Annotated in this window: 58 protein-coding genes (2 of these 58 only partly in view); 30 read left to right on the plus strand and 28 right to left on the minus strand. The window is 67.9% G+C overall.

Translation table 11 applies throughout. The annotated features are described in order from the left end of the window. Positions 1 to 524 carry the 5' portion of a malate dehydrogenase gene (locus tag QTI68_RS29930; RefSeq protein WP_286510110.1) on the minus strand. It extends 463 nt beyond the left edge of the window, so only the first 524 of its 987 coding nucleotides appear in the window; the start codon lies at positions 522 to 524; its stop codon lies off the left edge, out of view. A 191-nt stretch (positions 525 to 715) separates the two neighbouring features. Between QTI68_RS29930 and QTI68_RS29935 the strand changes: the two genes are divergently transcribed. The 19 genes from QTI68_RS29935 (at position 716) to accD (ending at position 20074) form a co-directional block, all read left to right on the plus strand. Continuing rightward, on the plus strand, positions 716 to 1477 hold the full coding sequence (locus QTI68_RS29935; protein WP_286526823.1) for a GntR family transcriptional regulator: 762 nt from the start codon (positions 716 to 718) through the stop codon (positions 1475 to 1477). 145 nt (positions 1478 to 1622) lie between these two features. Then, the gene (gene sdhC / locus QTI68_RS29940) at positions 1623 to 2069 is read left to right on the plus strand and encodes a succinate dehydrogenase, cytochrome b556 subunit (protein WP_286526824.1); all 447 of its coding nucleotides are present in this window, start codon (positions 1623 to 1625) and stop codon (positions 2067 to 2069) included. Positions 2070 to 2087: 18 nt separating this feature from the next. Then, positions 2088 to 2453, plus strand: coding sequence for a succinate dehydrogenase, hydrophobic membrane anchor protein (gene sdhD, locus QTI68_RS29945; protein ID WP_286526825.1), 366 nt, complete (start codon positions 2088 to 2090; stop codon positions 2451 to 2453). Positions 2454 to 2457: 4 nt separating this feature from the next. After that, entirely contained in the window at positions 2458 to 4266 is a 1809-nt protein-coding gene (gene sdhA / locus QTI68_RS29950) for a succinate dehydrogenase flavoprotein subunit (protein WP_286526826.1), read from the plus strand. Between the two features lie 74 nt (positions 4267 to 4340). Continuing rightward, complete coding sequence (locus QTI68_RS29955) at positions 4341 to 5042, plus strand: succinate dehydrogenase iron-sulfur subunit (RefSeq protein ID WP_286526827.1); 702 nt, start codon at positions 4341 to 4343, stop codon at positions 5040 to 5042. Positions 5043 to 5059: 17 nt separating this feature from the next. Then, a complete protein-coding gene (locus QTI68_RS29960; protein ID WP_286526828.1) occupies positions 5060 to 5362 on the plus strand; it encodes an FAD assembly factor SdhE in 303 nt (100 codons plus the stop codon). 24 nt (positions 5363 to 5386) lie between these two features. After that, positions 5387 to 6697, plus strand: coding sequence for a citrate synthase (gltA, locus tag QTI68_RS29965; protein WP_286526829.1), 1311 nt, complete (start codon positions 5387 to 5389; stop codon positions 6695 to 6697). Positions 6698 to 6820: 123 nt separating this feature from the next. Next, a complete protein-coding gene (locus tag QTI68_RS29970; protein WP_286526830.1) occupies positions 6821 to 6961 on the plus strand; it encodes an entericidin A/B family lipoprotein in 141 nt (46 codons plus the stop codon). 120 nt (positions 6962 to 7081) lie between these two features. Further along, on the plus strand, positions 7082 to 8029 hold the full coding sequence (locus QTI68_RS29975; protein WP_286526832.1) for a LysR family transcriptional regulator: 948 nt from the start codon (positions 7082 to 7084) through the stop codon (positions 8027 to 8029). Positions 8030 to 8057: 28 nt separating this feature from the next. Further along, positions 8058 to 9479 carry a 3-isopropylmalate dehydratase large subunit gene (gene leuC, locus QTI68_RS29980; RefSeq protein ID WP_286526834.1) on the plus strand — a complete coding sequence of 474 codons (1422 nt, stop codon included), beginning with the start codon at positions 8058 to 8060 and terminating at the stop codon, positions 9477 to 9479. 7 nt (positions 9480 to 9486) lie between these two features. Continuing rightward, complete coding sequence (gene leuD / locus QTI68_RS29985; RefSeq protein WP_286526835.1) at positions 9487 to 10140, plus strand: 3-isopropylmalate dehydratase small subunit; 654 nt, start codon at positions 9487 to 9489, stop codon at positions 10138 to 10140. Positions 10141 to 10266: 126 nt separating this feature from the next. Continuing rightward, positions 10267 to 11355: a 3-isopropylmalate dehydrogenase gene (gene leuB, locus QTI68_RS29990; RefSeq protein WP_286368401.1), complete on the plus strand. Its 1089-nt coding sequence runs from the start codon at positions 10267 to 10269 to the stop codon at positions 11353 to 11355. Positions 11356 to 11441: 86 nt separating this feature from the next. Beyond that, positions 11442 to 12584 carry an aspartate-semialdehyde dehydrogenase gene (gene asd / locus QTI68_RS29995; protein WP_286368400.1) on the plus strand — a complete coding sequence of 381 codons (1143 nt, stop codon included), beginning with the start codon at positions 11442 to 11444 and terminating at the stop codon, positions 12582 to 12584. A gap of 249 nt (positions 12585 to 12833) precedes the next feature. Then, a complete protein-coding gene (locus QTI68_RS30000) occupies positions 12834 to 15506 on the plus strand; it encodes a FimV/HubP family polar landmark protein (RefSeq protein ID WP_503011758.1) in 2673 nt (890 codons plus the stop codon). Between the two features lie 26 nt (positions 15507 to 15532). Next, positions 15533 to 16345 carry a tRNA pseudouridine(38-40) synthase TruA gene (gene truA, locus QTI68_RS30005; protein WP_286526837.1) on the plus strand — a complete coding sequence of 271 codons (813 nt, stop codon included), beginning with the start codon at positions 15533 to 15535 and terminating at the stop codon, positions 16343 to 16345. Then, on the plus strand, positions 16342 to 17022 hold the full coding sequence (locus tag QTI68_RS30010; protein ID WP_286526838.1) for a phosphoribosylanthranilate isomerase: 681 nt from the start codon (positions 16342 to 16344) through the stop codon (positions 17020 to 17022). Before truA ends, QTI68_RS30010 begins: the two co-directional genes overlap by 4 nt. A 49-nt stretch (positions 17023 to 17071) precedes the next feature. Continuing rightward, a complete protein-coding gene (trpB, locus tag QTI68_RS30015; RefSeq protein ID WP_286526839.1) occupies positions 17072 to 18346 on the plus strand; it encodes a tryptophan synthase subunit beta in 1275 nt (424 codons plus the stop codon). Then, positions 18346 to 19179, plus strand: a complete 834-nt coding sequence (gene trpA / locus QTI68_RS30020) for a tryptophan synthase subunit alpha (protein WP_286526841.1) — start codon at positions 18346 to 18348, stop codon at positions 19177 to 19179. Before trpB ends, trpA begins: the two co-directional genes overlap by 1 nt. Positions 19180 to 19201: 22 nt before the next feature. Beyond that, on the plus strand, positions 19202 to 20074 hold the full coding sequence (gene accD, locus QTI68_RS30025; RefSeq protein ID WP_286510133.1) for an acetyl-CoA carboxylase, carboxyltransferase subunit beta: 873 nt from the start codon (positions 19202 to 19204) through the stop codon (positions 20072 to 20074). Positions 20075 to 20089: 15 nt separating this feature from the next. Here the strand turns inward: accD and QTI68_RS30030 are convergent, their stop codons facing one another. Then, on the minus strand, positions 20090 to 20647 hold the full coding sequence (locus QTI68_RS30030) for a YggT family protein (protein ID WP_286526842.1): 558 nt from the start codon (positions 20645 to 20647) through the stop codon (positions 20090 to 20092). Between the two features lie 49 nt (positions 20648 to 20696). Here QTI68_RS30030 and QTI68_RS30035 point away from each other — a divergent pair, with 49 nt between their 5' ends. From QTI68_RS30035 to QTI68_RS30050, 4 genes are all read left to right on the plus strand, one after another. Continuing rightward, positions 20697 to 21344 carry an LON peptidase substrate-binding domain-containing protein gene (locus tag QTI68_RS30035; protein WP_286526843.1) on the plus strand — a complete coding sequence of 216 codons (648 nt, stop codon included), beginning with the start codon at positions 20697 to 20699 and terminating at the stop codon, positions 21342 to 21344. A 254-nt stretch (positions 21345 to 21598) separates the two neighbouring features. After that, the gene (gene lysS / locus QTI68_RS30040; protein WP_286526844.1) at positions 21599 to 23161 is read left to right on the plus strand and encodes a lysine--tRNA ligase; all 1563 of its coding nucleotides are present in this window, start codon (positions 21599 to 21601) and stop codon (positions 23159 to 23161) included. Further along, complete coding sequence (locus QTI68_RS30045; protein ID WP_503011761.1) at positions 23155 to 24453, plus strand: Hsp70 family protein; 1299 nt, start codon at positions 23155 to 23157, stop codon at positions 24451 to 24453. Before lysS ends, QTI68_RS30045 begins: the two co-directional genes overlap by 7 nt. Further along, positions 24450 to 24959, plus strand: a complete 510-nt coding sequence (locus QTI68_RS30050) for a YgjP-like metallopeptidase domain-containing protein (RefSeq protein WP_286526847.1) — start codon at positions 24450 to 24452, stop codon at positions 24957 to 24959. Before QTI68_RS30045 ends, QTI68_RS30050 begins: the two co-directional genes overlap by 4 nt. 4 nt (positions 24960 to 24963) lie before the next feature. Here QTI68_RS30050 and nagZ read toward each other — a convergent pair whose 3' ends face one another. The 22 genes from nagZ to QTI68_RS30160 all read right to left on the minus strand — a co-directional run bounded on the left by nagZ (position 24964) and on the right by QTI68_RS30160 (position 44185). Then, positions 24964 to 26031: a beta-N-acetylhexosaminidase gene (gene nagZ, locus QTI68_RS30055; RefSeq protein ID WP_286526848.1), complete on the minus strand. Its 1068-nt coding sequence runs from the start codon at positions 26029 to 26031 to the stop codon at positions 24964 to 24966. Then, on the minus strand, positions 26028 to 26423 hold the full coding sequence (acpS, locus tag QTI68_RS30060) for a holo-ACP synthase (RefSeq protein ID WP_286526849.1): 396 nt from the start codon (positions 26421 to 26423) through the stop codon (positions 26028 to 26030). Before acpS ends, nagZ begins: the two co-directional genes overlap by 4 nt. A 19-nt stretch (positions 26424 to 26442) precedes the next feature. After that, positions 26443 to 27186 carry a pyridoxine 5'-phosphate synthase gene (locus QTI68_RS30065; RefSeq protein WP_503011759.1) on the minus strand — a complete coding sequence of 248 codons (744 nt, stop codon included), beginning with the start codon at positions 27184 to 27186 and terminating at the stop codon, positions 26443 to 26445. An 8-nt stretch (positions 27187 to 27194) separates the two neighbouring features. Beyond that, positions 27195 to 27953, minus strand: a complete 759-nt coding sequence (gene recO / locus QTI68_RS30070) for a DNA repair protein RecO (RefSeq protein ID WP_286526851.1) — start codon at positions 27951 to 27953, stop codon at positions 27195 to 27197. Then, the gene (gene era / locus QTI68_RS30075; RefSeq protein WP_286526852.1) at positions 27954 to 28907 is read right to left on the minus strand and encodes a GTPase Era; all 954 of its coding nucleotides are present in this window, start codon (positions 28905 to 28907) and stop codon (positions 27954 to 27956) included. It lies immediately after the preceding gene. Then, entirely contained in the window at positions 28904 to 29602 is a 699-nt protein-coding gene (gene rnc, locus QTI68_RS30080; RefSeq protein WP_286510148.1) for a ribonuclease III, read from the minus strand. Before rnc ends, era begins: the two co-directional genes overlap by 4 nt. A gap of 13 nt (positions 29603 to 29615) precedes the next feature. Beyond that, the gene (locus QTI68_RS30085; protein WP_286526853.1) at positions 29616 to 29972 is read right to left on the minus strand and encodes a DUF4845 domain-containing protein; all 357 of its coding nucleotides are present in this window, start codon (positions 29970 to 29972) and stop codon (positions 29616 to 29618) included. A 31-nt stretch (positions 29973 to 30003) separates the two neighbouring features. Beyond that, complete coding sequence (lepB, locus tag QTI68_RS30090) at positions 30004 to 30975, minus strand: signal peptidase I (protein WP_286526854.1); 972 nt, start codon at positions 30973 to 30975, stop codon at positions 30004 to 30006. 2 nt (positions 30976 to 30977) lie between these two features. Beyond that, a complete protein-coding gene (gene lepA / locus QTI68_RS30095) occupies positions 30978 to 32789 on the minus strand; it encodes a translation elongation factor 4 (RefSeq protein WP_286526855.1) in 1812 nt (603 codons plus the stop codon). Between the two features lie 522 nt (positions 32790 to 33311). Then, complete coding sequence (locus QTI68_RS30100) at positions 33312 to 34784, minus strand: DegQ family serine endoprotease (RefSeq protein ID WP_503011762.1); 1473 nt, start codon at positions 34782 to 34784, stop codon at positions 33312 to 33314. A 46-nt stretch (positions 34785 to 34830) separates the two neighbouring features. Then, positions 34831 to 35886: a MucB/RseB C-terminal domain-containing protein gene (locus tag QTI68_RS30105; protein WP_286526857.1), complete on the minus strand. Its 1056-nt coding sequence runs from the start codon at positions 35884 to 35886 to the stop codon at positions 34831 to 34833. A 23-nt stretch (positions 35887 to 35909) separates the two neighbouring features. Continuing rightward, the gene (locus tag QTI68_RS30110; RefSeq protein WP_286526858.1) at positions 35910 to 36551 is read right to left on the minus strand and encodes a sigma-E factor negative regulatory protein; all 642 of its coding nucleotides are present in this window, start codon (positions 36549 to 36551) and stop codon (positions 35910 to 35912) included. 13 nt (positions 36552 to 36564) lie between these two features. Next, a complete protein-coding gene (gene rpoE / locus QTI68_RS30115) occupies positions 36565 to 37239 on the minus strand; it encodes an RNA polymerase sigma factor RpoE (protein ID WP_286526860.1) in 675 nt (224 codons plus the stop codon). After that, the gene (locus QTI68_RS30120; protein WP_286526861.1) at positions 37236 to 37700 is read right to left on the minus strand and encodes a hypothetical protein; all 465 of its coding nucleotides are present in this window, start codon (positions 37698 to 37700) and stop codon (positions 37236 to 37238) included. The genes rpoE and QTI68_RS30120 overlap by 4 nt, the downstream gene beginning before the upstream one ends. Before the next feature lie 13 nt (positions 37701 to 37713). Then, positions 37714 to 38958, minus strand: coding sequence for a beta-ketoacyl-ACP synthase II (gene fabF, locus QTI68_RS30125; protein ID WP_286526862.1), 1245 nt, complete (start codon positions 38956 to 38958; stop codon positions 37714 to 37716). 93 nt (positions 38959 to 39051) lie between these two features. Beyond that, positions 39052 to 39291, minus strand: a complete 240-nt coding sequence (acpP, locus tag QTI68_RS30130) for an acyl carrier protein (RefSeq protein WP_007830471.1) — start codon at positions 39289 to 39291, stop codon at positions 39052 to 39054. A 100-nt stretch (positions 39292 to 39391) separates the two neighbouring features. Further along, positions 39392 to 40135, minus strand: a complete 744-nt coding sequence (gene fabG / locus QTI68_RS30135) for a 3-oxoacyl-ACP reductase FabG (protein ID WP_286526863.1) — start codon at positions 40133 to 40135, stop codon at positions 39392 to 39394. A 22-nt stretch (positions 40136 to 40157) separates the two neighbouring features. Continuing rightward, complete coding sequence (gene fabD / locus QTI68_RS30140) at positions 40158 to 41111, minus strand: ACP S-malonyltransferase (RefSeq protein ID WP_286526864.1); 954 nt, start codon at positions 41109 to 41111, stop codon at positions 40158 to 40160. Positions 41112 to 41164: 53 nt separating this feature from the next. Further along, entirely contained in the window at positions 41165 to 42142 is a 978-nt protein-coding gene (locus tag QTI68_RS30145) for a beta-ketoacyl-ACP synthase III (protein WP_286526865.1), read from the minus strand. After that, positions 42142 to 43194: a phosphate acyltransferase PlsX gene (gene plsX / locus QTI68_RS30150; RefSeq protein ID WP_286526866.1), complete on the minus strand. Its 1053-nt coding sequence runs from the start codon at positions 43192 to 43194 to the stop codon at positions 42142 to 42144. Before plsX ends, QTI68_RS30145 begins: the two co-directional genes overlap by 1 nt. Positions 43195 to 43290: 96 nt before the next feature. Then, on the minus strand, positions 43291 to 43473 hold the full coding sequence (gene rpmF, locus QTI68_RS30155; protein ID WP_028248601.1) for a 50S ribosomal protein L32: 183 nt from the start codon (positions 43471 to 43473) through the stop codon (positions 43291 to 43293). A gap of 157 nt (positions 43474 to 43630) precedes the next feature. Next, positions 43631 to 44185, minus strand: a complete 555-nt coding sequence (locus QTI68_RS30160; RefSeq protein ID WP_286526867.1) for a YceD family protein — start codon at positions 44183 to 44185, stop codon at positions 43631 to 43633. Between the two features lie 37 nt (positions 44186 to 44222). Between QTI68_RS30160 and QTI68_RS30165 the strand changes: the two genes are divergently transcribed. Genes QTI68_RS30165 through QTI68_RS30175 form a run of 3 tightly spaced genes read left to right on the plus strand, consistent with a single transcriptional unit; the run spans position 44223 to position 46718 of the window. Further along, a complete protein-coding gene (locus QTI68_RS30165; RefSeq protein WP_286526868.1) occupies positions 44223 to 44804 on the plus strand; it encodes a Maf family protein in 582 nt (193 codons plus the stop codon). Continuing rightward, positions 44801 to 45568 (plus strand): SAM-dependent methyltransferase, encoded by a 768-nt coding sequence (locus tag QTI68_RS30170; protein ID WP_286526870.1) that lies wholly within the window; start codon positions 44801 to 44803, stop codon positions 45566 to 45568. Before QTI68_RS30165 ends, QTI68_RS30170 begins: the two co-directional genes overlap by 4 nt. A gap of 13 nt (positions 45569 to 45581) precedes the next feature. Beyond that, positions 45582 to 46718, plus strand: a complete 1137-nt coding sequence (locus QTI68_RS30175; protein WP_286526871.1) for an MFS transporter — start codon at positions 45582 to 45584, stop codon at positions 46716 to 46718. A 22-nt stretch (positions 46719 to 46740) separates the two neighbouring features. Here QTI68_RS30175 and QTI68_RS30180 read toward each other — a convergent pair whose 3' ends face one another. From QTI68_RS30180 to QTI68_RS30195, 4 genes are read right to left on the minus strand one after another with little or no spacing between them, the layout of a single operon-like run. Continuing rightward, the gene (locus QTI68_RS30180; RefSeq protein WP_286526872.1) at positions 46741 to 47781 is read right to left on the minus strand and encodes a S49 family peptidase; all 1041 of its coding nucleotides are present in this window, start codon (positions 47779 to 47781) and stop codon (positions 46741 to 46743) included. 1 nt (position 47782) lies between these two features. Next, the gene (locus QTI68_RS30185; RefSeq protein WP_286526873.1) at positions 47783 to 48145 is read right to left on the minus strand and encodes a Rieske (2Fe-2S) protein; all 363 of its coding nucleotides are present in this window, start codon (positions 48143 to 48145) and stop codon (positions 47783 to 47785) included. Between the two features lie 7 nt (positions 48146 to 48152). After that, positions 48153 to 48821 (minus strand): HAD-IA family hydrolase, encoded by a 669-nt coding sequence (locus tag QTI68_RS30190; RefSeq protein ID WP_286526874.1) that lies wholly within the window; start codon positions 48819 to 48821, stop codon positions 48153 to 48155. Next, on the minus strand, positions 48814 to 49863 hold the full coding sequence (locus tag QTI68_RS30195; RefSeq protein WP_286526875.1) for an RluA family pseudouridine synthase: 1050 nt from the start codon (positions 49861 to 49863) through the stop codon (positions 48814 to 48816). Before QTI68_RS30195 ends, QTI68_RS30190 begins: the two co-directional genes overlap by 8 nt. 542 nt (positions 49864 to 50405) lie before the next feature. On the opposite strand from QTI68_RS30195, the gene QTI68_RS30200 reads away from it, so the two are divergent. The 4 genes from QTI68_RS30200 to fcl form a co-directional block, all read left to right on the plus strand. Next, positions 50406 to 53495 carry an Rne/Rng family ribonuclease gene (locus QTI68_RS30200; RefSeq protein WP_286526876.1) on the plus strand — a complete coding sequence of 1030 codons (3090 nt, stop codon included), beginning with the start codon at positions 50406 to 50408 and terminating at the stop codon, positions 53493 to 53495. A 473-nt stretch (positions 53496 to 53968) separates the two neighbouring features. After that, on the plus strand, positions 53969 to 54691 hold the full coding sequence (locus QTI68_RS30205) for a sugar transferase (protein ID WP_286526877.1): 723 nt from the start codon (positions 53969 to 53971) through the stop codon (positions 54689 to 54691). Next, entirely contained in the window at positions 54688 to 56124 is a 1437-nt protein-coding gene (locus tag QTI68_RS30210; protein WP_286526878.1) for a mannose-1-phosphate guanylyltransferase/mannose-6-phosphate isomerase, read from the plus strand. Before QTI68_RS30205 ends, QTI68_RS30210 begins: the two co-directional genes overlap by 4 nt. Before the next feature lie 30 nt (positions 56125 to 56154). Further along, positions 56155 to 56381, plus strand: the 5' portion of a protein-coding gene (gene fcl / locus QTI68_RS30215) for a GDP-L-fucose synthase (protein WP_286526880.1). Its footprint extends 739 nt past the window's final position; the window shows 227 of its 966 coding nt (coding positions 1-227); its start codon is at positions 56155 to 56157; the stop codon falls past the right edge of the window.

Consider the following 56381-nt stretch of genomic DNA (forward strand, 5'->3'; position numbering starts at 1 on the left):
CCGGTCTTGGCTGCAAGCTGGCTGGCGGCGCGGTTGTGGTCCAGGCGCAGCATGGCGGTGAAGTTCTTGCGCGGCAGGTCGGGGGCGCTCTTCATCGCGATGTAGGCGTTGGTGTTGGCCGGGTTGCCGACCACCAGCACCTTGACATTGCGGCTGGCGACGGCGTTGAGCGCCTTGCCCTGGGCCGTGAAGATGGCGCCATTGACGGCCAGCAGTTCGGCACGTTCCATGCCCGGGCCGCGCGGACGCGAGCCGACCAGCAGCGCGTAGTCGGCGTCCTTGAAGGCGGTCATCGGGTCGCCGTGGGCTTCCATGCCGGCCAGCAGCGGGAAGGCGCAGTCGTCGAGCTCCATCATCACGCCCTTGAGCGCCTTCTGGGCCTTTTCGTCGGGGATCTCGAGCAGTTGCAGGATGACCGGCTGGTCCTTGCCCAGCATTTCGCCGGAGGCGATGCGGAACAGCAGGGCGTAACCGATTTGGCCAGCGGCACCGGTGACGGCAACGCGAACAGGCTTCTTGCTCATGGGAATACTCCAGGAAATGATGAAAACGGGGCACGGCCGCGGAGCGCGGCCACGAGGTCGGGCCGGGACTCCAAGCCCGGCCTTCGGGCCGTCTTCGATTTTATGCCGATTTGAGCTTTCGGTGGCGCCTGTCTTATGTCTTATATAAGATGTGGGCCCGAAGCACCCTCGCGGTGCACCCACGAAACCCCATGGCCACCTCTCCCACCACTGTCGCCGAGCCCTCCACGCCGTCGTTCAGTCCGCTCTACCAGCAGATCAAGTCGCTGATCCTGCAGAGCCTCCATGCCGGCGAATGGAAGCCCGGCGAGCCGATCCCGAGCGAGATCGACCTGGCCGCCCGCTTCCGGGTCAGCCAGGGCACCGTGCGCAAGGCGATCGACGAGCTGTCGGCCGAAAACCTGGTGGTGCGCCGCCAGGGCAAGGGCACCTTCGTCGCGACGCACGCCGAGCAGCATGTGCAGTACCGCTTCCTGAAGCTGGTGCCCGACAGTGGCGACGTCGACAGCGAAGGCCCGGCCGAGCGCGAGATCGTCGACTGCAAGCGCCAGCGCGCCAGCGCCGACGTCGCCCGCGCGCTGTCCCTGCGCACCGGCGACGCCGTGCTGCAGGTGCGGCGGGTGCTGGCCTACCGCGGCACACCGACCATCCTCGAGGAACTCTGGCTGCCCGGGACCCCGTTCAGGGGCCTGACCGCCGAGCGCCTCACTGCCTGGCACGGGCCGATGTATGCGCTGTTCGAGACCGAATTCGGCGTCCGCATGGTGCGCGCCGAGGAAAGGATCCGGGCGGTGCTGCCCGATCCTGCGCAGGCGGCGCTGTTGCAGGTCGTCACCTGGACCCCGCTGCTGAGCGTGGAGCGCGTGGCCTATACCTACCACGACACGCCCATGGAACTGCGCCGCGGGCTCTATCGCACCGACACCCATCACTATCGAAACGACCTCGGCTGACAGCGGCCTCGTGCGCCATCATCCGACCATCGCGGTGCGATGACCGGAGCAGCGAAAGCCGCGAGATGGTGCGTTGCAATAGAATTTTGAGTTGTTTGCTTTTCGCCAAAGAACAAGTAGCCCCTCGTAAAACCCGAAAGCCCCCATGACAGAGTTGGCCACCCCACCCCGACAGCCGCGGCGAGAGTTCCGCAATATCAACCCCCTTTCCGACCTGACCACCTACCGGCTGCCGCCGGCCGGCATCGTGTCGATCCTGCACCGCGTGAGCGGGGCGCTGATGTTCCTGCTGCTGCCGTTCATCATCTGGATGTTCGACACCTCGGTGTCCTCCGAGATCTCGTTCGCCCGCTTCACGGCCGCCTTCAATGTCGGGCTCGGTTTCGTCCCGGGCTGGTTCATCAAGCTCGTCGCGCTGGCGCTGATCTGGGCCTACCTGCACCACTTCATCGCCGGCCTGCGCCACCTCTACATGGACGTGAACCATCACGCGGTCGACAAGAAGTCCGGCAACAGCACCGCGCTCGCCACCCTCTTCCTGAGCATCCTGCTGACCGTCGTCCTCGGCGCCAAGCTGTTCGGTCTCTACTGATTGCGCGAGGAAACTGAAATGTCTGTGAACTACGGCTCCAAGCGCATCGTCGTCGGCGCGCACTACGGATTGCGCGACTGGCTCAGCCAGCGCATCACCGGCGCCCTGATGGCGCTCTTCACCGTCATCCTGCTGGCGCAGGTGATCTTCAAGCGCGGCCCGATCGGCTACGACCTCTGGGCCGGCATCTTCGCCGCACAATGGATGAAGGTGCTCACCTTCGTCGTGATCGCCTCGCTGCTCTATCACGTCTGGGTCGGCATGCGCGACGTCTGGATGGACTACGTCCAGCCGGTCGGCATCCGCCTGCTGTGCCAAGTTTTCACCATCGTCTGGCTTGTGGGTTGCGCGGGTTGGGCCATTCAAGTGCTCTGGAGGCTGTAACCCCATGTCATACACAAAAGAACAAATCACCAAGCGGAAGTTCGACGTCGTCATCATCGGCGCCGGCGGCTCCGGCATGCGCGCCTCGCTGCAACTGGCACGCGCCGGCCTCAACGTCGCCGTGCTCTCCAAGGTGTTCCCGACCCGCTCGCACACCGTCGCTGCCCAGGGCGGCGTCGGCGCCTCGCTCGGCAACATGAGCGAGGACAACTGGCACTACCACTTCTACGACACGATCAAGGGCTCCGACTGGCTCGGCGACCAGGACGCGATCGAGTTCATGTGCCGCGAAGCGCCGAAGGTCGTCTACGAGCTCGAGCACTTCGGCATGCCGTTCGACCGCAATCCGGACGGCACGATCTACCAGCGTCCGTTCGGCGGCCACACCGCGAACTACGGCGAGAAGCCGGTGCAGCGCGCCTGCGCCGCCGCCGACCGCACCGGCCACGCGATGCTGCACACGCTCTATCAGAAGAACGTCGAGGCCCGCACCCAGTTCTTCGTCGAGTGGATGGCCCTCGACCTGATCCGCGACGCCGAAGGCGACGTGGTCGGCGTGACCGCCCTCGAAATGGAAACCGGCGACCTGCACATCCTGCAGGCCAAGACCGTGCTGCTGGCGACCGGCGGTGCCGGCCGCATCTTCGCGGCCTCGACCAACGCCTTCATCAACACCGGCGACGGCCTCGGCATGGCGGCCCGCGCCGGCATCCCGCTGCAGGACATGGAGTTCTGGCAGTTCCACCCGACCGGCGTGGCCGGCGCCGGCGTGCTGCTGACCGAAGGCTGCCGCGGCGAAGGCGCGATCCTGCTCAACAGCAACGGCGAGCGCTTCATGGAACGCTACGCGCCGACGCTCAAGGACCTGGCGCCGCGCGACTTCGTCTCGCGATCGATGGACCAGGAGATCAAGGAAGGCCGTGGCTGCGGTCCCAACAAGGACTACGTGCTGCTGAAACTCGACCACCTCGGTGCCGAGACCATCCACAAGCGGCTGCCCTCGGTGTACGAGATCGGCGTCAACTTCGCCAACGTCGACATCACCAAGGAGCCGATCCCGGTGGTGCCGACCATCCACTACCAGATGGGCGGCATCCCGACCAACATCAACGGCCAGGTCGTGATCCAGAAGGGCGAAGAAAACAGCGCCGTGGTCAACGGCCTCTACGCGGTCGGCGAATGCTCCTGCGTGAGCGTGCACGGCGCCAACCGCCTGGGCACCAACTCGCTGCTCGACCTGCTGGTGTTCGGCCGCGCGGCCGGCAACCACATCGTCCAGTTCAACGACAAGCTGAAGGAACACAAGGACCTCCCGGCCGATGCGGCCGACCGAACGCTGGAGCGCCTGAACCAGCTCGAGGCCTCGACCGCGGGCGAATACGCGCAGGACGTGGCCAACGAGATCCGCTCGGTGATGCAGCAGCACGCCGCCGTGTTCCGCAAGCAGGCCTCGATGGACGAAGGCGTGCAGAAGATCGCCGCCGTGCGCCAGCGCGTCGCCGCGGTCACGCTCAAGGACAAGTCGCGCGTCTTCAACACCGCCCGCATCGAAGCCCTCGAAGTCGACAACCTGATCGAAGTCGCACAGGCCACGATGGTGTCGGCCGCCGCCCGCCGCGAATGCCGCGGCGCCCACACGGTGGAAGACTACGAACGCCCGGCCGACGACCCGGTCGCACCGCTCGGCCGCGACGACGCCAACTGGATGAAGCACACGCTCTGGTACAGCCAGGACAACCGCCTCTCGTACAAGCCGGTCAAGCTGCAGCCGCTGACGGTCGCCTCCGTGCCGCCGAAGGTCCGGACGTTCTGAAAACCTTGCGGGACAGACCGCAGTGGCGCGAAGCGCCGCAAGCGCTGTCCCCAACCGACTAAAGGTATCCCACGATGAAGCGCACTTTTCAAATCTACCGCTACGACCCGGACAAGGACGCCAAGCCCTACATGCAGACCGTCGAGATCGAACTCGACGGCCACGAGCGCATGCTGCTCGACGCCCTCATGAAGCTCAAGGCGCAGGACCCGACCTTGTCGTTCCGCCGCTCCTGCCGCGAAGGCGTCTGCGGCTCCGACGCGATGAACATCAACGGCAAGAACGGCCTGGCCTGCCTGACCAACATGCTGACGCTCAAGGGCACGATCGTGCTCAAGCCGCTGCCCGGCCTGCCGGTGATCCGCGACCTGATCGTCGACATGACGCAGTTCTTCAAGCAGTACAACTCGATCAAGCCGTACCTGCAGAACGACACCGTGCCGCCCGAGAAGGAGCGCCTGCAGTCGCCCGAGGAGCGCGACGAGCTGAACGGCCTGTACGAGTGCATCCTGTGCGCGAGCTGCTCGACCAGCTGCCCGAGCTTCTGGTGGAACCCCGACAAGTTCGTCGGTCCGGCCGGCCTGCTGCAGGCCTACCGCTTCATCGCCGACAGCCGCGACGAAGCCACCGCCGAGCGCCTGGACAACCTCGAGGACCCGTACCGCCTGTTCCGCTGCCACTCGATCATGAATTGCGTCGACGTCTGCCCGAAGAACCTGAATCCGACCCGGGCGATCGGCAAGATCAAGGAACTGATGGTGCGCCGCGCCATCTAGTCCCGACGAGAGCCCCGATGCCAGCCACCGACAACCCTTCCGAGCCGATCAGCGAGCGCGCGCTGAGCAAGCTCAAGTGGCGCTGCCGGCGCGGCTTGCTTGAAAACGACCTGTTCATTGCCCGCTTCTTCGAACGGCACGAGGCAAGCCTGACCTTCGGGCAGGCACAGGCACTGGAGACATTGATGGACCTGTCGGACAACGACCTGCTCGACCTCCTGCTTGCGCGAAAGGAGCCCGAGCCCGGATGGGCCGGGGCCGAGGTGGTCGCCCTGCTGCGGCTGATGCGCAGCGACGGTGCGAAATCCCTATCTTCCTGATCCATTCTTTGAAAGACACTCGAAATGAAAGCATCCGAGAACAAGGCCACTCTGTCGTTCAGCAACGGCGGACAGAACGTCGAGCTGCCGATCTACAAGGGCACCCTGGGCCCTGACGTGATCGACATCCGCAAGCTCTACGCCCAGACGGGCATGTTCACCTACGACCCGGGCTTCATGTCGACGGCCTCGTGCGAATCGGCCATCACCTACATCGATGGCGACAAGGGCGAGCTGCTGTACCGCGGCTACCCGATCGAGCAGCTCGCGACCAACTGCGACTTCCTCGAGACCTGCCACCTGTTGCTGTACGGCGAACTGCCCGACGAAGCCAAGAAGACCAACTTCACCAAGCTCGTGACCAACCACACGATGGTCAACGAGCAGATGCAGTTCTTCCTGCGCGGCTTCCGCCGCGACGCCCACCCGATGGCCATCATGACCGGCCTGGTCGGCGCCCTGTCGGCCTTCTATCACGACAGCACGGACATCAACAATCCGAAGCACCGCGAAATCGCCGCGATCCGCCTGATCGCCAAGATGCCGACCCTGGTCGCCATGGCCTACAAGTACACCGTGGGCCAGCCCTACATGTACCCGAAGAACGAACTCAGCTACGCGGGCAACTTCCTGCACATGATGTTCGCGACGCCGTGCGAGGAGTACAAGGTGAGCCCGGTGCTCGAGCGCGCGCTCGACCGCATCTTCATCCTGCACGCCGACCACGAGCAGAACGCATCGACCTCGACCGTGCGCCTGTGCGGCTCGTCGGGCACCAACCCGTTCGCGGCGATCGCGGCCGGCGTGGCCTGCCTCTGGGGCCCGGCCCACGGCGGCGCCAACGAGGCGGCGCTCAACATGCTCTACGACATCCAGAAAGCTGGCGGCGTCGAGAAGATCGGCGAGTTCATCAAGCAGGTCAAGGACAAGAATTCCAACGTCAAGCTGATGGGCTTCGGGCACCGCGTCTACAAGAACTACGACCCGCGCGCCAAGCTGATGCAGGAAACCTGCAAGGAAGTGCTGGGCGAACTGGGCCTCGAGAACGACCCGCTGTTCAAGCTCGCGATGGCGCTCGAGAAGATCGCCCTGGAAGACGAATACTTCGTCTCCCGCAAGCTCTACCCGAACGTCGATTTCTACTCGGGCATCGTGCAGCGCGCGATCGGCATCCCGGTGCCGCTGTTCACCGCGATCTTCGCGCTGGCCCGCACCGTGGGCTGGATCGCCCAGCTGAACGAAATGATCGGCGACCCGGACTACAAGATCGGCCGTCCGCGCCAGCTCTTCGAAGGCTCGGTCAAGCGCGACGTCAAGCCGATCGCCCAGCGCTGATTGCCGTCAGGCCCTCATCCAGGAAAGCTGCCCACGGGCAGCTTTTTTGCGTCTTGGCTGACAAGCGCGCACACGGCGGGCGAATAACTTGGGCTCGTCAACCAACCGAGAAGGAGTTCCGCCATGAAGAAGCTTGCCGCCATGATCGCCGTCGCCTTTGCCTTCGCCGTGCCGCTCGCCGGCTGCAACACCATGAAGGGTGCCGGCCAGGACATCCAGAAGGGCGGTCAGAAGATGGAAGACGCCGCCACCAAGAAGCAGTAGCGAAGCGAGCCGCGGCGCCATCGCGTCGCGGCATCTTGGCCATCTCGTATCACGATGGCCAAAGCCTGAAAACAGGGGGAAAATGCAGGCTTCCATCTCTGAACGAGATGCCAAGCCCCGATGACCTCATCCGAACGCAGTTTTGCCCGCCGCATCGACCTCACGTCGCTGCAGTTGTTCGTGGCCGTCTGCGAACTCGGCAGCATCGGCCGCGCCGCCGAGCGCGAATTCATCGCGGCGTCGGCGATCAGCAAGCGCCTGTCCGACCTCGAAGCCACGCTCGGAACGCCCCTGCTCTACCGCCATGCGCGCGGCGTCGACCTGACGCCGGCCGGCGAAAGCCTGCTTCACCATGCCCGCTCGGTGCTCTACAGCCTCGAGAAGATGCAGGGCGAACTGAGCGAATACGCCGACGGCGTGCGCGGGCATGTGCGGGTGCACGCCAACATCTCGGCGATCGTCCAGTTCCTGCCCGAAGACCTCGGTGCCTTCACGCGCGAGCACGACGCGATCAAGATCGACCTCGAAGAGCACCTCAGCAGCGAAGTCGTGCGGGCGGTCCATGAAGGGGCGGCCGACCTCGGGGTCTGCCATGTCGCCGAAGGCGGCAACGAGCTCCAGAGCCTGCCCTACCGCGACGACGCACTCGCGCTGATCGTGCCCGCCGGCCACATGCTGGCGTCCAGGCGCTCGATCGCCTTCGTCGATTCGCTCGACTACGACCATGTCGGCCTGCACAGCAACAGCTCGATCTACGTCGCGATGCATCAGGCCGCCCTGGCCGCCAACCGCAGCATCCGCCTGCGAATCCACGTGACCGGCCTCGACGCGATGTGCCGGATGATCGAGAACGGCCTCGGCGTCGGCGTGATGCCGCTGCGGGCCTTCGAGCTGATGCAGGGCGGCATCGGCCGCGGCCTGAGCTCCGTGTCGCTCCAGGACGCCTGGGCCGCACGCCAGATCCGGCTCATCGCCCGCGACTTCACGACCTTGCCGGTCGCCGCCCGCATGCTGGTCAAGCACCTGCACACGCCCGCTGCCGCGACGCCCGCGCAGCTGGCCGCATAAGACAATCACCTCCCCACGAAAGAGACCCATGGCACGCACGCTCTACGACAAACTCTGGGACGAACACGTCGTCCACACCGAGGAAGACGGCACCGCGATCCTCTACATCGATCGCCACCTGGTGCACGAAGTGACCAGCCCGCAAGCCTTCGAAGGGCTGCGCGAGGCCGGCCGCAAGCTGTGGCGCATCAGCTCGGTGGTGGCCACGGCCGACCACAACACGCCGACCACCGGCTGGGAGCGCGGCTACGACGGCATCGCCGACCCGACCAGCAAGGAACAGGTCACGACCCTCGACAGCAACATCAAGGAATTCGGCGCCGCCGCGTTCTTTCCGTTCCTGAGCAAGCGCCAGGGCATCGTGCACGTGATCGGCCCCGAGTCGGGCGCCACCCTGCCCGGCATGACCGTGGTCTGCGGCGATTCGCACACCTCCACGCACGGCGCCTTCGGCGCGCTGGCGCACGGCATCGGCACCAGCGAGGTCGAGCACGTCATGGCCACCCAGACGCTGCTCGGCAAGAAGGCGAAGAACCTGCTCGTGAAGGTCGAGGGCAAGCTGCCGCTCGGCTGCACCGCCAAGGACATCGTGCTGGCGATCATCGGCCGGATCGGCACCGCCGGCGGCACCGGCTACACGATCGAGTTCGCCGGTTCGGCGATCCGCGACCTCAGCATGGAAGGCCGCATGACGGTCTGCAACATGGCGATCGAGGCCGGTGCGCGCGCCGGCCTGGTGGCGGTCGACGAAAAGACCATCGCCTACGTCAAGGGCCGTCCGCTGGCGCCGACCGGCGTCGAATGGGACCAGGCGGTCGCCTACTGGAAGACCCTGCATTCCGACCCCGGCGCGCACTTCGACCTCGTGGTCGAGCTCGACGCCGCGCAGATCAAGCCGCAGGTCACCTGGGGCACCTCGCCCGAGATGGTGGTGCCGGTCGACGGCCGCGTGCCCGATCCCGACAAGGAGAAGGATCCCAACAAGCGCGGCGCGATCGAACGCGCCCTGGTCTACATGGGACTGGAGCCCAACAAGCCCATGAACGACATCTTCATCGACAAGGTGTTCATCGGCTCCTGCACCAACAGCCGCATCGAGGACATGCGCGAGGCCGCGGCCGTGGTCAAGAAGCTCGGCCAGAAGGTCGCCAAGAACGTCAAGCTCGCGATGGTCGTGCCGGGCTCCGGCGTGGTGAAGGCGCAGGCCGAGCGCGAAGGGCTCGACCAGATCTTCAAGGCCGCGGGCTTCGAGTGGCGCGAGCCCGGCTGCTCGATGTGCCTGGCGATGAACGCCGACCGCCTCGAGCCGGGCGAGCGCTGCGCCTCGACCAGCAACCGCAACTTCGAAGGCCGCCAGGGCGCGGGCGGGCGTACCCACCTCGTGAGCCCCGCCATGGCCGCGGCCGCCGCGGTGCACGGCCACTTCGTCGATGTCCGCCAATTCTCGTGAGACCAGCATGCAAAAATTCACCGTACACAAGGGCCTCGTGGCACCGATGGACCGCGAGAACGTCGACACCGACGCGATCATCCCGAAGCAGTTCCTGAAATCGATCCGGAAGACCGGCTTCGGCCAGAACCTGTTCGACGCCTGGCGCTACCTCGATCCGGGCGAGCCGGGCCAGGATCCGGCATCGCGCAAGCCGAACCCCGACTTCGTGCTGAACCAGCCGCGCTACGCCGGCGCATCGATCCTGCTGGCACGCCAGAACTTCGGCTGCGGCTCGTCGCGCGAACATGCGCCCTGGGCGCTCGACCAGTACGGCTTCCGCGCGATCATCGCGCCGAGCTATGCCGACATCTTCTTCAACAACAGCTTCAAGAACGGCCTGCTGCCGATCGTGCTGCCCGAAGCGCAGGTCGCCCAGCTGTTCGACCAGACCTTCGCCTTCCCGGGCTACAGCCTGACGATCGACCTCGAGCGCCAAGTGGTCATCAAGCCGGACGGCGGCGAATTCGCCTTCGACGTCCAGGCTTTCCGCAAGTACTGCCTGGTCAACGGCCTCGACGACATCGGCCTCACGCTGCGCCACAAGGACAAGATCAAGGCTTTCGAGGCCGCCCGCCTGGCGCAAAAGCCCTGGCTGGCGCACACGATGCTCGACGCCTAAGGTATATGGCCCCCACGCTCCCCCACTTCGTGTGGGTCGCTGCCCCCCGAGGGGGCCGCAGGCCGCCTTGGGGCGGCCCGGCGCCGGCCTGAGCCACCACTCATCAACCTCAACTCTCCGTTCACAATGAAAATCGCAGTCCTCCCCGGTGACGGCATCGGCACCGAAATCGTCGCCGAAGCCATCCGCGTGCTCGAAACGCTCGACCTCAAGTTCGAGATGGAGTCGGCCCTGGTCGGCGGCGCCGCCTACGAGGCCCACGGCCATCCGCTGCCCGAGGCCACCCTCAAGCTGGCGAAGGAAGCCGACGCCGTGCTGTTCGGCGCCGTCGGCGACTGGAAGTACGACAAGCTCGAGCGCTCGCTGCGTCCCGAGCAGGCCATCCTGGGCCTGCGCAAGAACCTCGGCCTGTTCGCCAATTTCCGCCCGGCGATCTGCTACGAGCAGCTGGTCGGCGCCTCCAGCCTCAAGCCCGAGCTGATCTCGGGCCTCGACATCCTCATCATCCGCGAGCTGACCGGCGACATCTACTTCGGCCAGCCGCGCGGCCGCCGCACCGCGGTCGACGGCCACTTCCCGGGCGCCGAGGAAGCTTTCGACACCATGCGCTACTCGCGCCCCGAGGTCGAGCGCATCGCCCACGTCGCCTTCCAGGCGGCGCGCAAGCGCAGCAAGCGCGTGACCAGCGTCGACAAGGCCAACGTGCTCGAGACCTTCCAGTTCTGGAAGGACATCGTGACCGAGGTCGGCAAGGAGTACCCGGACGTCGAACTCGACCACATGTACGTCGACAACGCGGCCATGCAACTGGTCAAGGCACCGAAGAAATTCGACGTCGTGGTCACCGGCAACATGTTCGGCGACATCCTCTCGGACGAGGCCGCGATGCTCACCGGCTCGATCGGCATGCTGCCCTCGGCCTCGCTGAACGCCAGCAACCAGGGCCTCTACGAGCCCAGCCACGGCAGTGCGCCCGACATTGCCGGCAAAGGGGTTGCCAATCCTTTGGCTACAATCCTGTCCGCTGCCATGATGCTTCGTTTCTCCCTCAACCAGCCCGAGGCTGCCGACCGGATCGAGTCGGCGGTCCAATCCGTGCTGGCCCAGGGGCTGCGCACGGCAGACATCTGGTCCGCGGGCACCACCAAGGTCGGCACCCGCGAAATGGGCGACGCCGTGGTGGCTGCCATCACCAAAAAGACGATTACCGGCTAAACCAGCCCGCTTCGTCACGCCCTCCCCGGCTCTGACGAGCCGGGCGCAAAGAGAAGTTTTTTCTTTTTTCACAAGGGCAAATTGAAATGGCGAACGCAAATCAACCTCTGGTCGGCCTCGTGGGCTGGCGCGGCATGGTCGGCTCGGTCCTGATGGACCGGATGCAGGCCGAAGGCGACTTCGGACTGATCGAGCCGGTCTTCTTCTCGACTTCCAACGCCGGCGGCAAGGCCCCGGCGATGGCCAAGAACGAGACCACGCTCAAGGACGCCCACGACATCGCCGCGCTCCAGAAGTGCGACATCGTCATCACCGCCCAGGGCGGCGACTACACGACCGAGGTGTTCCCCAAGCTGCGCGCCGCCGGCTGGAAGGGCCACTGGATCGACGCCGCGTCCACGCTGCGCATGAACGACGACGCGATCATCGTGCTCGATCCGGTCAACCTGCCCGTGATCCAGAACGCGCTCGCCAAGGGCGGCAAGAACTGGATCGGCGGCAACTGCACCGTCAGCTGCATGCTGATGGGCGTCGGCGCGCTCTACAAGGCCGGCCTGGTCGAGTGGATGACCAGCATGACCTACCAGGCGGCCTCCGGCGGCGGCGCACAGCACATGCGCGAGCTGCTGACCCAGTTCGGCACGATCAACGCCGAGGTGCGCTCCCTGCTCGACGACCCGAAGTCGGCCATCCTCGAGATCGACCGCAAGGTGCTGGCCAAGCAGCAATCGCTGAGCGCCGCCGAAACGGCCAATTTCGGCGCCCCGCTGGGCGGCAGCCTGATCCCCTGGATCGACAAGGACCTGGGCGACGGCATGAGCAAGGAAGAATGGAAGGGCGGCGCCGAGACCAACAAGATCCTCGGCCAGGGCGCGCAGTTCGGCACCGCGGCCACGCCGGTCGACGGCTTCTGCGTGCGCATCGGCGCGATGCGCTGCCACAGCCAGGCGCTGACCTTCAAGCTCAAGAAGGACGTGCCCGTGGCCGACATCGAGGCCCTGATCGCCGCCGACAACGAATGGGTCAAGGTGGTGCCGAACACCCGCGAGGCGACCGTCAAGGACCTGACGCCGGTGGCCGTCACCGGCACCATGTCGATCCCGGTCGGCCGCGTGCGCAAGCTCGCCATGGGCCCCGAATACGTCGGCGCTTTCACGATCGGCGACCAGCTGCTGTGGGGCGCCGCCGAGCCGCTGCGCCGCATGCTGCGCATCCTGCTGGAGGCCTGAACCGGCTGGCGGGCGCCTTCGGGTGCCCGCGCCGTTGCTCAACAGCAACGGCAAATGCATGACGAAGTTTGCACGCACTGGGTAGATAAGCCTTGTCGCCTTGTCAGTGCAGGGTGTTGATGTTAACGTCCCCTTACACTTTTGGGCCGAGCTGCCCCTACCAGCATGACACGACAACCGTTGCCTGCGGCCCGCCTTTCGGCCACCTCCCCGAGTTCGACGACCCCTGGCCGGAGTCAGCTCACGCTGTTGAGCGCGGCGGTCGCCCTGGCTCTCGGCGGCGGCCTGGCCGCTGACGCCAGCGCACTCGCGCTGGGACGGCTGAATGTGCAGTCGGCGCTGGGCGAACCGCTGCGTGCCGAAATCGAGGTCACCGAGATCACGGCCGCCGAAGCCGACAGCCTCAAGGTCAACATCGCCTCGGCCGAGGCCTTCCGTGCCGCCGGCGTTCCCTACAACGCGGCGCTGTCGGACGTCCGCGTCGGCGTCCAGAAGCGCGCCGACGGCCGCTACGTGGTCCGCCTCACCAGCAACCGCCTGGTCAGCGAGCCCTTCGTCGACCTGCTGCTCGAAGCCAACTGGGGTTCGGGACGCATCGTGCGCGACTACACCGTCCTGCTCGACCCGCCGACCAGCCGGCAGGCAGCCGCGCCGGTGGCGCCGGTGGCACCGCAGATCTCCGCCGCCCCCCTGCAGCGCGTCCTGCCGGCCGAAGTGCAGGCACCTCCCGTGCGGCGCGAACGCCCGGTCGCCGCGGCCGCACCCGCGCCAGCCGCTGCGGACAGCGGCACGGTCCGCACTTCGAACGGCGAACAGGTCAAGGTCCAGCCGGGCGATACCGCCAGCAAGATCGCGGCCGCCTACAAGCCGGCCGAGGTCTCGCTCGATCAGATGCTGGTGGCGCTGCTGCGCGCCAATCCGAACGCCTTCATCGGCGGCAACGTCAACCGGATCAAGGCCGGTGCGGTGCTCGAACTGCCCGGCGCACCGCAGGCGGAGGCCGTCCCGGCGGCCGAAGCCCGCCGCACCGTGACGGCCCAGAGCCAGGACTTCGGCGAATACCGCCGCCGCCTGGCCGACAATGCGCCGACCTCGAAGGTCGCCGACGCCGATCGCCAGACCTCCGGCAAGCTGCAAGCCAACGTCGAGGACCGCAACGCGGCCAACGCATCCAGTGACAAGCTCAAGATCTCCCAGGGCCTCGCCCCGGGCCGCCCGACCGAAGAGCAGATCGCCCAGGCGAAGCAGGCGCAGGCCAGCAATGCACGCGTGGCCGAGCTGTCCAAGAACATCTCCGAGCTGAACAAGATCCAGGCCGCCACCGGTGCCGCGCCCGCGGCACCGGCAGCGGCTCCGGCTCCAGCGGCGGCTCCCGCGCCGGCGGCACCCGCAGCCGCGCCTGTGCCGGCCGCTGCCGCGCCTGTGCCGGCCGCTGCCGCACCTGCGCCGGCCGCTGCCGCGCCTGTGCCGGCCGCTGCCGCACCTGCGCCGGCCGCTGCCGCACCTGCGCCGGCCGCCAGCCCTGCGCCCAGCGCCGCTGCGCCCGCAACCCCGGCCGCGGCGACAACGCCGGCCGTGGTCGCGCCGACGGTGGCTGCCGCCGCCGCGCCGGCCGCCGTCGCACCCGCGGCGGCGCCGCCCGCCGCCGCGGCCAAGCCGGCCGTCAAGGCGCCGCCTCCGCCGCCGCCCGCGCAGCAGAGCTTCTTCTCCGAACTCCTCGACAACCCGCTGATGGCCGGAGCGGCCGCCCTGATCGCCCTGCTGATCGGCTTCCTGCTCTACCGCGTGCTCGGCCGCAAGCGCCGCGATGCCGGCGACAGCGTCTTCATCGAAAGCCGCATCCCCAAGGACTCCTTCTTCGGCGCCAGCGGCGGCGAATCGGTCGACACCAAGAACCGCGGCAACTCGGTGGTGTCGTCGCTGTCGTATTCGCCGAGCCAACTGGACGCCGGCGACGTCGATCCGGTGGCCGAAGCCGACGTCTACCTCGCCTATGGCCGCGACCTGCAGGCCGAGGAAATCCTGCGTGAGGCCCTGCGGGTCAATCCGGAACGCACCGCCATCCACCTCAAGCTGCTCGAGATCCACGCCAAGCGCCGCGACCTGCGCGCCTACGAAGCGCTCGCCGCCGACGTCCACAAGCTCACCGGCGGTACCGGCAGCGACTGGAATCGCGTGGTCGAACTCGGCAAGGACCTCGATCCGGGCAATCCGCTGTACGAGACCGGCAGCCGGGGTGGCGTGTCCGCCGCCGAGGCCGCCGCCTTCGCCGGCACGCTGGCAGCCGCCAGCGCCCCCGCCCCGCTTGCGCCCGCGCCGGAAGTCGAAGCGCCGCCGCCGGCCTTCGTGCCCTCGGTGGCACCGCTGGACTTCGATCTCGAGCTGAGCACGCCACCGGCCGCGACCGCCCCGGCACCCATCACGGCCAGCCTGCCGATCACGCCGGCCCCGGTGCACAAGCCGGTCCCGGCCGCCGCCGAGCTGCCGAGCACCGTCACGGCGCCGCTCAACGGCCACCAGCCGGCCGCCCCGGCCATCAGCCGCCTCGACCTCGAGAACGACTTCGATACCGCGCCCGGCGCGCTCGAGCCGATGGCGCGTTCCTCGCCGCACGCCGACGAAGAGCGCACCCAGCCCGCACCGCTGCGTGCCGGCCTGCCCGCCGACTCCGGCTTCATCGAATTCGACATGAGTTCGCTGGCCGGCCTGTCGAACCGCAACCCGCCCGACACCGAGCGCGGCCGCCTCGAGACGATCGACGACAGCAACGAGAACCCGCACGCGATCAAGCTGTCGCTGGCCCGCGAACTGAAGGCGCTGGGCGACGTCGAAGGCGCCCGCTCGCTGGTCGAGGAAGTCGCCGCCGAGAGCGCCGGCGACATCAAGGCCGAAGCCAAGCAACTGCTCGGCCAATTGCGCTGAGCGGCCATGCGGCCGCCGATTCCGCTGTGAGGCTGGCCCTCGGTATCCGCTACAACGGACAGGCCTACCAGGGCTGGCAAAGCCAGCTCTCGGGCCTCACGGTGCAGGACAAGCTCGAGGCGGCCCTGGCCCAGTTTGCCGCCCAGCCGATCTCGACACTGTGCGCCGGCCGCACCGACACCGGCGTCCACGGCCTGATGCAGGTGGTGCACTTCGACACCTCGGTCGAGCGCACGCCCTTCTCCTGGGTCCGCGGCACCAACCGGTTCCTGCCGCCCGACATCGCGGTCCAATGGGCACAGCCGGTGCCCGACCAGTTCCACTGCCGCGCCAGCGCGTTGACCCGCCGCTACCTGTACGTGCTGTCCCAATCGCCGGTGCGTCCGAGCCTGGACGCCGGCCGGGTCGGCTGGACGATGCATGCGCTCGACGGCGATGCGATGCGGGCCGCCGCCGCCATCCTGGTCGGGCAGCACGATTTCAGCTCTTTCCGCGCCTCGGCCTGCCAGGCGCGCTCGCCGGTCAAGGACCTGCGCCGCATCGCGATCACGCGCCATGGCGAGGGCGAACGCTGCCGCTGGCATTTCGAGTTCGAGGCCGACGCCTTCCTGCACCACATGATCCGCAACATCATGGGCTGCCTGGTGCGCATCGGCCGCGGCGACGCGCCGCCCGAGTGGATGGCCGAAGTGCTGGCCGCGCGCAGCCGGGTGGTGGCGGCGCCGACCTTCTCGCCGGCCGGCCTGTATTTCCTCGGCCCGTTGTACGACGCCGGCTGGGGCCTGCCGCCGCAGGCGACGCTGCAGGCCGGAGGTGCTGCGTATGATGGTCCGCCATGAACGCCCCGTCCGCCCGTACCCGCATCAAGATCTGCGGCCTGACGCGTGAGGCCGACGTCGACGCCGCCATCGGGGCCGGCGCCGATGCGATCGGCTTCGTGCTCTATCCCGCCAGCCCGCGCGCGGTGAGCGTCGAGCGCGCCGCCGAGCTGGCCGCGCGGCTGCCGCCCTTCGTGACGCCGGTGCTGCTGTTCGTCAACGAATCGGTGCCGGCGACTCTCGATGCACTGGCGCGCGTGGCCGGTGCCATGGCCCAGTTCCACGGCGACGAATCGCCCGAACTTTGCTGGGAAGCCAGCGGCCGCGGCCGCCACCGCTTCATGCGCGCGGCCCGGATTCCGCTCGGCGCCGCCGGGGCTTCCTTCGACCTCGTAAAATACGCGTCCGATTACTCCCGCGCCCACGCCATCCTGCTCGACGCCCATGTCGAAGCCTATGGCGGTGGCGGCAAGGCATTCGATTGGTCACTTCTTCCACCCGCCGTCGACGCTCACCTCGTCTTGAGTGGTGGGCTCGCACCTGCAAACGTGGGCGATGGCATTCGTCAGCTGCGGACGCGCTGCAAGTCGCTGTCCGTTGACGTGAGTTCGGGCGTCGAGGCCGCCAAGGGCCTGAAGGACGCCGAGAAGATTCACGCATTCGTGGCCGCCGTGCGTGCGGCCGATGCCCTTCCCTAGCTGGCTGCCCCGCCTCGATCCGCGGGCGCCGGCCCAACGAATCGAGACCATGGACACCTACCAGCAACCCGACGCCAGCGGCCATTTCGGCATCTACGGCGGCACTTTCGCCAGCGAGACGCTGACCCACGCGATCAGCGAACTGCGCGATGCCTACGCCCGCTACAAGGACGACCCCGAATTCCTCGCCGAATTCCACTACGAGCTGGCGCATTTCGTCGGCCGTCCCTCGCCGATCTACCATGCGGCACGCACCAGCCGCGAGATCGGCGGCGCCCAGGTCTACCTGAAGCGCGAGGACCTGAACCACACCGGCGCCCACAAGGTCAACAACACCATCGGCCAGGCCATGCTCGCCAAGCGCATGGGCAAGCCGCGCGTGATCGCCGAGACCGGCGCCGGCCAGCATGGCGTGGCCACGGCCACCATCTGCGCCCGCTATGGCCTCGAATGCGTGGTCTACATGGGCAGCCAGGATGTCAAGCGCCAGAGCCCGAACGTCTACCGCATGAACCTGCTCGGCGCCACCGTGGTGCCGGTCGAATCGGGCAGCAAGACCCTGAAGGACGCGCTCAACGAAGCCATGCGCGACTGGGTCACCAATGTCGAGAACACCTTCTACATCATCGGCACGGTGGCCGGCCCTCACCCCTACCCGATGATGGTGCGCGACTTCCAGAGCGTGATCGGCACCGAGTGCATCGCGCAGATGCCGGCCATGCTGGCGGCGCAGGGCATCACGGGCGAGGCCGAAGGCCGCCAGCCCGACGTGGTCGTGGCCTGCGTCGGCGGCGGCAGCAACGCGATGGGCATCTTCCACCCGTACATCCCGTTCGAGCGCACACGGCTGATCGGGGTCGAGGCCGCCGGCGAAGGCCTGGACAGCGGCAAGCATTCGGCCTCGATCCTGCGCGGCAGCCCGGGCGTGCTGCACGGCAACCGCACCTACCTGCTGCAGAACGACGACGGCCAAGTCACCGAAACCCACAGCATCAGCGCCGGCCTGGACTATCCCGGCGTCGGCCCCGAGCATGCCTACCTGGCCGACATCGGCCGCGCCGAGTACGTCGGCATCACCGACACGGAGGCGCTGGAGGCCTTCCACTACCTGTGCCGGACCGAAGGCATCATCCCGGCGCTCGAATCGAGCCACGCCTTCGCCTACGCCATGAAGCTGGCGAAGACCATGCGGCCGGACCAGTCGATCCTGGTCAACCTCTCGGGCCGCGGCGACAAGGACATCGGCACCGTGGCCGACCTGTCGGGGGTCGACTTCTACGACCGGCCGTCGATGCGCGGCCTGCAAGTGAAGGGAGGCAAGTGATGAGCCGGATTGCTGCCACCTTCGACGCCCTGCAGAAACAGGGCCGCAAGGCATTGATCCCCTACGTGACGGCCGGCTTCCCCTATGCCGACATCACGCCCGCGCTGATGCACGGCATGGTCGCCGCTGGTGCCGACGTGATCGAGCTCGGCGTGCCGTTTTCCGACCCGATGGCCGACGGCCCGGTGATCCAGCAGGCCGGCGAGGCCGCGCTGGCGCTCGGCGTCGGCATGAAGCAGGTGCTGGCCATGGTCACCGCCTTCCGCGAGCAGGACCAGGCCACGCCCGTGGTGCTGATGGGCTACGCCAACCCGGTCGAACGCTACGACGGCGTGCACGGCAAGGGCGCCTTCATCCGCGACGCCGCCGCGGCCGGCGTCGACGGCCTGCTGGTGGTCGACTACCCGCCCGAGGAATGCGAGGACTTCGCCGCCGCCCTGAAGGCCCATGGCATCGACCTGATCTTCCTGCTGGCCCCGACCAGCACCGACGAGCGCATGGCGCAGGTCGGCCGGATCGCCAGCGGCTACGTCTACTACGTCTCGCTCAAGGGCGTGACCGGCGCCGGCCACCTCGACACCGACGCCGTCGGCCGCATGCTGCCGCGCATCCGCCGGCACGTGGGCGTGCCGGTCGGCGTGGGCTTCGGCATCCGCGACGCCGGCACGGCCCAGGCGGTCGGCGCGGCCGCCGACGCGGTCGTGATCGGCACCCGCATCATCCAGCTGATCGACGGCCAGCCGCGCGACGCGGTGGTGCCGGCGGTGCGCGACTTCCTGGCCGGGATCCGCCAGGCGCTCGACGCCCTGCCGCGGTCCGCGACTGGCGGATAATCCATGCCAACGAAGGAGCACCATGAGCTGGCTTGAAAAACTGCTTCCCCCCAAGATCACGCCGACCGACCCGAGCGAGCGGCGCCAGATGCCCGAGGGCCTCTGGATCAAGTGCCCGAGCTGCGAAACCGTGCTCTACAAGACCGACCTGGAGCACAACCAGAACGTCTGCCCGAGCTGCGGCCACCACCACCGCATCGGTGCGCGGGCGCGTCTCGACGCCTTCCTCGACCCAGAGGGCCGCTACGAGATCGGCCAGGAAGTGCTGCCGGTCGACGCCCTGAAGTTCAAGGACAGCCGCAAGTACCCCGAGCGGCTCAAGGAAGCGCTCGAGAACACCGGCGAGACCGATGCCCTGGTGGTCATCGGCGGCTCGGTGCACAGCATCAACCTGGTGGTCGCCTGCTTCGAGTTCGACTTCATGGGCGGCAGCATGGGCAGCGTGGTCGGCGAGCGCTTCGTGCGCGGCGTCGAGACGGCCATCGAGCAGAAGGTGCCTTTCGTCTGCTTCACCGCCACCGGCGGCGCGCGGATGCAGGAAGGCCTGCTGTCGCTGATGCAGATGGCCAAGACCAATGCGGCGCTCACCCGCCTGGCCAAGAAGGGCCTGCCCTACATCAGCGTGCTGACCGACCCGACGATGGGGGGTGTGAGCGCCGGCTTCGCCTTCGTCGGCGACGTCGTGATCGCCGAGCCCAAGGCGCTGATCGGCTTCGCCGGCCCGCGCGTGATCGAATCGACCGTGCGCGTGACCCTGCCCGAGGGCTTCCAGCGCGCCGAGTTCCTGCAGACCAAGGGCGCGGTCGACTTCATCTGCGACCGCCGCGAACTGCGCAAGACCATCGCCAGCACCCTGGCCATGCTGCTTCGCCAGCCCGCCGACGCGGTGGACTAGCCGCGCCGAGCGCCTTCACCCGAGCGTGAAGGCGCCCTGCATCAGGTTGCCCAGAACGATCGCGACCACCTGCAGCAGCACGATCGCGGCCAGCACCGACAGGTCGACGCCGCCGACCAGCGGAATGAAGCGGCGCAGCGGGCGCACCAGGGGTTCGGCCAGGCGCGCGATCAGGTCGTGCAGCATCGACGACGCATTGGGCACCCAGGACAGCACCGCATGGACGATCAGCAGCGCGGTCAGCCCGGACACTGCGAGCTGAAGCAGCCCGATCAGCGACACCAGCGGCAGCACGGCCCAGCGTCCGATGCCGCCCAGCAGCAGCCACAGCAGCAGGAACTTGGCCAGCACCAGGAGCCAGGCGGCCACGCCGCTGGCCAGGTCCCAGCGCTTCACCGACGGAATCACGCGGCGCAGCGGCAGCACGATCCAGTCGCTGACCGCGAACACGAAGCGCCCGAGCGGATTGCCGAATGGCACCCGGTGGTATTGCATGTAGAGACGCAGCAGGCAGGCGCCGCCCAGGAGGCCGACGATCACGTCGAGCAGGAACGAGGGGATCTGATAGAACATGGCGCTTGGTCGTGAAGGAATGCGATGATAGCCACGCCAAGGTTCATCGATGACGACACAACCCCTTCTGCGCGCCCTCCCTTTGTTCCCGCTCGGCACGGTGCTGTTTCCCGACGGCCTGCTGCCGCTGCGCATCTTCGAGGTCCGCTACCTCGACATGATCGGCCGCTGCCACCGCAATGGCGCCCCTTTCGGCGTCGTCTCGCTGACGCAGGGCCAGGAGGTTCGCCGGCCCGGCGCCGAAGCCGAGTCCTTCGCCGAGATCGGCACGCTGGCCGTGATCCGCGAATTCGACGCCCCGCAGGCCGGCCTGATGCAGATCGAATGCGTCGGCACGCAACGCTTCCGGCTGCGCTCCAGCGAACTGCAGAAGCATGGCCTCTGGACCGCCGAGGTCGACGCCGTCCCCGACGACGTTTCCTTGGCCCTGCCCGAGGATCTCCAGCACACGGCCGACGCCCTCCGGCGCCTGGTCGACACCCTCGAGGAGCGGCGCCGCATGGAAGGCGGCGATGGCGTGCGGCTGCCGATCGCCGAGCCCTACCGTTTCGAGGATTGCGGCTGGGTCGCGAACCGCTGGTGCGAATTGCTGCCGATGAAAACCGAGCTCAAGCAGAGGCTGATGGCGCTCGACAGCCCGCTGATGCGCCTCGAACTCGTCAGCGACCTCCTTGCGCGGGCCGGCATCGCAAAGTAGCTGGCCCCCACGCTCCCCACTTCGTGTGGGTCGCTGCCCCCCGAGGGGGCCGCAGGCCGCCTTGGGGCGGCCCGGCGCCGGCCGTGGCCCCCACGCTCCCCCACTTCGTGTGGGTCGCTGCCCCCCGAGGGGGCCGCAGGCCGCCTTGGGGCGGCCCGGCGCCGGCCTGGGCCCCCTGCATGCGATCGCGCTCGGCCTTCGCCCGTTAAAATGGCGGGTTGCGCGCTTTTTGCCGCGCCCCCACTCCAGCGCCCATGTCCGACCACCTGACCCCCTCCGTTCCCGCGCCTGCCGCGGCCCCCGCATCGGCGCCCGCCGTCGACGACAACCAGCTCATCGCCGAACGGCGCGAGAAGCTCAAGGCGCTGCGCAGCGCGCAGGCGGAAGGCAAGGGCGTCGCGTTCCCGAACGACTTCAAGCCCGGCCACCGCGCGGCGGCGCTCGTCGCCGCCCACGGCGAGACCGAGGCCGAGGTGCTGGAAGCCACGCCGATCGAGGTCAGCGTGGCCGGCCGCATGATGCTCAAGCGGGTGATGGGCAAGGCCAGCTTCGCCACCCTGCAGGACGCCACCGGCCGCATCCAGCTCTATGTCCAGCGCGACGCGATCGGCGAAGAGGCCTACGCCGATTTCAAGCGCTGGGACCTCGGCGACATCATCGGCGCCGTCGGCACGCTCATGAAGACCAAGACCGGCGAGCTGTCGGTCAAGGTCACGCAGCTGCGCCTGCTGACCAAGAGCCTGCGGCCGCTGCCCGACAAGTTCCACGGCATGGCCGACCAGGAGCAGAAGTACCGCCAGCGCTATGTCGACCTGATCACCGACGGCGCCGCACGCGAGCGCTTCGCGGCGCGCAGCAAGGCCGTCAGTGCGCTGCGCGAGTTCATGGTGGCCAACGACTTCCTCGAGGTCGAGACGCCGATGCTGCATCCGATCCCGGGCGGCGCCAACGCCAAGCCCTTCAAGACGCACCACAACGCGCTCGACCAGGAGATGTTCCTGCGCATCGCGCCCGAGCTGTACCTCAAGCGGCTGATCGTCGGCGGCTTCGAGCGCGTGTTCGAGATCAACCGCAGCTACCGCAACGAAGGCATCTCGGTCCGGCACAACCCGGAATTCACGATGATGGAGTTCTATGCGGCCTACTGGAACTACCGCGACCTGATGGACTTCACCGAGACGCTGATCCGCACCATCGCCGACAAGGCGGTGGGCAGCCAGCAGCTCGAATACCAGGGCAAGCCGGTCGACCTCGCCCAGCCCTTCGAGCGGCTGACGATCCGCGAGGCGATCCTGAAGCACACCGACGCCGGCGCCAACGTCGACGACGCCGGCTGGCTGGTCAACGCCCTGCGCAAGCTCGGCCTCAGCGAAGAAAAGGACAAGCTTTCGCAGCGCAGCCTGGCGAGCCTGCAGGTCATGTACTTCGAGGAAACCGTCGAAGAAAAGCTCTGGCAGCCGACCTTCATCATGGAGCATCCGACCGAGATCTCGCCGCTGGCGCGCGCCAACGACGAGCGCCCCGAGGTCACCGAGCGCTTCGAGCTCTACATCACGGGCCGCGAGTTCGGCAACGGCTTCAGCGAGCTCAACGACGCCGAGGACCAGGCGGCGCGCTTCAACGCCCAGGTGGCGGCCAAGGACAGCGGCGACGACGAAGCCATGTTCTACGACCACGACTTCGTGCGCGCGCTCGAATACGGCATGCCGCCCACCGGCGGCTGCGGCATCGGCATTGACCGCCTGATGATGCTCCTGACCGACTCGCCGAGCATCCGCGACGTGATCCTGTTCCCGGCCCTGCGCCGCGAATCTTGAGCCGGCCCGCACCCGCGATCGGGATCGACTTCGGGACGTCGAATTCCGCCGCCGCCTTCGTCGGCGAGGACGGCCGCGCCCGTCCGCTGCTGCTCGAAGGCTCGGCCATCGCGATCCCGACCGCGATCTTCTTCAATTCCGAAGACCGGAGCACGCATTTCGGCCGCGAGGCGATGGCGCTCTACCTGGCCGGCACCGAAGGCCGGCTGATGCGTTCGCTCAAGAGCATCCTGGGCAGCGCGCTGATGCAGGAGCCGACCGAGATCGACAACCAGCTGGTCAGCTTCGAGGACATCATCACGCTGTTCCTGGCCGAGCTGGGCAGCCGGGCGCGCGAGCAGCTCGGCGCGCATCCGGGCCGGGTCGTGATCGGCCGTCCGATCCGCTTCGTCGACGACGACGACAAGCGCGACGCGCAGGCCGAAGCCTCGCTGCGCCAGGCGGCCGAAAACGCCGGACTCGGCGAGGTTTCGTTCCAGTACGAACCGATCGCGGCCGCCTTCGACTTCGAGCGCCGCGTGACGCGCGAATCGCTGGTGCTGATCGTCGACATCGGCGGCGGCACCTCCGACTTCACGGTGGTTCGGCTCGGCCCCGAGCGCATGGGCCACCCCGATCGCGCGAGCGACATCCTGGCCACCACCGGCGTGCACATCGGCGGCACCGACTACGACCAGCGGCTCAGCCTCGCCTGCGCCATGCCGCTGCTGGGCTTCCGCCATCACGGGCCACAGGGCCGCGAAGTGCCGAGCCGCACCTTCTTCGACCTTTCGACCTGGCACCTGATCAACTGGCTGCAGGCGCCGAAGTCGGTTCGCCAGGTGCAGGAACTGCGCAGCAGCTACCTCGACACGCGGCTGCACGACCGCCTCATGAACGTGCTCGTGAACCGCGAGGGCCACCGCGTCGCCAGCGAGGTCGAGGAGGCCAAGATCCGCTCCTCGATGACCAACGGCGAGGTATCGATCGACCTGTCGTGCGCGGAGCGCGGCCTGCAGGCCGCCTTGAGCGCGGTCGACATGGCGCAACACCTGTCGGCCTTGCTCGACAGCGTGGTCGCCTGCGCCCGCGACTGCGTGCAGCGCGCCGGCCTCCAGGCCAGCGACCTCGACGCCATCTACCTGACCGGGGGCTCCTCGGCGCTGCGCCCGTTCCAGAGCGCGCTGCGCGCGGCCTTCCCCGGCGTCGACCTGGTCGAAGGCGACCTGTTCGGCGGCGTGGCGGCCGGCCTGGCCTATGCGGCCGCGGCCGCTTCGGCCACCCCCGGCAAGCGGACGCCGCAACCCGCATGAAGTACCTCGCCGCGTACCCCGCGGCGCTGCGCGCCCAGGTCGAGAAACTCCTCGCCGAAGGCAAGCTCGGCGACTGGCTGCAGAAGCGCTACGTCGCCCCGCACGAGATCCGCACCGACCGCGCGCTCTACGACTACGTGAGCGACCTGAAGAGCGAATTCCTGCGCAACGCCGAGCCGCTCTCGAAAGTGGTGTTCGACAACAAGCTGCACGTGATCCGCAACGCCCTCGGCACCCACACCACGGTCTCGCGCGTGCAGGGCGGCAAGCTCAAGGCCAAGCGCGAGATCCGGGTGGCCAGCCTGTTCAAGGAAGTGCCGATCGAGTGGCTGCGGATGATCGTCGTGCACGAGCTGGCGCACATGAAGGAGCGCGAACACGACAAGGCCTTCTACAAGCTCTGCATGCACATGGAGCCCGACTACCACCAGCACGAGTTCGATCTCCGGCTGTACCTGACGCACCTCGACGGCGGCGGCGAGCGGCTGTGGACGCCGTCCGTCTGAAGGCTCAGGGCAGCAAGCCCACGGCCTGGACGTAGTCGGAAGAGGCCTGGAGCCCTGCCCAGTCGAGCGCCGGGCCGCGCGGCAGCAAGCTGCGGCGGCGCCGCTCGCTGGCCGAGTCCGGCCGCCAGCGTCCGCTGTGCCGGGCCGCGGCCATGCCGTCGAGCAGCGCGTCGAGCGCCGCCCCCTCCCCCACGCTCTGGTTGCACAGGAGCGCCAGGTCGCAGCCGGCGTCGAGCGCGGCCAGCGCCGCGTCGGTGTAGCTCAAGACCTGGCCGTCGATCCGGCGTGCCGCCTCCATGCTGAGGTCGTCGCTGAACACCGCGCCGTCGAAGCCGAGCTTGCCGCGCAGCACCTGCTGCAGCCATTTCGCCGAAAAACCGGCCGGACGGGCATCGACCTTGGGATAGATCACATGCGCCGGCATCACGGCCGCGAGCGTGCCCTGGAGCCATTCGTAGGGCCGCGCGTCGTCCGCGAGGATCGCCTTGAGGCTGCGCCGGTCGACCGGGATCGCGACATGCGAATCGGCCTTGACGAAGCCGTGCCCCGGAAAGTGCTTGCCGCAATGCGCCATGCCGGCCTGCAGCAGCCCGTGCATCAGGCTGCGCGCCAGCAGCGCCACCACGCGCGGATCGCGATGGAAGCTGCGGTCGCCGATCACGCTGCTCTCGCCGTAGTCCAGGTCGAGCACCGGCGCAAAGCTGAAGTCGACGCCGCAGGCCCGCAGTTCGCCCCCCAGCACCCGGCCGCAGGCGACCGCCGCCTGCGCCGCGCGCAGCGGGTCGCGCATCCAGAGCTCGCCCAGCGTGCGCATCGACGGCAGGCGCGTGAAGCCGTCGGTTCGGAAGCGTTGGACCCGGCCGCCTTCGTGGTCGACACAGACCAGCATGTCGGGTCGGATCGCCTTGATCTCGGCATTGAGCGCCGTCATCTGTGCCCGGTCGTTCCAATTGCGGGCGAAATGGATCACGCCCCCCACCAGGGGATCGGCCAGCCGGCGGCGGTCGGCCGCGTTCAGTTCGGTCCCCGCCACATCGATGATCAGGGGCGCGTGCAAGGTCTTGTCGGTCATTCTTTGCGTTCGACCACGACGAAGCTCGCCGCATAGTCGGTTTCGTCGGTCACGGTCACATGGGCGCTCAAGCCCTCGGCCTCGAACCAGTCCTTGAGGCCGCCGTGCAGCACGATCACGGGCTTGCCGCTCTTCTCGTTGAGGATTTCGCACAGCCGCCAGCTCATCGGCATCCGCATGCCCATGCCGACCGCCTTGCTGAAGGCCTCCTTGGCCGAGAAGCGGGTTGCCAGGTAGCGCAGGCCGCGCTTCGGCCAGCGCGCGCTGCGGGCCTGCCAGATCGCGAACTCGGCCTCGCCAAGCACCTTGTGGGCGAAGCGCTCGCCCTGGCGCTCGAAGGTGGCGGCAATGCGCCGGATGTCGCAGATGTCGGTGCCGATGCCGTAGATCACGCCAGCGTCGTCTTTCTGTCTATCGCGCTTCTTCGATCCGGCGCAGGTACTCGCGGGTCGCCGCGGCATAGCCCAGTTCGAGCGCATCGGAAACGAAGGCATGGCCGATCGAGACTTCGCGCACGCCCGGCACCGCGCGCAGGAATTCGCTCAGGTTGTCGCGGCTCAGGTCGTGGCCGGCATTGACTTCGAGCCCGACTGCCTGTGCGGCGCGCGCCGCCTCCGCGTAGAGCTGTAGCACCTGGCTCGCCTTCGAGGTGTCGCGCGAGGCGGCGTAGCCCTCGGTGTAGAGCTCGACGCGATCGGCGCCGACCGCCTTGGCGGCCGCCATCATCTCGGGCGCCGGGTCCATGAACAGGCTCACGCGCACGCCCAGCGCCCGGGTCTCGGCGACCAGCGGGCGCAGCCGCTCGGCGTCCTCGGGGAAGCTCCAGCCATGGTCGCTGGTCGCCTGGGTCTGGCTGTCCGGGACGAAGGTCGCCTGGTGCGGACGCAGCTCGCGCACGAACTCCATCAGGTTGTGGAACGGATTGCCCTCGATGTTGAACTCCGCCGCCGGCCAGTCCTTCTTGAGCAGGCCCGCCAGGTCGCGCACGTCCTGCGGCCGGATGTGGCGCTCGTCGGGGCGCGGATGGACGGTGATCCCGTGCGCGCCGGCGTCCAGGCACAGAGCGGCCGCGAACAGCACGCTGGGGATGCCGAGCGGGCGCGTGTTGCGCACCAGCGCGACCTTGTTGAGGTTGACGGACAGGGCTGTGGACATAGGAGTGCTCATAGGGCTTGCAGATCCCGCATCATCTGCCGCGTGTGCAGCGTTGCGACGCCGCAATGGTAGTTGAGCAGCACCCGCAATTGGGTGCGCAGCGCACCGTTGATGCCGGCGCAGACGCGCAGCGTCGAGGCGAAAGGCGCCCGATCGTCCAGCGCCGCCTGCAGGGCCTCCCATTCGGCGGCCCGCAGCGCCGGCTCGGTGTCGTCGGCCTGGCGCAGCCCGGCCTCGGGCACCAGCGCATAGCGCGCCGACGGCGCCAGCGGCGTCAGGGTGGCGGTCTGGGCGTCCAGCGACGGCAGCAGCCCGACCGCGCGCAGCAGCAGCAGCTCGAAGGCCCGCAGCCCGGCCGCCTGGGTCGCCGCCTGCGCCGTCCCATGGTCGCTCGCCAGCACCTGGACCACCGCCGCGTAGGCGTCGAACAGCAGCTCGTGCGGATCGTCGCGGGCCAGCAGCCGCATCAGCAGTTCGTTGACGTAGTAGCCCGACAGCAGCGCCTCGCCGGTCGGCATCACGTGGCCGCCCATCCATTCGGCCGCCTTGAGCGTCCGGATCTCGGCCTCGCCGGTGAAATTGAGCTGCAGCGGCTGCAGCGGCAGCAGCACCGGCCGGAAGTTGGAGCTCGGCCGCTTGGCCCCCTTGGCCACCAGCGCGATCCGCCCCAGGTGGCGCGTGAAAACCTCGAGGATCAGGCTCGTCTCGCTCCAGTCGTAGCGGTGGAGCACATAGGCCGGTTCATGCGAAACGCGCTTGACGGCCACTCACTCGTATCCGAAGGAGCGGACCCGTGCTTCGTCGTCGGCCCAGCCCGAGCGCACCTTGACCCAGAGCTCGAGGAACACCTTGGCGTCGGCCAGCTTCTCGAGCTCGACGCGCGTTTCCATGCCGATGCGCTTGATGCGCTCGCCCTTGTCGCCGATGACCATCGCCTTGTGGCCGTCGCGCTCGACCACGATCGTGGCGGCGATCCGCAGCAGCCGCTTCTGGCCCTTCTTCTGGGGCGGTTCTTCTTCGAACTTGTCGATCACGACGGTCGAGGTGTAGGGCAGTTCGTCGCCGGTCAGGCGGAACAGCTTCTCGCGCACCAGTTCCCCGGCCAGGAACTTCTCGCTCCGGTCGGTGAGTTCGTCCTCGGCATAGAACCAGTCCTGCTCGGGCAGGTACTTCTCGCAGATGCCGAACAGGCGCTCGACATCCTTCGCGTTCTTGGCCGACATCGGCACGAATTCGGCGAACTCGTGCTTCTGCTGCATGGTCTGCAGCCAGGGGGCGATGTCGCCGCGGCGGTGCACGTTGTCGAGCTTGTTGGCCAGCAGCACGGTCGGGATGCCCTTGCCGAGCAGCTTGAGCACGCGCTCGTCGGCCGGCGTGAAACTGCCGGCCTCGACCACGAACAGGATCAGGTCGACATCGCCCACCGCGCCCTGCACGGTCTTGTTGAGCGACTTGTTGAGCGCATTGGCGTGCAGGGTCTGGAAGCCCGGCGTGTCGACGAAGACGAACTGGGTCGGGCCCAGCGTGCGCATGCCGGTGATGCGGTGCCGGGTGGTCTGGGCCTTGCGCGAGGTGATGCTGATCTTCTGCCCGACCAGGGCGTTGAGCAAGGTCGACTTGCCCACGTTGGGCTTGCCGACGATCGCCACCAGGCCACAGCGGCGGGCGCCCTCCGCGCCGTCGCTGGCCGGGGGGAGGATGGATTCGTTCACTTCGTTCATGGGGTTGCCTTCGCGCCTCGCGCCTTGAGCCGGATCAACATGGCCGCCGCGGCGGCCTGCTCGCCGGCGCGGCGCGAGCCGCCGATGCCGCGTTCGCGCAGGCCCAGGTCGGGCACCTCGCATTCGACATCGAAAGTCTGCTTGTGTGCCGCCCCCAGCGTTCCGACGACGCGGTAGGCGGGCAGCTTCATTTTGTGACCCTGCAGCCATTCCTGCAATTCGGTCTTGGGGTCCTTGGAGGCCGCCTCCATGCGCGGGCTGATCGCCACCGACTCGTAGAGCCGGTGCACCAGCGCCTGCGCCGCCGCGTAGCCGGCATCGAGGTAGACGGCGCCGATCACCGCCTCCAGCGCATCGGCCAGGATCGACGGCCGGTTCTGGCCGCCCGATCGCGACTCGCCCTCGCCCAGCCGCAGCAAGGGCGACAGCGCCAGCTTGAGCGCCAGCTGGTGCAGCGTGTCCTGCTTGACCAGGTTGGCGCGCACCCGCGACAGGTCGCCTTCCGGAAGGGTCGCCAGCCGCGCGTAGAGCAGGTGCGACACCGCCAGGTTCAGCACCGAGTCGCCGAGAAACTCCAGCCGCTCGTTGTGATCAGCCGAAAAACTGCGGTGCGTCAGCGCCTGCTGCAGCAGCCGTGCATCGGCGAAGGAATGCTGGAGGCGCGCCTGCAGCGCGACGAGGCCGCCGTCGGTCACGGGGAAAAAGACGTCAACGCGATTGGCCCCGGTACTTCAGGAGCAGGTAGGCCGGGCCGAACAGATGGATCTCGCGGTCGTAGGCGAACGACACCACCACCTTGTCGCCATCCTTCTTGATGTCGAGGTCCTTGCCGCTGACCGACTGGAAGTCGTCGATGGCCTGGGCCCGATCGAAGATGGCCCGCACTTCGGGCACGGTCGAGCCCGCCGTGGCCTTGCCGGCGGCCTTGGTGATCGCCTGGTACTCGATCAGCGTCGGAATCACCTGCGCCACCACCACGCCGACGCACGCCAGCACGATCGCTACGAAAAGCAACCCGATGAACGAGATGCCGCGCTGTTTCTGTCCTGTCTGCCTTGCTCTCATGCCCTCTACCCCTCCATCAAGAACCGGATGCTTATTGGAATGTGCCGATGCGCTTGAGATTGCCGAAGTTCATCCACACCAGGAAGGCCTTGCCCACGATGTTCTGGTCCGGAACGAAGCCCCAGTAACGCGAATCGAGCGAGTTGTCGCGGTTGTCGCCCATCATGAAATAGTGTCCCGGCGGCACTTTGCACACCACGCCCTCGACACTGTAACGACAATTTTCCTGGTTCGGGAACGGCATGATCTCGGCCTCGGACAGTCCCGCGCGGCGGTTGTCGTCGTTGAGCAGGCGATGCTCCTTGCCGCCCAGATCCTCGTTGTACTGCTTGAGGTAGCGCATCGTCTCCTCGTCGAAATACTCCGGGATCGCGACCTTGGGGACCGGCTGTCCGTTGATCGTGAGCTTCTTGTTGAGGTAGGACACCTCGTCGCCCGGCACGCCGACCACCCGCTTGATGTAGTCCATGCTCGGCTTGGGCGGATAGCGGAACACCATGACCTCGCCGCGTTCCGGCGCCCGGCCCTCGGTGATCTTGGTGTTGATGACCGGCAGCCGCAGGCCGTAGACGAACTTGTTGACCAGGATCAGGTCGCCGGTCAGCAAGGTCGGCATCATCGAGCCCGACGGGATCTTGAAGGGCTCGAACAGAAAGGAGCGCAGCAGGAACACGGCCAGGATCACCGGGAACAGGCCGGCGGTCCAGTCCAGCCACCAGGGCTGCATGACCAGCCGCTCGCGTGCCTTGGTGTCGACCGTATCGACCTGCGTGATGCCCTGGCGGGTCAGTTCTTCGCGCCGCTGGGCCAGCGAGGCGTCGAGCGTGTCGGCCGCGCGCCGGCGCTTCGGCAGGAAATAGAAGCGTTCGGCCAGCCAGTAGAGGCCGGTGACCACCGTGGCCAGGAACAGCAGCAGCGCGAAGTTGCCTTCGACCGCGCCGAAGTACCAGGCGCCGATGTAGCCGACGAAAGCGGCGAGGATCAGGGAAGTGAGGAATGCCATCTTTAGTCTTCGACTTGCAGGATGGCGAGGAAGGCCTCTTGCGGGACCTCGACCGAGCCGATCTGCTTCATTCTTTTTTTGCCCGCCTTCTGCTTCTCGAGCAGCTTCTTCTTGCGGGTGATGTCGCCGCCGTAGCACTTGGCGAGCACGTTCTTGCGCAGGGCCTTGATTGTCTCACGCGCGATGATGTTGACCCCGATCGCGGCCTGGATCGCGACGTCGAACATCTGGCGTGAAATGATCTCGCGCATCTTCGAGACGACCGCCCGGCCGCGGTACTGGCTCTGGCTGCGGTGGACGATGATCGACAGCGCATCGACCTTCTCGCCATTCAGCAGGATGTCGACCTTGACCACGTCCGAGGCCCGGTACTCCTTGAACTCGTAGTCCATCGAGGCGTAGCCGCGGCTGACCGACTTCAGCTTGTCGAAGAAGTCGAGCACGATCTCGCCGAGCGGCATCTCGTAGGTCAGCATGACCTGGCGGCCGTGGTAGGCCATGTTCATCTGCACGCCGCGCTTCTGGTTGGCCAGCGTCATCACGACGCCGACGTATTCCTGCGGCATGTAGAGATGCACCGTCACGATCGGCTCCCGGATCTCGGCCATCTTGCCGACGTCGGGCATCTTCGACGGGTTCTCCACCATGATGACTTCGCCGTCGTTCTTCATGACCTGGTAGATCACGCTCGGCGCGGTCGTGATCAGGTCCTGGTCGAATTCGCGCTCGAGACGCTCCTGCACGATCTCCATGTGCAGCAGGCCCAGGAAGCCGCAGCGGAAGCCGAAGCCCAGCGCCTGGCTCACCTCGGGCTCGTAGCGCAGCGACGAATCGTTGAGCTTGAGCTTCTCGAGCGCGTCGCGCAGCGAGTCGTACTCGCTGGCCTCGGTCGGGTAGAGCCCGGCGAACACCTGCGGCTGGATCTCCTTGAAGCCGGGCAGCGCCTCGGTCGCGGTGGCCGCGGCGCCGCCGGTGCCGGGCTTGATCAAGGTCACGGTGTCGCCGACCTTGGCCGCCTGCAGTTCCTTGATGCCGGCGATGATGTAGCCGACCTCGCCGGCCTCGAGCGTGGCGCGCGGCTCGTTGGCGGGCGTGAAGACGCCGATGTTGTCGGCGTTGTACATCGCACCCGAGGCCATCATCTTGATGCGCTCGCCCTTGACCAGCCGGCCGTCGACCACGCGCACCAGCATCACCACGCCGACATAGGGATCGAACCAGCTGTCGATGATCATCGCGCGCAGCGGGCCGTCGGGATTGCCGCGCGGCGCCGGCATCCGCGCGACCACGGCCTCGAGGATTTCCTCGATGCCCATGCCAGTCTTCGCGGAACACGGGATCGCGTCGGTCGCATCGATGCCGATCACGTCCTCGATTTCGGTGCGCGCGTTGTCGGGGTCCGCGTTGGGCAGGTCCATCTTGTTGAGCACCGGCACCACCTCGACGCCGAGGTCGAGCGCGGTGTAGCAGTTGGCGACCGTCTGCGCTTCGACACCCTGGCTCGCATCGACGACAAGCAACGCGCCTTCGCATGCCGACAGCGAGCGACTCACTTCATACGAGAAGTCGACATGGCCCGGCGTGTCGATCAGATTGAGGTTGTAGACCTGTCCGTCCTTGGCCTTGTAGTGCAGTGCGGCGGTCTGTGCCTTGATGGTTATCCCACGCTCTTTCTCGATGTCCATCGAGTCGAGAACCTGCGCTTCCATCTCGCGCTCGGCGAGACCACCACAACGTTGGATCAAGCGATCGGCAAGCGTCGACTTGCCGTGATCGATGTGCGCAATGATCGAAAAATTTCTGATGTGATTCATCAACGGGAACGCTTAAGTACTTGAATTGGCTCGGGCGCAGAAGGCGTCAGGCAAGAAAAAAGGGCGCGTCCCCTAGAGACGCGCCCTGAACCAACAAGCAATGGCAACTGCAGTAGTTGGAACTTCATTGTAGGCAAAAAGGGGGGCGCGTACAGCCGGGCCAAAGCCCGGGAGGGGTCGTTGCAGGTCAGCAACATGCCACTTATTAACAACTTATCAACAGAGTCGGTGGAGCAATCGCTTAACAACTTGTGGGCGAACTGTGGAGCGCCGGTGGACGGGCTGCGGGAATCTCGCATCGTGAAGCACCTCGGACTGCTTATGCGACGAGCGGCGATCAGAGAGGCCCTATTCTACCGAAATTCATCGTTAGACACCTTTCAAGTTAGTAGTCACCAACCAAAATACGTCGTTCGGCCTGTCAAAAAAATTTCTTGGAGGCTGCGGTGGGCGCGCGACACTGGCCGAAAAATGACCCCAAACCCGACTGCCGGGTGGGGCCACTTGACGCCCATCGTGCGATCAGCGGGCCGGCCGGAGCAGCGCGTACTGAGCCCAGTCGCCCCGGCGGAACAGCAGGCTGACCGGCTTGCTCTTGTCCGCCCTGGCCAGGGCGGCGTCGAATTCCTTCAGGTTCGCCACCTCGGTGTTGCTCACCGCCAGCACCACGTCGCCTTCGCGCAGGCCGGCGCGCGCGGCTGCATCGGTGGCGGAATCGATCCGCACGCCACCCTTGAGCTTGAGCTCCTTCTTCTGCGCATCGGTGAGGTCGCTCAGCGCCAGCCCCATCGACTTGGCGGCCGCGGAGGCCGAGGGCTTGGCCGCCGGTTCGTCGCGCTCGGCGACCTTGGTCGGCTTGTCGGGTTCGATCTCGGCGATGGTCACGTTGATGTCGCGCGAGCTGCCGCGGCGGAACACCGTGATCGAGCTCTTGGTGCCGGGCTTGGTGTTGCCCACCAGGCGCGGCAGGTCGCTCGGCTTCTCGATCGACTTGCCGTCGAACTTGGTGATGATGTCGCCCGGCTCGATGCCGGCCTTCTCGCCCGGCGAACCGGCCTCGACGCCGCGCACCAGCGCGCCCTGCGCCTTGCCCAGACCGATCGATTCGGCCACGTCCTTGGTGACCTGGTCGATCTGCACGCCGATGCGCCCGCGCGACACGCGGCCCGAGGCACGGAGCTGGTCAGCGACCCGGCTCGCCTCGTCGATCGGGATCGAGAACGAGATGCCCATGAAGCCGCCCGAACGCGAGTAGATCTGGCTGTTGATGCCCACCACCTCGCCGCGCATGTTGATCAGCGGACCGCCCGAATTGCCGGGGTTGATGGCCACGTCGGTCTGGATGAACGGCAGGTAGTCGCCGGTGTCGCGCTGCTTGGCGCTCACGATGCCGGCCGTGACGGTGTTCTCGAGACCGAAGGGCGAGCCGATCGCCATGACCCATTCGCCGACGCGCAGCTTCGACACGTCGCCGACCTTGACCGCCGGCAATCCGGTGGCATCGATCTTGACGACCGCGACGTCGGTGCGCTTGTCGGCGCCGACGATCCGGGCCTTGAACTCGCGCTTGTCCGGCAAGGTGACCAGCACCTCGGAGGCGCCGTCGACCACGTGCGCATTGGTCATCACGAAACCGTCGGGCGACAGGATGAAGCCCGAGCCGACGCCGCGCGGACGCTCCTCGTCGGGCGCCTGCGGGCGGTTCGAGCGCGGCCCCTGGCGCGGGACGCCGGGCATCGGCTGGCCGAAGAAGCGGCGGAAGAACTCCTGCATTTCCTCGTCGGGTTCTCCGCTGGCCCCGCCCTGGGCGACCTTCTCGATGGTGCGGATGTTGACCACGGACGGGCCCACCTGGTCCACCAGGTCGGTGAAATCAGGCAGCGCGCGCGCCTGCGCATGGACGGGCGTCACTGGCAGCAGCGCGGTGGTCGAAGCGAGCGCGAGCGCGCAGGCCATCAGGGTCGAACGGAAGGTGTTCGCCTCGATCTTGAGCATCATCGGTTTCTTTCGTTGAAGAGAGACAAAAACTGCCAGGGACGCCTCAGCGGGCGCGGACCAGGTTTTGCGCGAACGCATCCAGCGTCTGCGGCGGCACCTCGCCGACCGCGGTCAGCCACCAGTCGCCGTCCTTGCCGGTCAGCCGGCGCGTGAGCGTGTAGGTGGCGCCGAGCGCGAGCAGCACTTCCTCGGGCTTGCGCTGCGCATCGTAAGGCTCGATGAACAGCGACACGGTGGCGAGGCCATCCGTGAAGGTCCACTGCATCGTATGGCCCAGTCCGTCGCCGCCCATCGGACGCCGGAACGAGCTGACCGGGCGGAAACCCGCGACCGGCTTGCCGAGCGCCCAGCCCTCGCGCTCGGCCGTGGTGCGCTCGAGCTCTGACTTCTCGACCCGGTAGCCGGCCGTGCTGCCCATCATTTGCGCCAGCGCGTGGACCTTGACCGGCGCATCGAGCTGGAGTTCGGAGAAGGCCGACTGCTCGATCACCTTGTTGTCGCGATCGAGGGTCTGCAGCTTGACCACCAGGCCCGAGCGGCGCTCGCTCCAGACCCGGTAGCCGAAGCGCAAGCCGTCGCGCGGCTCGATCTGTACCACGTCGGCGTCGAATCCGGCGACGCGGTCCTTGCCGATCGCGCGCACGCCGTACGAGTCGGCGATCGACGAGTCGGGCGCGCCCGACAGGTTCGGGAAGATCTCCAGGTTCTCGCGCTTCTCGCGCTTGACGACCTTCGAGTCGGGCAGGAAGGTGACGACCTGGTCGTTGCGCCGGAAGGTCGAGCGCGGCGGCCCCGACAGGGCCTCGATGCGCTCCATCTGGAGGTCGCCCTCGCAGACATGCCAGATGCGTGCGCTCGACAGGTTGCCGGCCGGCGCCGACACCACGAAGGTGCCGACATAGCTGCGCTGCCGGGCGGCCGCATGCATGCGCTCCAGCCACTCGACGACGCCCATGGCGGGCAGGTCGCCGCCGGCGGCGGGCGCGCTTTTCGCGGTGGCCGGGGCAGGACGGCTCTGGGCGAGCGACACCTGCGCCATGCACAACGCCGCCACCAGAACCAGGAATCCGCGTGCGGAGATCGGCATCGAATGAGTCATTGCAGAGGCTGCCGGCGCTGGCGTCAGCGCGACGGCCGGTCGAAGGTGGCGTTGCGCAGGAAGCCCGAAGGCATTTGCGAGGCGCCTCCGGCTTGCTGATGGGCTTCGAGCAGTTGATCGAGACGCGGGTCGCGCAGCATGACCTGCGGATTGCCGTTGCCGATCATGACCCGGCTCGCCGCGAGGCTCGGCGCCGCGGGCTTCGGCGCCTCGGCCGTGGCGACCACGGCCGGTGCGGCCTGCTGCAGCGCCAATTGGGCGCCGGCCGCACGGGAATCCGCAACGCCGACCCAGTTCCAGCCGATCGCAGCCGCCGCGGCCAGCGAGGCGGCGCCGGCCACCAGCTTCCAGCGGAACACCGGCTCGTTGGCCGCTTCGACCCTGAGGCGCGCCGGCGGAGGCTCGGCCGCCACAGACACCCGCAACGGCACCGGGGGCTCGGTCGCCAGGCGGCTCTGGAATCGGGACAGGAAGGCCGACGTGTCGCTGCAGGCGGCATGGCCACCCGAGCGCAGAACGTCGCCCACCAGGTGATAGGTCTGCCAAGTCGCCCGCAGTTCGGGGTCGACACCCAGCCTGCCCACCACGTCGGCAAATTCGCCGTCGCGCAAATGGCCGTCGACAAGCGCGGAAACTTGCTCTTGGACTGTCTTTGTTTGGTTCATCTCATTCACCTGCTTACCAGCGCTTGCCCGACTGGTTGTCCAGCAAGGGCTTGACCCGGGTCGAAATAGCCTCGCGGGCGCGGAAAATCCGCGACCGCACCGTGCCGATCGGACAATTCATGACCTCGGCGATCTCTTCGTAACTCATGCCCTCGATCTCGCGCAGCGTCACCGCCTGCCGCAGTTCGGCCGGCAGCGCTTCCATCGCCGCCTCGACGGCTGCCGCGATTTCATTGGCCGCCAGCACGGTTTCGGGGGTCTCGTCGCTGATTGGTTCGTTTCCGGGCCGGTAAGTTTCATCGTCGTCGTCAGAAGACGATCGAAGGGCGCTTTCGGAGATGGTCGGATCGCGCTTCATGTCGACCAGCGCCTTCTTGGCCGTGTTGACCGCGATCCGGTAGAGCCAGGTATAGAACTGGGCGTCGCCGCGAAACTGGTGCAGCGCGCGGTAGGCACGGATGAAGGTCTCCTGGGCGATGTCCTCGACCAGGTTGACGTCGCGCACCATGCGGCCGATCAGCCGCTCGATCCGCCGCTGGTACTTGATGACCAGCAGCTCGAAGGCCTTCTGGTCGCCCGCGACGGTGCGCTGAACCAGCTGGAAATCGACCTCGCCCGGGCTTTGCGCCCCGGCGGGCGCATCGGTCGGACCGGTGCCGGGCGGCACGGGAGGCGGGGACACTGTCATACGCGGGGATGATGCACCGGCGCCGGGCTCGCATCGGCCGGCGCCACGCGTGCATGGAGGGCGCGCCGCAGATCCAGCCAGCGCTCGGGCAAGGCCTGGCGGTCGACCCAGACCCAGCGCCGCGACCGCGCAGGCGCTTCCAGGCGCACCAGCAGCAAGGATTGCAGGTCGAGGGCCACGCTGGCGCGGGCCGAGCGCAGCGGGACGCCGCCCGACATCGACCAGTGCCGGCCATCGAAAACCAGTTCGCCCGGCGCCGAGCTCTGCAGCAGGCCGGTCCAGGCGGCCGCGCCGGCCACGACGGCGCTCAGCGCCAGCATCGCCTGGCGCCAGTCGAAGCCGTCGGCCTGCAGGGACGCGAGCGTGGCGCTGGCGACGCCGAGCGCCCAGAGCGAAACCAGAAGGCGTCGCGCATAGCGCGAACGCCCCACCGGATAGTTCACCGACGGGGCGCTGTGCATGGGTTGGAAAGTATCAAACGCGCTTGAACACCAGCGTGCCGTTGGTGCCGCCGAAACCGAAGTTGTTCTTGACCGCGACGTCGATCTTCATGTCGCGCGCCTCGTTGGCGCAGTAGTCGAGATCGCACTCCGGATCCTGATGGAAGATGTTGATCGTCGGCGGGCTCTTCTGGTGATGCAGCGCCAGGATCGTGAACACCGATTCGATGCCGCCGGCGCCGCCCAGCAGGTGGCCGGTCATCGACTTGGTCGAGTTCACGACCAGCTTGCGGGCGTGATCGCCGAAGGCGTTCTTGATCGCGTTGGTCTCGTTCAGGTCGCCCAGCGGCGTCGACGTGCCGTGCGCATTGACGTACTGCACCTCGTCGGCATTGACGCCCGCATTGGCCAGCGCCATCTGCATCGAGCGGCGCGGGCCATCGACGTTGGGCGCCGTCATGTGGAAGGCATCGCCGCTCATGCCGAAGCCGGAGACTTCGGCGTAGATCTTGGCGCCGCGCGCCTTGGCGCGTTCGTACTCCTCGAGCACGACCACGCCGGCACCCTCGCCGAGCACGAAGCCGTCGCGGTCCTTGTCCCAGGGCCGCGAGGCGGTCTTGGGGTCGTCGTTGCGCGTCGACACGGCGCGCGCGGCGCAGAAGCCGCCCAGGCCCAGCGGCGAGACGGTCGATTCGGCGCCGCCGGCGATCATCACGTCGGCGTCGCCGTATTCGATCATGCGGGCCGAGGTGCCGATCGCATGCAGGCCGGTGGTACAGGCCGTCACCACCGCGATGTTCGGGCCCTTGAATCCATACTTGATGGAAACATGGCCCGAGATCATGTTGATGATCGACGCCGGCACGAAGAACGGCGACACGCGGCGCGGGCCGCGGTTGACCAGTTCGGCGTGCGTGTCCTCGATCAGCGGCAGGCCGCCGATCCCGGAGCCGATGTTGCAGCCGATGCGCACCGCATCTTCTTCGGACAGCGCGTCGCCGGTGGGCAAACCGCTGTCCTGCACCGCCTGGATGGCGGCGGCGAGCCCGAGATGGATGAAGCGGTCCATGTGGCGCGCTTCTTTCTCGGGGATGTAATCCTTGATGTCGAAACCCTTGACTTCCCCGGCGAACCTGCAGGAGAAGGCGCTCACATCGAACTTGGTGATGGTGTCGATGCCCGAATTCCCGGCCAACAGGTTGTCCCAGGACTCGGCGACGGAATTTCCGACAGGAGCGAGGCAACCGAGTCCGGTCACGACGACGCGGCGTTTGGTCATGCCGGCAAACCTTTCTGGAAGCTGAGGCCGCTGGCCGGTGCGCGCAGGCGTTGAAACCGCGGACCGGGGCGACGGCGACTCAGCGCGGCCGTATCAGGCCTTTTGATTCTTGGTGGCGTAGTCGACGGCATTCTGGACCGTCGTGATCTTTTCGGCGTCTTCGTCGGGGATCTCGATGCCGAATTCGTCTTCGAGCGCCATCACGAGTTCGACCGTGTCGAGCGAGTCCGCGCCGAGGTCGGCCACGAAAGCCTTCTCGTTGGTGACCTGGGACTCTTCAACGCCGAGTTGTTCGGCAATGATTTTCTTGACACGTGCTTCGATATCGCTCATTTGGTTCCCTCTGAGGGTTGTAGGTAATCGGTTGATTTTAGCCGGCCGCATTGTGGCATTTGCCGCACGGCCGTGGGTGAAAGCGCTTGCGTTCCTGGGGCTACATGTGCATGCCGCCGTTCACGTGCAGTTCCTGCCCCGTGATATAGGCGGCCTGCGGCGACGCCAGGTAGGCGACCGCGTGGGCGATATCGGCGGGTTTGCCGAGATGCCCGAGGGGGATCTGGGCCAGCAGCGCCTGCTGCTGCGCCTCGGGCAGGCTGGCCGTCATGTCGGTCTCGATGAAGCCCGGCGCCACGCAGTTGACGGTGATGCTGCGGCTGCCGAGCTCGCGCGCCAGCGCCCGCGTCATGCCCGCCACGCCGGCCTTGGCCGCCGCGTAGTTGGCCTGGCCCGCATTGCCGGAGGCACCCACCACGCTGGTGATGCTGATGATGCGGCCGTAGCGCTGCTTCATCATCGGACGGATGACGGCGCGCGACAGCCGGAAGACGGCCTTCAGGTTGGTGTCGAGCACCGCGTCCCAGTCGGCGTCCTTGAGGCGCATGGCGAGCGTGTCGCGCGTGATGCCGGCGTTGTTGACCAGCACGTGGACCGCGCCGTACACCTTGACGATCTCGTCGACCAGGGCATCGACCGCGGCGCCGTCGTTGACATCCAGCACGCAGCCTCGGCCGTCATGGGCCGCGAGCGCGGCCGTGATCTTGGCGGCGCCCTCTGCGGAGGTGCCGGTGCCGATGACCTTGAGGCCGCGCTGGGCCAGTTCGAGCGCGATGGCGGCGCCGATGCCGCGGGTGGCACCCGTGACCAGGGCGACCTGGCCTTCGAATTTGGGAATACTCATGACTGAACCTGTGGGTTGGCGCTCAAGCGCCGAGCAGTTGCCTGGTTTCGGCGAGTGTCGCCGGATCGTAGAGCGAGGCCGCGGCCACGGCCGGCGCGATCCGCTTGGCCATGCCGGTCAGCACCTTGCCCGGACCGCACTCGACGATGGCCTCGACCCCGCGCGCCTCCAGGGCCTGCACGGTCTCGACCCAGCGCACCGGACCCGCCGCCTGGCGCACCAGGGCGGCGCGGATGCGCTCGGGATCGGTCTCGACCGCGACATCGATGTTGTTGACGACCGGAATCCGGGGCGCCGCCAGCTGGACCGAGACCAGCCGCTCGCGCAGCGCCTCGGCGGCCGGCTTCATCAGGCTCGAATGGAAAGGCGCGGAGACCGGCAGCGGCAGCGCCCGCTTGGCCCCGTTGGCCTTCAGCACTTCGCAGGCCTTGTCGACCGCCGCCTTGCTGCCCGCTATCACGGTCTGCATCGGGTCGTTGAAGTTCACCGCTTCCACCACCTCGGCGCTGCCGGGCCCGAACGAGGCCGTGACCTCGGCGCAACCGGCCAGCACCTTGGCGGCGTCCATGCCCAGCACGGCGGCCATCGCGCCGACGCCGACCGGCACCGCCTGCTGCATCGCCTGGGCCCGGAAGCGCACCAGCGGCGCCGCCTGCGCCAGCGTCAGGACACCCGAGGCCACCAGGGCCGAATATTCGCCCAGCGAATGGCCGGCGACCACCGACGGCTCGGCGCCGCCTTCGGCGCGCCAGGCACGCCAGGCGGCGATCGCGGCGACCAGCATCACGGGCTGGGTGTTGGTGGTCAGGGCCAGGGCTTCCTTGGGGCCTTCGTGGATCAGGCGCGCGATGTCTTCATCGAGCGCATCGGAGGCTTCGCGCAGCGTTTCGGCCACGGCCGGGTGGTCGCCCCAGGCGTCGAGCATGCCGACCGCCTGCGAACCCTGACCCGGAAAGACGAATGCAAAGGACTTCATGATGTTGTGTCTCCTGGACGCCGCGGCCCGCCGGGGGCCACGCGCTCCATTGCTTAATAGGTCAGCAGGACCGCACCCCAGGTGAAGCCGCCGCCGACGCCTTCGAGCATCAGCGTGTCACCCTTCTTGACCTTGCCCGAGCGCACCGCGGCGTCGAGCGCGAGCGGTATCGAGGCCGCCGAGGTGTTGCCGTGCTCGTCGACCGTCACGATGAGCTTGTCGCGCGCCAGCTTCAGCTTCTTGGCCGTGCCTTCCATGATGCGGATGTTGGCCTGGTGCGGAATCAGCCAGTCGATGTCGGCCTCGGTCTTGCCGGCCTTGGCCAGCGTGGCGCGGGCCGCTTCCTCGAGCACGCGCACCGCCAGCTTGAAGACGGCCTGGCCATCCATGTGCAGCAGCGGCTTGCCCAGCACCTCGCCGCCCGCCACATGGCCGGGCACGCAGAGGATGCCGACGTGCTTGCCATCGGCATGCAGGTCGCTCGCCAGGATGCCCGGCTCGTTGCTGGCTTCGAGAATCACGGCGCCAGCGCCATCGCCGAACAGCACGCAGGTCGTGCGATCGTTGAAATCGAGGATGCGCGAGAACACTTCGGCACCGACCACCAGCGCGCACTTCGCGCTGCCGGTGCGGATCATCGCGTCGGCCACCGTCAGCGCGTAGACGAAGCCGCTGCACACCGCCTGGACGTCGAAGGCGGCGCAGCCCGCGATGCCGAGCTTGTGCTGGAGGATCGCCGCCGACGACGGGAACACCATGTCGGGAGTGGAAGTGGCGACGATGATCAGGTCGATGTCGGCGGCGCTGCGGCCGGCGGCCTCGAGCGCGTGCTTCGCGGCTTCCAGGCCGAGGTCGCTGCTGGACACGTCGGGGGCTGCGAAATGGCGAGCGCGAATGCCGGTGCGCTCGATGATCCACTGGTCGGAGGTCTCGATGCCGCGGGCGGCGAGTTCCTGGGCCAGGTCGTCATTGGTCACGCGGCGGGGCGGCAGGAAGCTGCCGGTGCCTGTGATGCGGGAAAAAGGGGTCATCAGACGTGGAGCGCCGGCGTGTCGGCCGGCGCCGCCGAGTCTTGCCGTGCGAGCAGTGGCGCGGCGTGGGCGATGCGGGCCCGCACACGGTCGAGCAGGTTGTTGCGAGCGGCATCATAAGCGCGATCGAGGGCGTGGCCGAAGGCCACGTCGTCCGCGGAGCCATGGCTCTTGAAGACGAGGCCGCGCAGGCCCAGCAAGGCGGCACCGTTGTAACGCCGATGGTCGAGCCGCTTTTTGAGCGCTTTTAATACCGGATAAGAAACGATCGCAGCAAATTTGCTGAAGATGCCGCTGGAGTACTCGATTCGCAGGAAGTCCACGATCATCGAAGCCACGCCCTCGGTGGCCTTCAAGGTCACATTGCCGACGAAACCGTCGCACACCACGATGTCGGTGGTGCCCTTGAAGATATCGTTGCCCTCGACGTTTCCGTAGAAGTTCAAATCCTGCGAATTGGCCGCTTTTCGAAGCAGTTGGCTCGCTTTTTTGATGGTTTCGCTGCCTTTGATGGCTTCTTCGCCGACATTGAGCAGGCCGACGCTGGGCGATTCGTTGCCCGTCAGCGCCGACACCAGCGCCGAGCCCAGCACCGCGAACTGCAGCAGATCCTCGGCGTCGCAATCGACATTGGCGCCGAGGTCGAGCACGGTGGTCGCGCCTCCCTTGCTGTTGGGCAGCTGCGGCGCGATGGCCGGCCGGTCGATGCCGTCGAGCGTCTTGAGCAGATAGCGTGCGATCGCCATCAATGCACCCGTGTTGCCGGCAGAAACCGCAGCCTGCGCCGCGCCGTCCTTGACTTGCTGGATCGCGACCCGCATCGAGGAGTCTTTTTTCTTGCGCAGCGCGACCTCGATCGGGTCGTCCATGCCGACCACTTCGCTGGCCCCGATGACCGTGGCACGAGGATGCGAGAAGCCCGCCAGGGCGGCTGGCGCGCCGACCAGCAACAGCGACGCCTCGGCGTGGCGCTCGAGGAAAGCCCGGCAGGCCGCAAGCGTGACGCGCGGCCCATGGTCTCCGCCCATGCAATCAACGGCGATCGTGATCACGGGCGGAACTGGAGCGGATGCTGAGGACGTAGCCATCAAAACAAAGGCCCGACGCTACAGGAAAAGTAGCCTCGGGCCATGGCCTGGGAGCAAGAATCAGGCTTCGGACTTGGTCTTGAGGACCTTGCGGCCACGGTAGAAACCGTTCGGGCTGATGTGGTGGCGCAGATGCGTTTCGCCGGTGGTCGGCTCGACGGCGATGCCGGGCACGCCCAGCGCGTTGTGCGAACGGTGCATGCCGCGCTTCGACGGCGACTTCTTGTTTTGCTGGACGGCCATGATGGCTCCTGGAAATGTTGGGTGGGTTGGCGGTGTGCACGCAAGCTCATACCAATGACTAATACTGACACATCAGACGATCAGACGGCGCGCGCGAAGCCCATGATTATAGCCCATCGATGGCGTCAAGGCCAGTACCCAGGCCACTGGCGTGCGCTCAGCCCTTGTCGGACTTGTCCGAACGCAGGGCGCCGAGCACGGCGAACGGGTTGGGCCGGGCCGCTTCGGCGCCGTCGAAGTCCGGGTCGGCGGCCGACAGCCGGGTTGGCTGCGGACACACCTCGTGCCGCGGCGTGACGGGGATTTCCATCAGCAGTTCGTCCTCGATCAGCGCATGGAGGTCGAAATCGCGGCTGGCGACCAGCACATCCTCGTCGGACACCTCGTCCTCAGCCGCCGCGGTGGCCTCGTCGGGCGCGAACCGGAACCAGCGATCGACCTTCAGCGCGAGTTCGACCGACGCCAGGCAGCGCTGGCAAATCAGAGGCGCGCTCGCCTGGGCGTCGAGGTGCAGCCACGGCACCGGGGCGCCGTCGGCGCCGCTGCGCGACTGCCCGGTCGCGACCCAGCGCACCGTGGCGTCGGCGGACGGGTCGGCGAGTTCGGCGCTCAGGCGCTCGAAGCCCGACATGGGGTCGTTGCCGGACAGGGTCGCGGCTGAGTCGGCGAAACCGTTCACGTCGAGCCGGCCGGGGACAAATTCTTTGCTCATCGACGCCAGTCTAAACCGCTCACGCACAATCGGGACCATGCAACGCCAAGTGATCCTTGCCTCGACCTCCCGCTACCGGCGCGAACTGCTGACGCGCCTGCGCCTGCCCTTCGACGTCCAGGCGCCGGAGGTGGACGAAACCCCGCTGCCGGGCGAAGCGCCGCGCGCGCTGGCCGAGCGGCTGGCGCTCGAGAAGGCGAATGCGGTCGCCCGCCAACATCCGCAGGCCGTGGTGATCGGCTCCGACCAGGTCGCCGACCTCGCGGGCGAGCCCCTGGGCAAGCCCGGCAACCACGCGCGCGCCACCGAACAGCTGCGGCGCATGCGCGGCCAGACCCTGATCTTCCAGACCGCGGTCGCCGTCGTCTGTCACGCCAGCGGCTTCGCCGAGCGCGACCTGGCGCCGGTCCGGGTGGTCTTTCGCGATCTGGAAGACGCTGCGATCGAGCGCTACCTGCGCGCCGAGGAGCCCTACGACTGCGCCGGCAGCGCCAAGAGCGAGGGCCTGGGCATCGCGCTGCTGGAGGCGATCGACAGCGACGACCCGACCGCGCTGGTCGGCCTGCCGCTGATCCGCACCGCGCGCATGCTGCGCGCCGCCGGAGTCGACCTGCTGTGAGCACCCCGGCCCTGGGAAAGCTTTACCTGGTGCCGGCGCCGCTCGATTTCGGCTGCGACGAACAGGCACCGCTCGAAGACGCGCTGCCGCGCGGCACGCTGGCGACTGCCGCCGGCATCACCCACTGGATCTGCGAGAACGCCAAGTCGGCGCGCGCCTACCTCAAGCGCATCGATGCCGTCTGCCCGCTCGCGGCACCGTTGCAGGCGCAGCAGATCACGGAGTTGCCGCGCGAAGTCCACAAGAAGGGCGATCATGCGGGGCAGTTCGATGCCCGGCCCCTGCTCGCGCCCGCGCTCGCCGGCCACGATGTCGGGCTGCTCAGCGAGGCCGGAATGCCGGCGGTGGCCGATCCCGGCTCATCGGTGGCCCGGGCCGCGCACGAGCTCGGCATCGTGGTGATTCCGCTCACCGGGCCGGTGTCCCTGCTGCTCGCCCTGGCGGCCAGCGGGCTCAACGGCCAGAATTTCGCCTTCGTCGGCTACCTGCCGCAGGAGGCCGACGCGCGCACCCAGCGGATCCGCGAACTCGAATCGCTCGCGCTGCGCACCGGCCAGACCCAGCTGTTCATCGAGACGCCCTACCGCAACGCCGCCCTGTTGCAGGCGCTGACCCAGACGCTGCAGCACAACACCCGGCTGGCCGTGGCGCGTGGACTGACGCTCGCCTCCAGCAGCGTGCGCAGCGACACGGTGAAGGGATGGCGCGCCAAGCCGATGGCGGCCGACACCCGCGCGCCGGCGGTGTTCGCGATCGGCCGCTGAGGCCCGCTCGCAGATGGAGATTTCCAACCGCATGCGCTGGGCTGCGCGGGCGCAGTTCTTCTGTTCGGGCTTCGTTTTCGCGACCTGGGGCGTGCACATCCCGACCGTGAAGGCCCACTACCGCGTCGACGAGGCGGAACTCGGCCTGGCGATGCTGGCCGCCGGCGTCGGCGCCCTGGTCGGCCTGACCCAGGCCAGCCGCTGGATCGGCCGCGCGGGCGCCCGCCGCACCGCCGCCGTCTGCGGCGCGACCTACGCCCTGCTGCTCGCCGGGCTGCTAGCGATGCCGAGCTTCGCCGCCCTGCTCGGGCTGCTGGCGGTGTTCGGCATCGTCACCAGCGTGTTCGACGTCGCGATCAACGCCGAAGCCGCACAGCTGGAGCTTCGCTGCGGCCAGCCGCTGATGAGCGGGATGCACGGCATGTTCAGCCTGGGCGGCATGGTCGGTGCCGTGACCGGCAGCGCCGCGCTCGCGGCCGGCCTGCGGCCCCCGTTCCACCTGCTGCTCGTGTCCGGCGCAATGGCCTTGACCGTCGTCGTGGCGGCCCGCTCGATGCTCCCGCGCGAGGCCACGGCCTCCGCCAGCGCCGACCACGGTTTCCGGCTGCCGCGCGGCGCGCTGGCGCTGCTGGGCCTGCTGGCGGCACTGGGACTGATCGCCGAGGGTGCGATCTACGACTGGAGCGTGCTCTACCTGCAGCAGGAACTCGGCAGCCCGCAGCAGCAGGCGGCGCTGGCCTACGCCAGCTTCTCGGCGGCGATGGCGCTGGCCCGGTTCGGCGGCGATGCGCTTCGCGCCCGCTTCGCGCCACCCGTGCTGCTGCGCGCCAGCGCATTGCTGGCCGCGGGGTCGATGGCCCTGGTGCTGCTGACCGACCGGCCCTGGCTCGCACTGGTCGGCTTCGCCGGGGTCGGCGTCGGCTTCGCCAACGTGGTGCCGATCCTGTTCGCGGCTTCGGCGCGGGTCCCGGGCGTGGAGCCCACCCGCGGCATCGCGGGCGTGTCGGCGCTGGCCTATCTCGGCTTCATGGCGGGCCCGCCGGTGATCGGCTTCCTGGCCCAGGTCAGTTCACTGACCCATGCGCTCTATCTGGTGGTGGTCTTCGCCACGGCGCTGGCGCTCTCGGCGCGCCACGCCGATCCGGCATGACAGCAGCGGCCCGGCGGCCGGCTCAGCGAAGGGCCGGCGCTGCGTGCAGGGCCCGGACCGATGCATCCGCCAGCGCCGCGCCGAACTTCTTGGCCAATTTTTCGGCGACGTTGTCGCGGCGCGTGTAGTCGATCACTTCCTCGGCCTTGATGACGTCGCGGGCGACGAAGTCGACATTGCCGAGCTGGTCGGCGAGGCCCAGTTCGATCGACTGCTGGCCGCTCCAGAACAGGCCGCTGAAGAGCCCCGGCGTGTCGGTCTTGAGCCGATCGCCGCGGCCGCTCTTGACCACCTCGATGAACTGGTTGTGGATCTGGTCGAGCATCTGCTGCGCGTGCGCCTTCTGGGCGTCGTTCATCGGGCTGAACGGGTCCATGAAGCCCTTGTTGTCGCCCGCCGTGAGCAGCCGGCGCTCGACGCCCACCTTGTCCATCAGGCCGGTGAAGCCGAAGCCGTCCATCAGCACGCCGATGCTGCCCACGATGCTGGCCTTGTCGACGAAGATCTTGTCGGTCGCGGCGGCGATGTAGTAGGCCGCCGACGCGCAGGTTTCCTCGACCACCGCATAGACCGGCTTGTTGTACTTGGCGCGCATCCGCTTGATCTCGTCGTTGATGATGCCGGCCTGCACCGGGCTGCCGCCTGGCGAATTGATCAGCAGCACGATGCCCTTGGCGCCGTCGTCCTCGAAGGCCGTCTTCATCGCGGCGACCACGAATTCGGCGCTGGCATCGGCACCGGCGGCGATCTCGCCCTTGATCTCGATCACCGCGGTGTGCGGCGTGGCCTTGGCGGATGCGGGCGTGCCGCGCGACATCGCGAACCAGAGCAGGAAGACGAAGAACGCAAGCCAGCTCAGCCGGACGAAAGTCTTCCAGCGGCGGGTGGCGCGCTGCTCGCGCACCGCGGCAAAAGCCAGCTTCTCGAGCGTCGCGCGCTCCCAGCCCGGCGATGAGGTCGGATCGTTCTTTGCCATGGTTCTCGTGCCGTCTGCGGAAAGTGGAGGCGCCGTGCGCTCGAAGGGCTCGAAACCCTCGGGTTCCGTGCGGTTGGAATCGGTCATGTCAGAAGGCTGCTTGAAGGTTCCAGGCAGTATGCCAGTGCACCACGCCGTCCCGCTCGCTCAGTGCGATCTTCACGAGGCCGCCGCGGCAGGGCCCGCCGGCGCATTCGCCGGTGTCCGGCTTGTACACCGCGCCGTGGGTCGCGCACAGCAGCCACTGGCCCGAGTCGTCGAAGAAGCGGTCGGGCTGGAAGTCCATTTCCATCGCCACGTGGCTGCAGCGGTTCAGGTAGGCATGCGGCGCGCCTTCGAAGCGCACCGCGAAGGCCCGGCAGGTCTCGCCGCCGTGCACGACGTCGAAGGGCACCGCCCGGCCGCCCTCGACCAGATCGGCCGAGTTGCACAGGGGAATCGGCTCGCTCATGGCGTCCTCAGGCGTTCGCGGCCAGCCATTGCGAGAGCCCGGCGACCGAGTGCGCCACGTGCAGCGGCGCCAGGGCGTCGAAGCTTTCCGGCGCATGGGCGCCGTAGCTGACGCCGACACCGGCGCAGCCGGCATTGATCGCCAGTTGCAGATCGTGCGTGGTGTCGCCGATCATGAGCGTGCGGTCGGCCGGGGTTTCCAGCTCCTCCATCAGTTCGAGCAGCATGCGCGGGTGCGGCTTGCCGAAGGTCTCGTCGGCGGTGCGGGAGGCGTCGAAGCGATCGCGCAGCGCGACGGTGGACAGGGCTTCGTCCAGCCCGCGGCGCGACTTGCCGGTGGCGACCGCCAGCTTGTGGCCACGCGCACGAAGGGCATCGAGCATCTCCAGCACGCCGTCGAACAGCACCAGGTCGTCCTGGTGCTGCAGGAAGTGGAAGCGGTAGCGGTGGCCCAGCTCGGCGTATTTCTCCTTCGGCACGTCCGGCGCGGCGCGGGCCAGCGCCTCGGCCAGGCCGAGGCCGATCACCCACGCGGCATCGCTCTCGCTCGGCCTGGCGCCGCCGACGTCGACCACGGCGGCCTGGATGCAGCGGGCGATCAGCCGCGTGGAGTCGTACAGGGTGCCGTCCCAGTCGAAGGCGATCAGGTCGAAACGGCGGGGTCGGGTGTCAGTCATGGGCTTGGACGAAAGGATGGGTGGCAAGCGCGTCGAGCGCGGCGGGCGGCATCAGTGCATGCAGTTCGGGCGGCAGGTCGGCTTGCAGCGCGACCCGCTCGGCGCTCGAGGGATGGGTGAACTGGAGTCGCCACGCATGAAGGAACATGCGCTTGAGGCCCAGCTTCTGCAAGGCCCGGTTGCGCTCGAAGACGCCGTATTTGTCATCGCCGGCGATCGGATGCCCGGCCGAGGCGAGATGGACGCGGATCTGGTGGGTGCGGCCGGTCTTGATGGTCACGGCCAGCAGGGAGAAGCCGGCGGCATCGCCGGCGAGCGGAAAACGGGCGAGCACCCTGACCAGCGTGACCGCGCGCATGGCGTCCGGGTGGTCCTTGGCGACCACGCGGACCCGCCGCTCCCCCTCGGCGGCGCCCGCGGCCGTCGGCAGCAGGTACTTGGCCAGCGGCGCGTCGAGCACCTTCTTGTTGGCCGGCCAGGCGCCCTCGACCAGCGCCAGGTAGGTCTTGCCGGTCTCGCGCTCGCGGAACTGGTCCTGCAGCGCGGTCAGGGCGCTGCGCTTCTTGGCGACCAGCAGGATGCCGGAGGTCTCGCGGTCCAGCCGGTGCACCAGTTCAAGGAAGCGCGCCGCCGGCCGGGCCCGCCGCAGCTGCTCGATCACACCGAAGCTCACGCCGCTGCCGCCGTGCACCGCGACCCCGGCCGGCTTGTCGATCGCCAGCAGCGACTCGTCCTCGAGCAGCAGCGGGAATTCGCGCGCCGGCGCCGCCGGCGTGGCGCCCTCCTCCGCGCGCGCCGACACCCGCACCGGCGGCAGCCGCAGCACGTCGCCCGCTGCCAGCCGCGACTCGGCCTGCGCCCGCCCCTTGTTGATGCGCACCTCGCCCGACCGGATGATCCGGTAGACGTGGGTCTTGGGCACGCCCTTGAGATGGCGGAACAGGTAGTTGTCCAGCCTTTGGCCGGCGGAATCCTCGTCGACCGTCAGAAAGCGAACTTCTGCCGCCGCGGGGCCCGGCTTCGCACCTATAATGTTTTTCACCAGCGCGGTCTTGTAAGTGCTTGATTAATCAGAAGTTTAGAGCACTGCAGGGAGCGCTGTGAGGTCGATGCCGCTTTGGGGCAGCGTCCGCAGGCCACGCGCAAGAGCGCAAGGCGGCGGGCCCTGTCCCCGAGTCAAGCCGACGCCCACGAAACACCGATACGGAATACCCAGCCGGCAGGCCCCAATCTGCCGGCGGATCGAAGCGAGTCCCTTGTGTTGATGCTGCTGATTCAACTGATCCTGCGCTGGCAAAAGCCGGCAGCGTCAGCCATTGAATCTCCGCCAGCGCGCGCCACCCCTGCGCCAGCTGCTATTAAACCAATAGCAGATCGACACCTCATGCGGCTTGCGCTCATCCACGCGCCCCCACCCCGTCTGACATCGAGTTGACTCTCGGTGTGGTTGTCCGCGTTCGCGCGGTCGGCCCCAGCAGCCTGGGTTTAGCGGCAATTCCTTCGTTTCGCGAGCGTCGTCCGTGCATCGTTAGGTCCGTCATGGACCGGTAAGAGCGATACGAACAGACATAAGGACAACGCATCATGAAACGGATGCTGATCAACGCCACGCAGCCTGAAGAGCGCCGCCTGGCCATCGTCGACGGGCAAAAGCTCCTCGACTACGAAATCGAGATCGAAGGGCGCGAACAGCGCAAGGGCAACATCTACAAGGCCGTCGTCACGCGCGTCGAGCCCTCGCTGGAAGCCTGTTTCGTCGACTACGGCGAAGACCGCCACGGCTTCCTGCCGTTCAAGGAAATCTCCAAGCAGTACTTCGCCGAGGGCGTCTCGGCCAGCCAGGCCCGGATCCAGGACGCGATCCGCGAAGGCCAGGAACTGGTGGTGCAGGTCGAGAAGGAAGAGCGCGGCAACAAGGGCGCGGCCCTGACGACCTTCATCTCGCTGGCCGGCCGCTATGTCGTGCTGATGCCGAACAACCCGCGCGGCGGCGGCGTCAGCCGGCGCATCGAGGGCGACGACCGGGCCGAGCTCAAGGAGGCGATGGACCAGCTGGAGTACCCGAAGGGCGCCAGCATCATCGCCCGCACCGCCGGCATCGGCCGCTCGGCGCCCGAGCTGCAATGGGACCTGAACTACCTGCTCAAGCTCTGGAGCGCCATCGACGGCGCCGCCAAGGGCGCCAAGGGCGCCTTCCTGATCTACCAGGAATCCTCGCTGGTGATCCGCGCGATCCGTGACTATTTCAATCACGACATCGGCGACATCCTGATCGACACCGACGACATCTACGACCAGGCGCAGCAGTTCATGGCGCACGTGATGCCCGAGCATGCCGCCCGGGTGAAGCGCTACCGCGACGATGCCGCCCTGTTCAGCCGCTTCCAGATCGAGCACCAGATCGAATCGGCCTATGCCCGCACGGTGCAGCTGCCGAGCGGCGGCGCGATCGTGATCGACCACACCGAGGCGCTGGTCTCGGTCGACGTCAACTCGGCCCGCGCCATCAAGGGCGGCGACATCGAGGAAACCGCGACCCGCACCAACCTGGAAGCCGCCGACGAAGTGGCGCGCCAGATGCGCCTGCGCGACCTCGGCGGCCTGATCGTGATCGACTTCATCGACATGGACGAGTCGAAGAACCGCCGCGAGGTCGAAAGCCGCCTGCGCGACGCGCTGCGGCAAGACCGCGCCCGCGTCCAGTTCGGCTCGATCAGCAAGTTCGGCCTGATGGAAATGAGCCGCCAGCGCCTCAAGCCGGCGCTCAGCGAAGGCTCGTCGATCCCCTGCCCGCGCTGCGGCGGCTCGGGCCACATCCGCGACACCGAATCGAGCGCGCTGCAGATCCTGCGCATCATTCAGGAAGAGTCGATGAAGGACAACACGGCCGCCGTGCATGTCCAGGTGCCGGTCGAGGTGGCGTCGTTCCTGCTGAACGAGAAGCGCCCCGAGATCGCCAAGATCGAACTCAAGCAGCGCGTCACCGTGCTGATGGTGCCCAACAAGACGCTCGAGACGCCCAACTACAAGCTCGAGCGCCTGAAGCACGACGATCCGCGCCTCGACCACATCGAGGCCAGCTACAAGATGGCCGACGAGATCGAGGACCCGACCTCGGTCACGCGCCGCTCGCAAGAACCGACCAACAAGCAGACGCCGGTGATCAAGGGCGTGCTGCCCGACGCGCCGGCGCCGGTCGCGGTGCCGAAGCCCGAAGCGGTGCGTCCGCCGGTGGCGGCACCGGCGCCCGTCGCAGCCCCCGCACCGGTGGCGGTGCCGGCGAAGTCGGCCGAATCCGGCCTGTTCGGCTGGATCAAGAGCCTGTTCGGCGGCACCCCGGCCGCCGCGCCGGCGCCGGCACCGGCCGTGATTCCGGTCGAGGCGCCGAAGCCGCGCCGCGAAGGCCGCGATGGACGCGGCGGACGCGATGGCGAAGGCGCGCGCACCGCGCGCGACGGCGAGCAACGCCGTGGCGGCCGTGGTGAAGGCCGCGGCGGCCGGGATGGCGAGGCCCGCGGTGGCGAAGGCCGTGGCGGCGAACGCCGCGGCGGCCGCGGAGGCGAGCGCCGGGATGGCGAGCGCCGCGAAGGCCGCGAAACCCGCGGCGAGGCCCGCACCGACAGCCAGGTCCGTGAACCGAGGGAGCCCCGCGAGGCGCGTGAACCGCGCGAGGCCCGCGCCCCGCGCGAAGGCGAGCGCCGCGGCCGCGGCGAACGCCGCGACGGTGAAGCCCGCCAGTTGCCGGCCGAAGCCGCCGACGTCCAATTCGACGCCCAGGCGCTCGCGCCGAATGCCGGCGAGGGCAGCGAAGCGGCCGTCCCGGGCGAACGCGCACCGCGCAGCGGACGCGGCGAGCGCCGTGAACGCAGCGAGCGCAATGGCGACGGCGGCCGCGAACGCGGTGGCGACACGGCCCGCGACGCCCAGGGCGAAGCCAGCCCGGACGGCGCTCCGAACGAGCGCGGCGCACGCAGCGGGCGTGGCGAAGACCGCCCGCCGCGCGGTGAGCGAGGCGACGGCCGGCGCGAGCGGCGCAGCGACGCGCCGGCACGCCTGCCGGAAGCGGCGGGCACAGCCGGTTCGGCGATACCCGAAGCGGGCGCGGTCGGCGCCTCCGACGCCCCGGGCAGCGAAGACCAGGGCGAGGCGGCACCGCGCCGTGACGGCGAAGAACGCCGCGGCCGTTCGCGCGACCGCTACGGTCGTGACCGGCGCGAGCGCGGCCCGCGCGAGGAAGCGGGCGAGGCAGAGACCGCGCCCGTGGCCACTTCACCCGTCGAAGCGGAAGAAGTCGTCGTGCGGTCGAGCCTGCCGCCGGCGCCGGTGCGCACGGAGCGCCCGCTCGCGCCGCCCGCGGCACCGATCGTGGTCGAAGCCAAGGCGCCCTCCTCGCGGGCACTGCCGAAGGTCCAGCCTTTCGAGCTGCCGCTCGACGAGCTGGCTCAGGTGGCGGAAGGCTCGGGTCTGCACTGGGTCAACTCGGACGCCGAACGCGTGGCCGAGGTGCGGGCTGCGATTGCCGCCGAGCCCAAGCCCCAGCATGTGCCCCGCGAGCGCCCGCCGGCGATCGTGATCGACGAGGGTCCCCTGGTGCTGGTGGAGACCCGCCGCGACCTGGGATCGATGACGCTGCCCTTCGAGGACGCAGCACGCGGCGTCGGCGCGACGCACTGAGGCGGCGGCGGGAGGTCCGGCGAGAGCCGGTCTCCTCTCCGACGCATCCCATTCAAGGGAGGCCTTTCGGCCTCCCTTTTTCGTTTCTGATGCTCGCCCGTCGCCGATTCTCGACCGTTCATCGGCTGGTTGGGTCGGCAATCCGGGGCGCCTGGGGACGTTTCACAAACGAAACCATCGGTATTAATCCCCAAAAGCGCGAATGGCGTGCAGAAACAACACCAGGATGTTCGTCCGCGTTAACAATTTGTTATACAAAAGGACTACACTGAATTCGAAATCGCTGAGCCGGCCCCTGCCCCTTGTTGAGACCCGGAGAAGAGGGACCAGCCTACGCCTTTTGGAGGACTATGTAAGGCTTTTGATGACACCACGAAGCCCGCGACATATGTTCAAATTCTTGCCGATAGTAGTAAAGCGTTACACTGCCCCGCTCCTAGGTTGAGGCAGTACCCGTTACGGGGGAATTTCAGATGTTTCGTTCCGATTCGACAACCACCGGCAACGTGGTCCGACGCTTTCCCCCGGACGGCGGGGGCCCGTCCGCGCCGCCGCTGGAGGCCAGCCTGCCCCGCCTTTCGCTCGCTCAGCGCATCGTCAAGCGCGCCATCGACATCATCGGGGCGCTGGTCTTCTTCACCCTCTTCGGACCGCTCTACCTCATGGTGGCCCTGGGCGTGCTGATCAGCATGGGCCGGCCGGTGCACTTCTGGCAAACACGACTCGGCGAACGCGGCCAGCGCTTCCGCTTCTACAAGTTCCGCTCGATGGTGCGCAATTCGGACCATGTCCTGGACGAGTTCCTGAGCCGCAGCGACATGGCGCGCACCGAGTGGGACACGTTCCAGAAGCTGGAAAAGGACCCCCGCATCACGCCGATCGGCGCGGTCATCCGCAAGCTGAGCCTGGACGAGCTGCCGCAGTTCTGGAACGTCCTCAAGGGTGACATGAGCCTGGTCGGCCCGCGCCCCTGCATGGAGCGCCAGCGCAGCCTCTACGGCCGCGGCTGGACGCACTACTGCGCGATGCGCCCCGGGATCACCGGCCTCTGGCAGGTCAGCGGCCGCAACCGGCTCTCCTATGCGCGCCGGGTCGAACTCGACGTGGAATACGTCTCCAACTGGTCGCTGTGGCTCGACATCAAGATCCTGTTCAGGACCGTGCGCGCCGTCATCAGCGGGGAGGGTTCACGGTGACCCGCGTCCAGCCGGTCATCCTGTGCGGCGGCAGCGGCACCCGGCTCTGGCCGCTGTCGCGCAAGACGCTGCCCAAGCAGTTCGCGCCGCTGATCGACAACAAGAGCCTGTTGCTGCTGACGCTCGAGCGTCTGCGCCGGCTCAATCCCGAAGTGACCTGCGTGGCCGCGGAGGAGCACCGATTCCTGGTGCAGGAGGCGATCGACGCCGCACTGGTGAGCGGCAAGCAGCTGCTCGAGCCGGTGGCCCGCAACACCGCCGCGGCGATGGCGGTGATGGCGCTGCTGGCCGACCCGGAGGAACTGCTGCTGTTCGCGCCGGCCGATCATCACATCCCGGAGGCCGATCGCTTCGTCGCCACGATCCAGAAGGGCATCCCGGCGGCGCAGGCCGGCTACCTCGTGACCTTCGGCGTCGATCCGTCGTTCCCCAGCACGGCCTACGGCTACATCCGCCAAGGCCAGCCGCTGGAGGCCGCACTGGGCGACGAGGCCGGCCATGCGGTCGCCGCCTTCATCGAGAAGCCGGCGGCGGAGCGCGCCGAGCAAATGCTGCTCGAAGGCGGCCACCTGTGGAACGCGGGCATCCTGCTGGTCCAGGCCAAGGTCCTGATCGCGGCGCTGCAGGCGCACGCCCCGGACATCCTGGAAAGCTGCAGGCTGGCCACCGTCGCGATCGAAACCGACGGCGACTTCTTGCGCATGGACGGCGCGGCCTTCGGGCGCTGCCGCAGCCAGAGCATCGACTACGCCGTGCTCGAGAAATGCGATCGGGTCGCGGTCATCCCTTTCCAGGGACGGTGGAGCGATGTCGGCAGCTGGAACGCAGTGGCCGACCTCCACGACACCGATGCCAACGGCAACCGGATCAGCGGCCAGGGCTTCGCCATGGGCGCGACCAACACCTTCATTCACGCGCCGAGCCGCCCGGTGGTGGCGCTCGGCACCAAGGACCTGCTGGTGGTCGACACGCCGGACGCGCTGCTGGTCGTGCACCGCGATTGCGCCGAGCAGGTCAAGGACGTGGTCGCGCTGCTGACCACCCACGGCCACAGCCAGGCCACCCGGCACCGCCGCATTCCAAGGCCCTGGGGCGCCTACGACAGCATCGACGACGGCGAGCGCTTCGCGGTCAAGCGGCTGACGGTCAAGCCGGGTGCGCGGCTGGCGCTGCGAATGCACCACCATCGCGCCGAGCACTGGGTGGTGGTCAAGGGGACGGCGCGCGTGGTGTGCGACGACAAGACGGTGCTGGTCAAGGAGAACGAGTCGATCTACATCCCCGTCGGCGCGGTCTATCGGCTGGAGAACGCCGGCAAGATGGCCCTCGAAGTGGTCGAGATCCAGACCGGCGGCTACCTGGGCGAGGACGACATCGTGCGGTTTGCCGATGTAGAGTCGGTCGACATCGGCGACGCCAAGAAGCTCGCCTGAATTTTCCAACAGCGCCCTGGCGAGATTTCAATGAACGAGTTGAACAAGCGGATTTTCGTCGCTGGACATCGCGGCATGGTCGGCAGCGCCATCGTGCGATGCCTTGAAGCGCGGGGCTACACCCGGATCATCACCCGCAGCCGCGACGAGCTCGACCTCACCGAGCAGGCGCAGGTGCGCGCCTTCTTCGCCGAAGAGCGCCCCGAGGAGGTCTATGTCGCGGCCGCGAAGGTCGGCGGCATCCACGCCAACAACAG

The sequence above is a fragment of the Variovorax sp. J31P207 genome (genome assembly GCF_030316965.1).
GTDB lineage: Bacteria > Pseudomonadota > Gammaproteobacteria > Burkholderiales > Burkholderiaceae_C > Variovorax > Variovorax ginsengisoli_B.

Bases quoted from the DNA above. Each gene is read 5' to 3' on its own strand.
- QTI68_RS29935 (WP_286526823.1), top strand. From the start codon at position 716: ATGGCCACCTCTCCCACCACTGTCGCCGAGCCCTCCACGCCGTCGTTC.
- sdhC (WP_286526824.1), top strand. From the start codon at position 1,623: ATGACAGAGTTGGCCACCCCACCCCGACAGCCGCGGCGAGAGTTCCGC.
- sdhD (WP_286526825.1), top strand. From the start codon at position 2,088: ATGTCTGTGAACTACGGCTCCAAGCGCATCGTCGTCGGCGCGCACTAC.
- sdhA (WP_286526826.1), top strand. From the start codon at position 2,458: ATGTCATACACAAAAGAACAAATCACCAAGCGGAAGTTCGACGTCGTC.
- QTI68_RS29955 (WP_286526827.1), top strand. From the start codon at position 4,341: ATGAAGCGCACTTTTCAAATCTACCGCTACGACCCGGACAAGGACGCC.
- QTI68_RS29960 (WP_286526828.1), top strand. From the start codon at position 5,060: ATGCCAGCCACCGACAACCCTTCCGAGCCGATCAGCGAGCGCGCGCTG.
- gltA (WP_286526829.1), top strand. From the start codon at position 5,387: ATGAAAGCATCCGAGAACAAGGCCACTCTGTCGTTCAGCAACGGCGGA.
- QTI68_RS29970 (WP_286526830.1), top strand. From the start codon at position 6,821: ATGAAGAAGCTTGCCGCCATGATCGCCGTCGCCTTTGCCTTCGCCGTG.
- QTI68_RS29975 (WP_286526832.1), top strand. From the start codon at position 7,082: ATGACCTCATCCGAACGCAGTTTTGCCCGCCGCATCGACCTCACGTCG.
- leuC (WP_286526834.1), top strand. From the start codon at position 8,058: ATGGCACGCACGCTCTACGACAAACTCTGGGACGAACACGTCGTCCAC.
- leuD (WP_286526835.1), top strand. From the start codon at position 9,487: ATGCAAAAATTCACCGTACACAAGGGCCTCGTGGCACCGATGGACCGC.
- leuB (WP_286368401.1), top strand. From the start codon at position 10,267: ATGAAAATCGCAGTCCTCCCCGGTGACGGCATCGGCACCGAAATCGTC.
- asd (WP_286368400.1), top strand. From the start codon at position 11,442: ATGGCGAACGCAAATCAACCTCTGGTCGGCCTCGTGGGCTGGCGCGGC.
- QTI68_RS30010 (WP_286526838.1), top strand. From the start codon at position 16,342: ATGAACGCCCCGTCCGCCCGTACCCGCATCAAGATCTGCGGCCTGACG.
- trpB (WP_286526839.1), top strand. From the start codon at position 17,072: ATGGACACCTACCAGCAACCCGACGCCAGCGGCCATTTCGGCATCTAC.
- trpA (WP_286526841.1), top strand. From the start codon at position 18,346: ATGAGCCGGATTGCTGCCACCTTCGACGCCCTGCAGAAACAGGGCCGC.
- accD (WP_286510133.1), top strand. From the start codon at position 19,202: ATGAGCTGGCTTGAAAAACTGCTTCCCCCCAAGATCACGCCGACCGAC.
- QTI68_RS30030 (WP_286526842.1), bottom strand. From the start codon at position 20,647: ATGTTCTATCAGATCCCCTCGTTCCTGCTCGACGTGATCGTCGGCCTC.
- QTI68_RS30035 (WP_286526843.1), top strand. From the start codon at position 20,697: ATGACGACACAACCCCTTCTGCGCGCCCTCCCTTTGTTCCCGCTCGGC.
- lysS (WP_286526844.1), top strand. From the start codon at position 21,599: ATGTCCGACCACCTGACCCCCTCCGTTCCCGCGCCTGCCGCGGCCCCC.
- QTI68_RS30050 (WP_286526847.1), top strand. From the start codon at position 24,450: ATGAAGTACCTCGCCGCGTACCCCGCGGCGCTGCGCGCCCAGGTCGAG.
- nagZ (WP_286526848.1), bottom strand. From the start codon at position 26,031: ATGACCGACAAGACCTTGCACGCGCCCCTGATCATCGATGTGGCGGGG.
- QTI68_RS30065 (WP_503011759.1), bottom strand. From the start codon at position 27,186: ATGTCCACAGCCCTGTCCGTCAACCTCAACAAGGTCGCGCTGGTGCGC.
- era (WP_286526852.1), bottom strand. From the start codon at position 28,907: ATGAACGAAGTGAACGAATCCATCCTCCCCCCGGCCAGCGACGGCGCG.
- QTI68_RS30085 (WP_286526853.1), bottom strand. From the start codon at position 29,972: ATGAGAGCAAGGCAGACAGGACAGAAACAGCGCGGCATCTCGTTCATC.
- lepB (WP_286526854.1), bottom strand. From the start codon at position 30,975: ATGGCATTCCTCACTTCCCTGATCCTCGCCGCTTTCGTCGGCTACATC.
- lepA (WP_286526855.1), bottom strand. From the start codon at position 32,789: ATGAATCACATCAGAAATTTTTCGATCATTGCGCACATCGATCACGGC.
- QTI68_RS30100 (WP_503011762.1), bottom strand. From the start codon at position 34,784: ATGCTCAAGATCGAGGCGAACACCTTCCGTTCGACCCTGATGGCCTGC.
- QTI68_RS30105 (WP_286526857.1), bottom strand. From the start codon at position 35,886: ATGACTCATTCGATGCCGATCTCCGCACGCGGATTCCTGGTTCTGGTG.
- QTI68_RS30110 (WP_286526858.1), bottom strand. From the start codon at position 36,551: ATGAACCAAACAAAGACAGTCCAAGAGCAAGTTTCCGCGCTTGTCGAC.
- rpoE (WP_286526860.1), bottom strand. From the start codon at position 37,239: ATGACAGTGTCCCCGCCTCCCGTGCCGCCCGGCACCGGTCCGACCGAT.
- QTI68_RS30120 (WP_286526861.1), bottom strand. From the start codon at position 37,700: ATGCACAGCGCCCCGTCGGTGAACTATCCGGTGGGGCGTTCGCGCTAT.
- fabF (WP_286526862.1), bottom strand. From the start codon at position 38,958: ATGACCAAACGCCGCGTCGTCGTGACCGGACTCGGTTGCCTCGCTCCT.
- acpP (WP_007830471.1), bottom strand. From the start codon at position 39,291: ATGAGCGATATCGAAGCACGTGTCAAGAAAATCATTGCCGAACAACTC.
- fabG (WP_286526863.1), bottom strand. From the start codon at position 40,135: ATGAGTATTCCCAAATTCGAAGGCCAGGTCGCCCTGGTCACGGGTGCC.
- fabD (WP_286526864.1), bottom strand. From the start codon at position 41,111: ATGAAGTCCTTTGCATTCGTCTTTCCGGGTCAGGGTTCGCAGGCGGTC.
- QTI68_RS30145 (WP_286526865.1), bottom strand. From the start codon at position 42,142: ATGACCCCTTTTTCCCGCATCACAGGCACCGGCAGCTTCCTGCCGCCC.
- rpmF (WP_028248601.1), bottom strand. From the start codon at position 43,473: ATGGCCGTCCAGCAAAACAAGAAGTCGCCGTCGAAGCGCGGCATGCAC.
- QTI68_RS30160 (WP_286526867.1), bottom strand. From the start codon at position 44,185: ATGAGCAAAGAATTTGTCCCCGGCCGGCTCGACGTGAACGGTTTCGCC.
- QTI68_RS30165 (WP_286526868.1), top strand. From the start codon at position 44,223: ATGCAACGCCAAGTGATCCTTGCCTCGACCTCCCGCTACCGGCGCGAA.
- QTI68_RS30175 (WP_286526871.1), top strand. From the start codon at position 45,582: ATGGAGATTTCCAACCGCATGCGCTGGGCTGCGCGGGCGCAGTTCTTC.
- QTI68_RS30180 (WP_286526872.1), bottom strand. From the start codon at position 47,781: ATGACCGATTCCAACCGCACGGAACCCGAGGGTTTCGAGCCCTTCGAG.
- QTI68_RS30185 (WP_286526873.1), bottom strand. From the start codon at position 48,145: ATGAGCGAGCCGATTCCCCTGTGCAACTCGGCCGATCTGGTCGAGGGC.
- QTI68_RS30190 (WP_286526874.1), bottom strand. From the start codon at position 48,821: ATGACTGACACCCGACCCCGCCGTTTCGACCTGATCGCCTTCGACTGG.
- QTI68_RS30200 (WP_286526876.1), top strand. From the start codon at position 50,406: ATGAAACGGATGCTGATCAACGCCACGCAGCCTGAAGAGCGCCGCCTG.
- QTI68_RS30205 (WP_286526877.1), top strand. From the start codon at position 53,969: ATGTTTCGTTCCGATTCGACAACCACCGGCAACGTGGTCCGACGCTTT.